The organism is Streptomyces sp. NPDC024632, from assembly GCF_055559175.1.
Genome location: NZ_JBVHLD010000008.1, coordinates 311,693 through 369,363, shown reverse-complemented (window position 1 = coordinate 369,363; position 57,671 = coordinate 311,693). Strand labels below are relative to the sequence as shown.

42 protein-coding genes and 1 riboswitch (1 of these 43 cut by a window edge) are annotated in these 57,671 nt (G+C 73.4%); of the genes, 22 read left to right on the top strand and 20 right to left on the bottom strand.

Annotation, left to right across the window (positions count from 1 at the left end; genetic code table 11):
* Positions 1–827: the 5' end (the start) of an AAA family ATPase gene (locus tag ACZ37P_RS19585; protein WP_391050616.1), read on the bottom strand. Its footprint begins 1,066 nt before the window's first position; the window shows 827 of its 1,893 coding nt (coding positions 1–827); the start codon lies at positions 825–827; its stop codon lies beyond the left edge, outside the window.
* Between the two features lie 447 nt (positions 828–1,274).
* A complete protein-coding gene (locus ACZ37P_RS19580) occupies positions 1,275–1,874 on the bottom strand; it encodes a uridine kinase family protein (protein ID WP_467347676.1) in 600 nt (199 codons plus the stop codon).
* A gap of 121 nt (positions 1,875–1,995) precedes the next feature.
* On the opposite strand from ACZ37P_RS19580, the gene ACZ37P_RS19575 reads away from it, so the two are divergent.
* From ACZ37P_RS19575 to ACZ37P_RS19550, 6 genes are all read left to right on the top strand, one after another.
* Entirely contained in the window at positions 1,996–3,138 is a 1,143-nt protein-coding gene (locus tag ACZ37P_RS19575; protein ID WP_355347111.1) for a M24 family metallopeptidase, read from the top strand.
* Positions 3,139–3,285: 147 nt separating this feature from the next.
* The gene (locus ACZ37P_RS19570; protein WP_391160740.1) at positions 3,286–4,695 is read left to right on the top strand and encodes a peptidase C39 family protein; all 1,410 of its coding nucleotides are present in this window, start codon (positions 3,286–3,288) and stop codon (positions 4,693–4,695) included.
* Between the two features lie 277 nt (positions 4,696–4,972).
* The gene (locus ACZ37P_RS19565; RefSeq protein WP_355347117.1) at positions 4,973–6,223 is read left to right on the top strand and encodes a carbohydrate-binding protein; all 1,251 of its coding nucleotides are present in this window, start codon (positions 4,973–4,975) and stop codon (positions 6,221–6,223) included.
* Between the two features lie 353 nt (positions 6,224–6,576).
* The gene (locus ACZ37P_RS19560; protein WP_391050623.1) at positions 6,577–7,392 is read left to right on the top strand and encodes an SAM-dependent methyltransferase; all 816 of its coding nucleotides are present in this window, start codon (positions 6,577–6,579) and stop codon (positions 7,390–7,392) included.
* Positions 7,389–9,578, top strand: coding sequence for a putative bifunctional diguanylate cyclase/phosphodiesterase (locus ACZ37P_RS19555; RefSeq protein ID WP_467347673.1), 2,190 nt, complete (start codon positions 7,389–7,391; stop codon positions 9,576–9,578). The genes ACZ37P_RS19560 and ACZ37P_RS19555 overlap by 4 nt, the downstream gene beginning before the upstream one ends.
* A gap of 152 nt (positions 9,579–9,730) precedes the next feature.
* On the top strand, positions 9,731–10,987 hold the full coding sequence (locus tag ACZ37P_RS19550; RefSeq protein WP_467347703.1) for an SLC13 family permease: 1,257 nt from the start codon (positions 9,731–9,733) through the stop codon (positions 10,985–10,987).
* Positions 10,988–11,002: 15 nt separating this feature from the next.
* Here ACZ37P_RS19550 and ACZ37P_RS19545 read toward each other — a convergent pair whose 3' ends face one another.
* Positions 11,003–12,676 carry a serine/threonine-protein kinase gene (locus ACZ37P_RS19545; RefSeq protein WP_467347671.1) on the bottom strand — a complete coding sequence of 558 codons (1,674 nt, stop codon included), beginning with the start codon at positions 12,674–12,676 and terminating at the stop codon, positions 11,003–11,005.
* Between the two features lie 1,098 nt (positions 12,677–13,774).
* On the opposite strand from ACZ37P_RS19545, the gene ACZ37P_RS19540 reads away from it, so the two are divergent.
* On the top strand, positions 13,775–14,986 hold the full coding sequence (locus ACZ37P_RS19540) for an acyl-CoA dehydrogenase family protein (protein WP_467347669.1): 1,212 nt from the start codon (positions 13,775–13,777) through the stop codon (positions 14,984–14,986).
* A gap of 51 nt (positions 14,987–15,037) precedes the next feature.
* Here ACZ37P_RS19540 and ACZ37P_RS19535 read toward each other — a convergent pair whose 3' ends face one another.
* A complete protein-coding gene (locus ACZ37P_RS19535; RefSeq protein ID WP_401307219.1) occupies positions 15,038–15,490 on the bottom strand; it encodes a hypothetical protein in 453 nt (150 codons plus the stop codon).
* Between the two features lie 332 nt (positions 15,491–15,822).
* Between ACZ37P_RS19535 and ACZ37P_RS19530 the strand changes: the two genes are divergently transcribed.
* The 6 genes from ACZ37P_RS19530 to fxsA all read left to right on the top strand — a co-directional run bounded on the left by ACZ37P_RS19530 (position 15,823) and on the right by fxsA (position 23,295).
* Complete coding sequence (locus ACZ37P_RS19530; RefSeq protein WP_467347667.1) at positions 15,823–17,079, top strand: FAD-binding protein; 1,257 nt, start codon at positions 15,823–15,825, stop codon at positions 17,077–17,079.
* 90 nt (positions 17,080–17,169) lie between these two features.
* Entirely contained in the window at positions 17,170–17,610 is a 441-nt protein-coding gene (locus tag ACZ37P_RS19525) for an Lrp/AsnC family transcriptional regulator (protein ID WP_355347139.1), read from the top strand.
* A gap of 89 nt (positions 17,611–17,699) precedes the next feature.
* Complete coding sequence (locus tag ACZ37P_RS19520) at positions 17,700–19,355, top strand: amidohydrolase (protein ID WP_467347665.1); 1,656 nt, start codon at positions 17,700–17,702, stop codon at positions 19,353–19,355.
* An 807-nt stretch (positions 19,356–20,162) separates the two neighbouring features.
* Positions 20,163–21,776 (top strand): apolipoprotein N-acyltransferase, encoded by a 1,614-nt coding sequence (gene lnt, locus ACZ37P_RS19515; RefSeq protein ID WP_355347145.1) that lies wholly within the window; start codon positions 20,163–20,165, stop codon positions 21,774–21,776.
* A complete protein-coding gene (locus tag ACZ37P_RS19510; protein WP_355347148.1) occupies positions 21,776–22,540 on the top strand; it encodes a polyprenol monophosphomannose synthase in 765 nt (254 codons plus the stop codon). Before lnt ends, ACZ37P_RS19510 begins: the two co-directional genes overlap by 1 nt.
* A 152-nt stretch (positions 22,541–22,692) precedes the next feature.
* The gene (gene fxsA / locus ACZ37P_RS19505; RefSeq protein WP_467347663.1) at positions 22,693–23,295 is read left to right on the top strand and encodes an FxsA family membrane protein; all 603 of its coding nucleotides are present in this window, start codon (positions 22,693–22,695) and stop codon (positions 23,293–23,295) included.
* Positions 23,296–23,468: 173 nt separating this feature from the next.
* On the opposite strand, the gene ACZ37P_RS19500 is transcribed toward fxsA, so the two are convergent.
* On the bottom strand, positions 23,469–23,843 hold the full coding sequence (locus ACZ37P_RS19500; RefSeq protein ID WP_093713023.1) for an RNA polymerase-binding protein RbpA: 375 nt from the start codon (positions 23,841–23,843) through the stop codon (positions 23,469–23,471).
* Between the two features lie 256 nt (positions 23,844–24,099).
* Positions 24,100–24,930 carry a membrane protein YczE gene (yczE, locus tag ACZ37P_RS19495; RefSeq protein ID WP_467347660.1) on the bottom strand — a complete coding sequence of 277 codons (831 nt, stop codon included), beginning with the start codon at positions 24,928–24,930 and terminating at the stop codon, positions 24,100–24,102.
* 64 nt (positions 24,931–24,994) lie between these two features.
* Here yczE and yczR point away from each other — a divergent pair, with 64 nt between their 5' ends.
* Positions 24,995–26,506, top strand: coding sequence for a MocR-like transcription factor YczR (gene yczR, locus ACZ37P_RS19490; protein WP_355347155.1), 1,512 nt, complete (start codon positions 24,995–24,997; stop codon positions 26,504–26,506).
* A 311-nt stretch (positions 26,507–26,817) separates the two neighbouring features.
* Here the strand turns inward: yczR and ACZ37P_RS19485 are convergent, their stop codons facing one another.
* Positions 26,818–28,452, bottom strand: a complete 1,635-nt coding sequence (locus tag ACZ37P_RS19485; RefSeq protein WP_391050644.1) for a hypothetical protein — start codon at positions 28,450–28,452, stop codon at positions 26,818–26,820.
* 192 nt (positions 28,453–28,644) lie between these two features.
* Positions 28,645–28,839, bottom strand: a complete 195-nt coding sequence (locus ACZ37P_RS19480; RefSeq protein ID WP_188279792.1) for a hypothetical protein — start codon at positions 28,837–28,839, stop codon at positions 28,645–28,647.
* Positions 28,840–29,085: 246 nt separating this feature from the next.
* On the opposite strand from ACZ37P_RS19480, the gene ACZ37P_RS19475 reads away from it, so the two are divergent.
* The 3 genes from ACZ37P_RS19475 (at position 29,086) to ACZ37P_RS19465 (ending at position 32,360) form a co-directional block, all read left to right on the top strand.
* Positions 29,086–29,730 carry a nucleoside/nucleotide kinase family protein gene (locus ACZ37P_RS19475; RefSeq protein WP_467347657.1) on the top strand — a complete coding sequence of 215 codons (645 nt, stop codon included), beginning with the start codon at positions 29,086–29,088 and terminating at the stop codon, positions 29,728–29,730.
* A gap of 97 nt (positions 29,731–29,827) precedes the next feature.
* Positions 29,828–30,844: a GNAT family N-acetyltransferase gene (locus tag ACZ37P_RS19470; RefSeq protein WP_355347165.1), complete on the top strand. Its 1,017-nt coding sequence runs from the start codon at positions 29,828–29,830 to the stop codon at positions 30,842–30,844.
* A gap of 338 nt (positions 30,845–31,182) precedes the next feature.
* Positions 31,183–31,385, top strand: a riboswitch (cyclic di-AMP (ydaO/yuaA leader).
* 3 nt (positions 31,386–31,388) lie between these two features.
* Positions 31,389–32,360 carry a M23 family metallopeptidase gene (locus ACZ37P_RS19465; protein ID WP_467347656.1) on the top strand — a complete coding sequence of 324 codons (972 nt, stop codon included), beginning with the start codon at positions 31,389–31,391 and terminating at the stop codon, positions 32,358–32,360.
* A gap of 164 nt (positions 32,361–32,524) precedes the next feature.
* Here ACZ37P_RS19465 and ACZ37P_RS19460 read toward each other — a convergent pair whose 3' ends face one another.
* From ACZ37P_RS19460 to ACZ37P_RS19425, 8 genes are all read right to left on the bottom strand, one after another.
* A complete protein-coding gene (locus tag ACZ37P_RS19460; RefSeq protein WP_467347654.1) occupies positions 32,525–35,593 on the bottom strand; it encodes a helix-turn-helix transcriptional regulator in 3,069 nt (1,022 codons plus the stop codon).
* Between the two features lie 10 nt (positions 35,594–35,603).
* Positions 35,604–36,446, bottom strand: a complete 843-nt coding sequence (locus ACZ37P_RS19455; protein WP_467347653.1) for a phytanoyl-CoA dioxygenase family protein — start codon at positions 36,444–36,446, stop codon at positions 35,604–35,606.
* Between the two features lie 116 nt (positions 36,447–36,562).
* Positions 36,563–37,717, bottom strand: a complete 1,155-nt coding sequence (rho, locus tag ACZ37P_RS19450; protein WP_355347174.1) for a transcription termination factor Rho — start codon at positions 37,715–37,717, stop codon at positions 36,563–36,565.
* 376 nt (positions 37,718–38,093) lie between these two features.
* Positions 38,094–40,217, bottom strand: a complete 2,124-nt coding sequence (locus tag ACZ37P_RS19445) for a restriction endonuclease (RefSeq protein ID WP_401307250.1) — start codon at positions 40,215–40,217, stop codon at positions 38,094–38,096.
* Between the two features lie 135 nt (positions 40,218–40,352).
* A complete protein-coding gene (locus tag ACZ37P_RS19440) occupies positions 40,353–41,699 on the bottom strand; it encodes a D-alanyl-D-alanine carboxypeptidase family protein (RefSeq protein WP_402712534.1) in 1,347 nt (448 codons plus the stop codon).
* A gap of 170 nt (positions 41,700–41,869) precedes the next feature.
* Positions 41,870–42,943 (bottom strand): inositol-3-phosphate synthase, encoded by a 1,074-nt coding sequence (locus ACZ37P_RS19435; protein WP_467347649.1) that lies wholly within the window; start codon positions 42,941–42,943, stop codon positions 41,870–41,872.
* The gene (locus ACZ37P_RS19430; protein ID WP_467347648.1) at positions 42,940–43,836 is read right to left on the bottom strand and encodes an MBL fold metallo-hydrolase; all 897 of its coding nucleotides are present in this window, start codon (positions 43,834–43,836) and stop codon (positions 42,940–42,942) included. The genes ACZ37P_RS19435 and ACZ37P_RS19430 overlap by 4 nt, the downstream gene beginning before the upstream one ends.
* Positions 43,837–43,859: 23 nt before the next feature.
* On the bottom strand, positions 43,860–44,885 hold the full coding sequence (locus ACZ37P_RS19425) for an LLM class flavin-dependent oxidoreductase (RefSeq protein WP_467347646.1): 1,026 nt from the start codon (positions 44,883–44,885) through the stop codon (positions 43,860–43,862).
* Positions 44,886–45,048: 163 nt separating this feature from the next.
* Between ACZ37P_RS19425 and ACZ37P_RS19420 the strand changes: the two genes are divergently transcribed.
* On the top strand, positions 45,049–46,368 hold the full coding sequence (locus ACZ37P_RS19420; protein WP_467347645.1) for a transglycosylase family protein: 1,320 nt from the start codon (positions 45,049–45,051) through the stop codon (positions 46,366–46,368).
* Here ACZ37P_RS19420 and ACZ37P_RS19415 read toward each other — a convergent pair.
* The 3 genes from ACZ37P_RS19415 to ACZ37P_RS19405 all read right to left on the bottom strand — a co-directional run bounded on the left by ACZ37P_RS19415 (position 46,350) and on the right by ACZ37P_RS19405 (position 51,263).
* A complete protein-coding gene (locus ACZ37P_RS19415) occupies positions 46,350–47,057 on the bottom strand; it encodes a phosphatase PAP2 family protein (RefSeq protein WP_467347643.1) in 708 nt (235 codons plus the stop codon). The two genes, ACZ37P_RS19420 and ACZ37P_RS19415, sit on opposite strands and share 19 nt — an antisense overlap.
* A gap of 159 nt (positions 47,058–47,216) precedes the next feature.
* Complete coding sequence (locus ACZ37P_RS19410) at positions 47,217–48,221, bottom strand: aldo/keto reductase family protein (protein ID WP_355347198.1); 1,005 nt, start codon at positions 48,219–48,221, stop codon at positions 47,217–47,219.
* Positions 48,222–48,332: 111 nt separating this feature from the next.
* On the bottom strand, positions 48,333–51,263 hold the full coding sequence (locus tag ACZ37P_RS19405) for a galactose-binding domain-containing protein (protein ID WP_467347641.1): 2,931 nt from the start codon (positions 51,261–51,263) through the stop codon (positions 48,333–48,335).
* A gap of 420 nt (positions 51,264–51,683) precedes the next feature.
* On the opposite strand from ACZ37P_RS19405, the gene ACZ37P_RS19400 reads away from it, so the two are divergent.
* The 3 genes from ACZ37P_RS19400 (at position 51,684) to ACZ37P_RS19390 (ending at position 55,928) form a co-directional block, all read left to right on the top strand.
* Positions 51,684–53,045, top strand: coding sequence for a hypothetical protein (locus ACZ37P_RS19400; RefSeq protein WP_467347639.1), 1,362 nt, complete (start codon positions 51,684–51,686; stop codon positions 53,043–53,045).
* 121 nt (positions 53,046–53,166) lie between these two features.
* The gene (locus ACZ37P_RS19395) at positions 53,167–54,474 is read left to right on the top strand and encodes an AAA family ATPase (protein WP_467347637.1); all 1,308 of its coding nucleotides are present in this window, start codon (positions 53,167–53,169) and stop codon (positions 54,472–54,474) included.
* Between the two features lie 221 nt (positions 54,475–54,695).
* Positions 54,696–55,928, top strand: a complete 1,233-nt coding sequence (locus ACZ37P_RS19390; protein WP_467347701.1) for a vWA domain-containing protein — start codon at positions 54,696–54,698, stop codon at positions 55,926–55,928.
* 8 nt (positions 55,929–55,936) lie between these two features.
* Here ACZ37P_RS19390 and ACZ37P_RS19385 read toward each other — a convergent pair whose 3' ends face one another.
* Entirely contained in the window at positions 55,937–56,617 is a 681-nt protein-coding gene (locus tag ACZ37P_RS19385; protein ID WP_467347636.1) for a hypothetical protein, read from the bottom strand.
* A gap of 281 nt (positions 56,618–56,898) precedes the next feature.
* Here ACZ37P_RS19385 and ACZ37P_RS19380 point away from each other — a divergent pair, with 281 nt between their 5' ends.
* The gene (locus ACZ37P_RS19380; RefSeq protein ID WP_355347210.1) at positions 56,899–57,540 is read left to right on the top strand and encodes an LAETG motif-containing sortase-dependent surface protein; all 642 of its coding nucleotides are present in this window, start codon (positions 56,899–56,901) and stop codon (positions 57,538–57,540) included.
* The last annotated feature ends 131 nt before the right edge of the window (positions 57,541–57,671 follow it).

Genomic DNA, 57,671 nt, shown 5'->3' with positions numbered 1-57,671 from the left:
GGCATCGCCTGCCCGGTCCCGGCCAGCGACACGGCCGCCAGCCCCACGCCCTCGTCGAGGCCGTCGTCGGTCTCGTGGATCGCGGCCAGCCGGGCGGAGGTGTCCATGAAGGCGGGGTCGACGCGGTGCACCGCCCGGTAGAGCGGCACGGCCGCCGCCGTACGCCCGGTGCCCTCGTACGCGCGGGCCAGCCAGTAGCGCAGCTCCTTGCGCTGCGGCTGCTCGCTGCGGCAGCGCATCAAGGCGGCGGCCAGCAGCGGCTCGGCCTGGCCGCACATCTCCAGCCTGACCCTGGCCATGCCGCCGAACAGCCCGGCCTCGATGCCGAGTACGGGATCGCCCAGCAGCGGCTCGGTGTGCCGGACCAGCCGCTCCCAGTCCTTGACGAGATAGGCGCGGCAGGCGTGCAGGAAGCGGACCTGCGGATCGGTGTCGACCGGCGGGCAGTCCGCCAGGGCCCGGTCCAGCTCGGCGACATGGCGGCCGTCCAGCCAGTGCGAGGCGTGCGCCAGCAGCAGGTCGCGGCTGGTCTCCAGCACCGGCTGCACCCACCAGCCCAGCCAGTACCAGGAGTTGAGGGTCCTGCGGTGGGCGGCTCGCTGCTCGCCGAAGCGGTCGCGGTGCCGGTACATCTGGAGCAGCGCGGTGGCGGTGTCGGCGCGCAGCGCGTGCAGCCCGAGCCAGGCGTCCGCCATGCCGGGGTCGATCCGGACCGCGGTCCTGAACTCCTCCTCGGCCTGGACGTAGGCGCCCATCGTGTACGCGTCGACGCCGCGCAGCCAGGCGAGATCGGCCGGGGCGCCCGGACGCTCGGTGCCGAAGTCCATCAAGTCCCCACCAATCGTTCCCCCGCGCCGCACTGTCGCCCGCTGTCCCAACCCGTGCGCACCGGGCGGGAGTTGGGACAGGCGACAGTCCACCCCCGGCTGCCGGTCCGCCCTTTTCGCATCGTACCCGCGATGTCCCGCGGGCCGTAGGGTGCCGTGACCTGGGGGACAGCGGGAATCCGCGCGAGCGCGGGGAACTCGGCCCCGACGTACGGCCGTCGGGCGGTGACCGTGAGTGAGAAAAACCGGCTCTCGACGGGCCGATTCCGGCCCGGAGACAGGGCAGAGCCCCCGGTCACGGGGGAACAACCGGGGGCTCCGCGTCTTGTCAACGGCCGTCTCCGGCCGCTTGTTGAAAACGTAAGTGCTGGATACCCGGCCGGTCAAGCGGTGTTGACGGACGTGTGCCCGGCGGCGGGGGAGTGGCGGCGGGCTGCCGCCGAGCCGTCACTCCCGGTGATCGCGGGCGGGGTTCGGGACGGCCCGGCAGCCGTCGGCGTCGTCGGTCTGGCGCACCAGAAGGTCGGCGAAGGGGCGGGACGGATCGGCGGCGAAATGCGCGTCCTCCGCGCGAGTCCAGCCGGTCCAGAAACGCGCCAGTTCCGGTCCGTCGCGCAGCAGTCCGCGCTGCCGCGCGGTCGCCGGGGGCACCTCCAGCCACAGCAGCAACGCCAGATACGGGCGCAGCGCTTGCCGCCCGCTGCCGACGCCGTCCAGCAGCACGACCGGCGCGGCCGGGATCTCCCGCTCGCCCGCGAAACGGCGCGCCGTCCAGTCGTACACCTGGTGCCGGGCGGCCCTTCCCCCGCTCAGCGGCGTCAGCACCTGTTCGACCAGGCGGCCGGTCCACTCGAACGGCTCCTCGTGCGTGGCCAGGTCGTCCAGATGGACGACGGGCGCGCAGCCCAGCTCCGCCGCCAGCCGCCCGGCCAGCGTGCTCTTGCCCGAGCCCGCGTGCCCGTCCACGGCGATCAGCCGCGTCCGCCCGCAGGACGGCTCCGCCCCGTCGAGCAGCCGCCCCAGCTCCCGTACCGTCAGTCCGTTCACCCCCCGACCTTACGGCGGGCCCCGCCCGGCGGCCCGCGCGCCGTCGCGTGTCCGGGGGCTCGGGGCCGCTCACCCGCCACCGCTGCCCGCGCCGCCGGGGGCGCCCCGGTACGGTGCGAAGGTGACCCACTCCGAGAGCGGCGGCGCAGCCGCATCCGTGCTGTACACCTCCGAGCGCCTGGCGAGGGCGCGTGCCGAGGCCGAAACGGCGGGCGTCCAGGCCCTGCTGGTGGCGCCCGGCGCGGACCTGCGCTACCTCACCGGGTATCAGGCGCTGCCGCTGGAGCGGCTGACATGCCTGGTGGTGCCGGTGGAGGGCGAGCCCTTCCTGGTGGTGCCGCGACTGGAGAAGCCCGCCGCGCAGGCGTCGCCCGCCGGCGGGCTCGGCATCGAGATCGTCGGCTTCGACGAGACCGACGACGCGTACGCGCTGATCGCCCGGCGGCTGCCCGCCGCGGTGGCCCGCTTCGCCGTCGACAACCACATGTGGGCGGAGAAGCTGCTCGCCTTCCGGGCCGCGCTCCCGGACGCCGAGGCCGTCCTCGCCGGTGACGTGCTGGCGGAGCTGCGGATGCGCAAGACCCCGGCGGAGATCGCGGCGCTGCGCCGCGCGGGCGCGGCGATCGACCGGGTGCACCGCAGGATCGGCGAGTGGCTGGTGCCCGGCCGCACCGAGCGCGAGGTCGCCAAGGACATCGCGGACGCCATCATCGAGGCGGGCCACGAGCGGGTCGACTTCGTGATCGTCGGCTCGGGGCCGAACGGCGCGAGCCCGCACCACGAGGTGTCCGACCGCGTGATCAGGGCGGGCGACCCGGTGGTGATCGACATCGGCGGCACCACCGCGGAAGGCTACTGCTCGGACTCCACCCGCACCTACGCCGTGGGAGAGCCGCCCGCCGCCTTCCGTGAGCTGTACGACGTGCTGCTGCGCGCCCAGACCGCGCAGACCGCGGCGGTCCGGCCCGGTGTCACCGCGGAGGAACTGGACGCCGTCGGCCGGGACATCATCACCGACGCGGGCTACGGCGAGCACTTCATCCACCGCACAGGACACGGCATCGGCCTGGACACCCACGAGGAGCCGTACATCGTGGCGGGCAGCAAACGCCCCCTGGAGCCGGGAATGGCGTTCTCCGTGGAACCGGGCATCTATCTGCCCGACACCTTCGGCGCCCGCATCGAGGATATTGCCGTCTGTACGGAAAGCGGTGGCGAGCGGCTCAATCTGACAGGGCGTGACCTGGTGGTTCTTCCCTGTTGAGCGCCAGTGGTCCAGTCCAATATTGTTCCCGGCGCGCGGCCGGAAACCCTGGTGGAAACGGCCGGTGAACGACGATAGTTGGGGCCACCTGTCATGCACTCGTAGGAGCGGGCAGGAATTCCCGATCACATCGAGGGGAACACCGCCATGACCAGACCCGCGCCCCGGCGTGCCGTACTGACCGCCGCGCTCGCGGCGGCCGCGGCCACCGCGACCGCGTCCGCGCAGTCCGCCTCCGCCGCCCCGGCCACCGCCTCCGGCGCGGCCGTTCCCGACGCCGCGCGACACCAGGCAGGCGGCGGCACGCCCGACGCCGCCCCCGTCGACTACCACGGCTGGACCTCGCTGCCCGACTGGCTGTTCGGCACCCACCGCGGCACGCTGCCGCTGCCGGGCCGCCGGCCCGGCGTGGTCATCGGCCGCGCCACCGGCACGCTCGACTACACCGACCCGCACACCGGCACCACCGCGACGTGGGAGTCGGCCACCTGGACCTCGCCGGTCCGCCGGGTGCCGCACCCCGCGAGCGAGCTGATCGCGTCCTGGAACGCGCACACCCCCGCGGGCACCTGGATCCAGATCGAACTGCTCGGCACCTACACCGACGGCACCGCGACCCCGGCGTACGTCATGGGCCGGTGGACCGCGGGCGACGGCCCCGAGGACATCCGCCGCACCTCGGTGGACGACCAGACCGACGGCAAGAGCAGCATCTGGACCGACACCTTCTCCATCGACGACACCACCGCCGGGCCGCTGCTGGCCTCGTACCGGCTGCGGCTGACGCTCTTCCGCAAGCCCGGCAGCCGCGCCACGCCCACCGTGTGGCGGCTCGGCGCGATGGCGTCCAACATCCCGGACCGCTTCACCGTCCCGGCGTCGGTGCCGGGCGTGGCCAAGGGCGTCGAACTCCCGGTGCCGCGCTACTCGCAGAACATCCACAAGGGCGAGTACCCGGAGTACGACAACGGCGGCGAGGCCTGGTGCAGCCCGACCTCCTCGACGATGGTCATCGAGTACTGGGGCCGCGGCCCCACGGCCGCCGACCTGGCCTGGGTGAACCCCGCCTACGCCGACCCCCAGGTCGACCAGGGCGCCCGCTACACGTACGACTACCAGTACGAGGGCTGCGGCAACTGGCCCTTCAACGCGGCCTACGCGGCCACGTACAAGGACCTCCAGGGCGTCATCACCCGGCTGCGCTCGCTCGACGACATCGAGCGGCTGATCAAGGCCGGTATCCCCGTCATCACCTCGCAGTCCTTCCTCGCCACCGAACTGGACGGCGCGGGATACGGCACCTCGGGCCACCTGATGTGCATCGCGGGCTTCACTGCGGACGGCGACGTCGTCGCCAACGACCCGGCCAGTTCCAGTGACGACGCGGTGCGCAACGTCTACAAGCGCGCCCAGTTCGAGACCATCTGGCTGAGGACCAAGCGGATCAACGCCACCGGCGGCGTCAGCGGCGGCACCGGCGGTGTCGCCTACGTCTACTTCCCGGCGCAGCCGAGCCCCGGTCAGCGCCGTGCGCTGGCGGCGGTCGGCATCGTCTGACATCCGTCCGTCCAGCCGTCTCCGGTCGTCTCCGGTCGTCTGTCCGGCCGACCGGCCGACCGGCCGTTTCCGGCCCGGCCCCGCTCCTCGTACGCGAGGGGCGGGGCCGGGTGCGTGCGGGGTGCGTGCGGGGGCGGACAGGCCGTCGCACGTGGGGAATTGGACTCGAAGTGGTAGAGACCAATTCGTGGTTTAGTCCAAAGGTCTGGACCAACTATTGACGGGTTCGCGTCACCGCAGGATTCTGTCTGCCACGTTCCCCCACAGGAGGCTAGACGTGAACCGTCTCAAAGCAATCGGCTCGGGCGTGGCCGCCGTCGCCCTGGCCGTGGCCGGGCTCGGTACCGTTGCCGCTCTCGGCCCAAGTCAGGCCAGCGGAGCCACGGTCTCGACGAACGCCCTGACCAACAACTGGTACGCCGCCGCCCCGTATCTGATGCCCAACGACAACAACCCGCCGAGCGCGACCGCCATCATGGACGCGACCGGCCTGAAGGCGTTCCAGCTCGCCTTCATCCTCGCCCCCAACGGCGGTGGGTGCAGCCCCACATGGGACGGGACCAGTGCGGTGTCCTCCGACACCGCGGTGGCGAACGTGATCTCCGCGATCCGGGCCAAGGGCGGAGACGTGTCCGTCTCCATCGGCGGCTACGGCGGCACCAAGCTCGGCCAGGCGTGTTCCGACGCCGCGTCCACGGCCGCCGCGTACCAGCAGGTCATCACCAAGTACCAGCTCAAGGCGATGGACTTCGACCTGGAGGAGCCGGAGTACGAGAACACCGCGGCCGTCGCGCGCGAGATCGGCGCGGCCAAGATCCTCCAGCAGAACAACCCCGGCCTGTTCATCTCGGTGACCACGGCGGGCACCGCGGCGGGCACCGGCTGGTTCGGCCAGCAGATGCTCAACGAGGCCAAGTCGCAGGGCTTCACCCCCAACAACTTCTCGATCATGCCCTTCGACGGCGGCTTCAACGGGGCGGCGTCGCAGACCAGCGCGCTCACCGCCTTCAACGGCCTGCTGAAGACCACCTTCGGCTGGGACACCGCCACCGCGTACGCCCACGAGGGCTTCTCCGGCATGAACGGCCGCAGCGACACCGGCGAGTTCTTCTACCAGGCCGACTTCCAGACCGTGCTGGACTACGCGACCAGCCACGGCATGGGCCGCTTCACCTTCTGGTCGCTCAACCGCGACCGCCAGTGCAGCCCGCCGGACAACAACGGCAGCACCTCGGGCACGTGCAGCAGCGTGGCGCAGAACTCCTGGGACTTCGCCAAGTACTCGGTGAAGTTCGCGGGCGCCACGCCTCCCACCAACCCGCCCACGACGCCGCCGACCACACCGCCGACCACCCCGCCCGGCGGCGGCACCTGCACGGTCGCCCAGTGGGCCGCCTCCGCCGTCTACGTCGGCGGCAACGAGGTGGCGCACAACGGGCACAAGTGGAAGGCCAAGTGGTGGACCACCAACGAGGAGCCCGGCACCACCGGTGAGTGGGGCGTGTGGCAGGACGAGGGCACCTGCTGACCGGCCGCCGGCCGCGACCGTCCGACGTTCCGGGGCGGCGACCGCACAGGCCGCCGAACCGCTGTCGGTCGAACTGGTCTGAACTGGTCTGATGCTGTCCGAAAATCTATCGCGGGTCCGCGGCCGTCACCGGCAGCGGACCCGCGCTGGTGTGTGCGCGAGTCCGCATCTGCGCGTTTTCGCATATGCACATGCTGGTGGTTGTTGACCAAAAACGGACCCTGGATCTCCGGTCGCGTGTTTCACTCCGAACACGTGATCAGTAGCCTCACAGGGTAGACAGGTGCGCGCCCGTCGGCCGAACCACCGTGTGCGACGCGCCCGTTGAGCCCGATGACCTGGAGACAGCAACCGTGACCGACCGTCCTTCCTGGGCCCCGCAGGGCATCGACCTGACGGTGCCCAGCGTGTCCCGGATCTACGACTACTTCCTCGGTGGCTCGCACAACTTCGAGGTGGACCGGGAGGCGGCGCGGCTGGCCATGCGGGCCATGCCGGGGGCGCCCAAGATCGGCCAGGCCAACCGGGCGGTCATGCACCGCGCCGTGCGCTTCGCGATGGACCGCGGCATCGACCAGTTCCTCGACATCGGCTCCGGCATCCCCACCTTCGGCAATGTGCACGAGGTGGTGCAGCGGGCCAACCCCGACGCCCACGTGGTGTACGTCGACAACGACCCGGTCGCCGTCGCCCACAGCCGCGCCGTCCTGGAGGGCAACGACAAGGCGACCATCGCCGCCGCCGACCTCCGCGACCCCGGCTCGGTGCTGGACAACCCCGAGACCAAGCGGCTGCTGGACTTCGACCGCCCCATGGGCCTGCTGCTCGTCGCCGTCCTGCACTTCCTGTCCGACGCCGACCATCCGAACGAGGTCGTCGCCGCGCTGCGCGACGCGCTGGCCCCCGGCAGCGTCCTGGTCGTCACCCACGCCACCCTCCAGTTCGGCCCCGTCCCCTCCGGACAGCGCGGTGTCCAGGCCGTCTACCAGCGCACCGCCACCCCGCTGATCATGCGCACCAAAGAAGAGGTGGAACGCTTCTTCGACGGCTTCGAACTCGTCGAGCCCGGCGTCGTCCCGCTGCCGCACTGGCGCCCCGAGGCCCCGCTCAGCGACGACGACGACCCCGCCGTACTCCACGGTCTCGCCGGTGTGGGGCTGAAAGCGTGACCGCGCTCCCGGCCGCGGCCGGAAACGAGGGCGCGCACGCGCCCGACGCACGCCCCGGCGACAATCTGCGCAGATTCGCCGCCATTTGGGCACGCGCCATCTACCCGGTGACGGTCACCTCGATGACCCGCGCCGAGTTCGAGGACCACCTGGTGCCGCTCACCCGTGTGCTGAGCGACACCCTCAGGGGCCGCCCGTTCGACCCCCGCCCGGCCGCCGAGGTCGGCACCGCCCTGGTCGCCGCGCACTGCACCGACCCCGAGGCGCTGCCCAGCATCCTCGGCGTCATCGACGCCTACCTCGTCCTGTACTGCCCGCCGGGCCCCGGCCTCGACACCGACGACTGCCGGGCCCGCTGCTCACGCCTCCAGCACGCGGTCGCCGTCGGCTTCTCGCGGGCCCTGCGCGAACGCACCCTGCGCGAGCAGGAGTCCATCATCCGCGCCGCCCTGGACGCCCAGCGCGACGCCGAAGGCGCCCTGGCCGCCAGCGAGGCCCGCTTCCGCGCCGTCTTCGAGGGCGCCGCCCTCGGCATCGGCATCGCCGACCTCGACGGGGAAGTCCTCGAGGTCAACGACGCGATGACCCGGATGTTCGGCAGCGAATCCCTGACCATGCGCCGCAATGTCACCGAGTGGGTCCACAAGGACGACGGCACCGGCACCGGCACCCGCCGGCTCAACGGCGAGCTGGTACGCGGCGAACGCGACACGTACGGCGTCGAGCGCGCCTACCAGCGGGTCGACGGCACCATCTTGTGGGCCAACGTCCGGGCGTCCCTGCTGCGCGACGCCACCGGCCGCCCGCAGTACCAGCTCGCGCTCGTCGAGGACGTCACGGAACGGCGCGGACTGCTGCGCCGACTGCGCCACCAGGCGACCCACGACGCGCTCACCGGACTGCCCAACCGCGCCCTGTTCTTCGAACGCCTCGACGCCGCGCTCGACGCCGACCCCGCCAACGGCACCAGCCGCATCGGCGTCTGCTACCTCGACCTCGACGGGTTCAAGGCCGTCAACGACAGCCTCGGCCACGCGGTGGGCGACCAGCTCCTCGTCGCCGTCGCCGAACGCCTCCAGTCCTGCGTCACCTCGCCCGACCAGCTCGTCGCCAGGATCGGCGGCGACGAATTCGTCGCCCTCTACACCGACCCGCCGAGCCTCGCCGCCGTCACCGCGCTCGCCGAACGCATCCTGGACGCGCTGTCCGCCCCCGTCCTGCTCGACGGCCGCGAACTGCCCGTCCACGGCAGCATCGGCATCGTCCACGGCCCCGTCGAGTCCCGGATCGCCGCCGACGTCCTGCGCAGCGCCGACATCACGATGTACCGCGCCAAGGAACAGGGCGGCAACCGGTACGAGGTCGCCGACCCGGTCGCCGACGCCCGCGCCATCACCCGGCACGGCCTGACCAACCAGCTCCCGAGCGCCCTGGAACACGACGAGTTCTTCATCGAGTACCAGCCCCTCGTCGGCCTCGACGACGGCGCCGTGCACGGCGCCGAAGCGCTGGTGCGCTGGTGCCACCCCACCCACGGCATACTCGGGCCCGACCAGTTCATCCCGCTCGCCGAGAGCACGGGACACATCGTCGGCCTCGGCCGCTGGGTCCTGGAGCGGGCCGCCCGCCAGGCGTACGCCTGGCAGAGCGAGCACATCGGCGGCGGTCCGCCGCCACGGGTGAACGTCAACCTCTCACCGATCCAGCTGCACCACCCCGAGCTGGTCCAGGAGGTCTCCCGCGTCCTGGAGGACACCGGCCTCGACCCCGCGTCGCTCTGCCTTGAGGTCACAGAGAGCGCTCTGATCGGCGCCGACGAGGACACCCTCAAGCCCCTGCGGCAGATAGTCGACCTCGGCGTCTCCATCGCCCTCGACGACTTCGGCACCGGCTACTCCAACCTGTCCTCCCTGCGCTGGCTCCCCGTCAGCGTCCTCAAGCTCGACCGCTCCTTCACCCGCGGCATGCGCGGCCACGCCGCCGACCCCGTCGACCTCAAGATCGTCGGCGGCATCGTCTCCCTCGCCCACGCCCTCAACCTGACCGTCACCGTCGAAGGCGTCGAGACCCGCACCCAGGCCGACCATCTGCGCGCCCTGGGCTGCGACACCGGCCAGGGCTGGTACTACGCCCGCCCCGGCCCGCCGGAACGGCTCCACACCCTGTCGCTGGCCGACGCAAGCTAGCCGCCCGGTCCGCCGTCACGGCTCCGCCAGCGCGCGGGGCCGTGAGAAACGACGCACTTGAGTGCGTCGGGCGGCCGTCGGGGCGGAGCCGCGCGGCCCACGTGGTGGAATCAGGCGGTACGCGAGCCCGTGGTCCGTCCGAGGAGAGCCCCCTGAACACCGCCGCCGCGGAGACGATCTCCGCCCTCGCTCTCCTGCTGGTCCTCGGCTTCGCCGTCCTGCGCCCGCGCGGCTGGCCCGAGGCGGTGGCCGCGGTGCCCGCCGCGGGACTGCTCATCGGCATCGGGGCGGTGACGCCGTCCGCCGCCTGGCACGAGACCAGGGAACTGCTGCCGGTCGTCGGCTTCCTGGCGGCCGTGCTCGTCCTGGCGGAACTGTGCGCCGACGACGGTCTGTTCACAGCGGCGGGCGACGCGGTCGCGCGGGCCTGCCGGGGCGAGCCCAAACGGCTGCTGGCCGGGGTGTTCGTCGTGGCCGCGCTGGTCACGGCGGTGCTCAGCCTGGACGCGACCGTCGTCCTGCTCACCCCGGTGATCATCGCGACGGCCGCACGGGCGGGCGCCAAGGCGCGCCCGCACCTGTACGCGACCGCGCACCTTGCCAACTCCGCCTCCCTGCTCCTGCCGGTCTCCAACCTCACCAATCTGCTGGCCTTCACGGCCGCCGGCGTGTCCTTCACCCGCTTCGCGCTCCTGATGACCCTGCCGTGGCTGCTGTCCGTCGGCATCGAATACGCCGTCTTCCGCCGCTACTTCGCCGCCGACCTCGCCGTCCGCGAGCACCCGCCGGAGCAGGGCGAGCCGCCGGCCGTACCGGTGTTCACGCTGGTCGTCCTCGGCCTGACCCTGGCCGGCTTCGCGGTCACCTCGCTCGGCGGCCTCAACCCCGCCTGGGCGGCGCTCGCGGGCGCGCTGGTCCTGGGCGTACGGGCGCTGCGCCGCCGCCGGGCGACGGTCCGCGGCCTGGTCGCGGCGGCCGGGCCGCTGTTCTGCCTGTTCGTGCTCGCCCTCGGCGTCGTGGTGAAGGCCGTGGTCGACAACGGCCTGTCCGACGCCGCCGACCGGGTGCTGCCGCACGGCAGCGGCCTGCTCGCGCTGCTCGGGACCGCCGCGTTCGCCGCCGTCCTGGCCAATCTGATCAACAACCTGCCCGCCGTGCTCGCACTGCTCCCGCTGGCCGCCGCGGGCGGCCCCGGCCCCGTGCTCGCCGTGCTCATCGGCGTCAACCTCGGCCCCAACCTCACCTATGCGGGCTCGCTCGCCACCCTGCTGTGGCGGCGCGTGCTGCGCGACCACGGCACCGACTCCGACCTGGGCACCTTCACCCGGCTCGGGCTGCTCACGGTGCCGCCGACGCTCATCGCCTCCACGGTCGCGCTCTGGGCGGGCCTGCGGCTCACCGGAACCTGACCGGCGCCTTCCCCGTCAGCTCCGCTTGGTGAGCGTGCTCGGGGCGCCCTCGGCCTGCGGCCCCGCCTCGATCCGCAGGGTGCGCGCGTCCGTCATGGAGACGGAGTACTCATGCCCTGTCAGACAGGTCAGCGACGAGTCGGGGTCCGTGGGCTCGGCGGCGGTGACCCGCAAGGTCATGGTGTTCCCCCGGACCTGCGCCAGCGACAGCGCCTCCGTACAGCCCCGCTCCGCCCCCGTGCCCGCCTCGGGGATGTTGCTGACGTCCTGGCCGACGGCCTCGCCGCGCGCCCCCGCGTGCAGGGTGAGCGTGACGGTGAACCGGTCGCTGCGCGGCTGGCCCCCGCTGCCGCTCGGATTGCCGGGCCCCGTACCGACCCAGGTGCCGACCCACGAGGCGGGCAGCGCGTCGGCGGGCGCGGAGGTGTGGGTGCTCGTGCTCGGGCCGGGATTCCCGTTGTTGTCGTCGCCGGAGCCGCGCTGCTGGTCGAGGATCACGCCGACCACCACGCACAGGGCCAGCACGCCCGCGACGACCAGTCCGACGCGGGCACCGCGGCCCATCCCCGGCGCGCGGCGCGCGGCACCCCACGGCGCGGGCTGCGGCCCGGAGTACGGCCCGGTGGGCCGGACGGGGCCGGACACGGGCGACGGTGTACGCGGCGGCGCGTACGCGGCGTGCGGGGGAGCGGGTGTCTGGCCTCCGGAGCCGGGGCCGCGGCCGGGCGCGGTCAGCGGCGCCGTGGGGGAGTAGGGCGACGGCCCCACGGCGGCCGTCGGGTCCGCCAGCAGCGTGCGGACCCGCGCTTCTCGGCCGCGCAGTTCGTCGGTGAGGCCGGGCGGCGGGACCTCGTGCCACACGCCCGTACGGTGCCCCGCCTCCCGCAGCAGCGCCAGCGCCTCCTCGGCGGTCGGCCGGTCGGCCGGTTCCTTGGCGAGGCACGCGTGGACCAGCGGCGCCACTGCGTCGGGCAGCCCGGTGAGGTCGCCGTCCTCGTGCACGATCCGGTACATCAGCGCGGGCGTCGACGGCTCCTCGCCCGGCCGGTTGAACGGGCCGTGCCCGGTCCCCGCGTAGACCAGTACGGCCGCCAGCGCGAACAGGTCGCCGGGCTCGGCGGACGCGCCCGCGGTCGCCTGCTCGGGCGCCATGTAGCCGGGGGAGCCGATCACCCCGCCGGTCCTGGTGTGCCGGGAGTCCTCCGCGGCCCGCGCGATGCCGAAGTCGATCAGCAGCGGCCGGTCAGGGCCGAGCAGTACGTTCGACGGCTTCACGTCGCGGTGCGCGAGACCCACCGCGTGCACCGACCGCAGCGCCTCGCAGAGTTCGGCGGCCAGCGACGCCAGGGCCGGTTCCGGCAGCGGGCCGTGCGCCGAGACCCACTCGGCCAGTGAGGGCGCCGCCACGTACTCGGTCGCCAGCCACGGGGGGCGGGTGCCGGGCGGGCTGTAGTCCACCACAGCCACCGTCCACGGCGAACGCACGCGGTCCGCGTGGCGGATCTCCCGCGCGAACCGTTCCCCGAAGCCGGGGTCGAGCCCGAACTCGGACCGTACGGTCTTCAGCGCCAGTGCCCTCCCGGCGGGGGTGCGCGCCAGATAGACCTGTCCCATGCCGCCCGCGCCGAGCCGCGCGAACAGCGGGTATCCGCCGACTGTGCGCGGATCCGTGGCGTCCAAGCTCTCCATGGGCAGCAGCGTAGGGCCGCTCGCGGCCCCGTGGGAGCGTGATCGTACTCATCCGCCTCCGTCGCCGTACTCACCTGTCACTCCAGTCGTGTCTTGCTTCTTTTCCCGCCCACCCGCCCACCCGTGCGGGTGTTTTTTCGTCTGCGGGTGCCGCTTGTGCCTGGTCGGTGCCGGTCCGGGGCACCTCCTCGAAATGCGGCTACCTGGCCTTGCTCATCCGGCACCGTCCCTGTCACCGCATTTCTGCGGGGGCACCCCGGCCCGTCCCCTCCCGGTACGTCGGCGTCCGCCTGTCCGGTGGGGGTGGCCGGGAGGGGGTGGGTGGGCTCGGGTACGTCGGCGTCCGACGGTCCGCCTGGGGCGGATGGGACGGGGTGGGTGGGGGCTCGGCCCCCTGCGCGACCGACCGTCCAGCCGGGGCGGACGAGAAGGGGTGGGTGGGCTCGGGTATGTCGGCGTCCGCCTGTCTGTGGGGGCCGGGGTGGGGGTCCAAGATTGTGAGGGTGCCCCGGGTGTCTTCCGCCCTGAGGGGGCGCTCTCCGTCGATTCCACGGTGGAGGAACGGCCGGGTGTCGTCGCCGGTCTTTGGGACTTTCCTTAGCCACAGTGGACCGTCGGACGCCGATGTGCCCGAGCCCATCCATCCCCCTCCCGCCTACGCGGGCGGGTTGGGGGGCGCAGGGGCCGAGCCCCCACCCACCCCCTCCCGGTAACCCCCACCGGCAGGCGGACGCCGACGGGCGAGGAGGGGACGGGGCGGGGTGCCCCCGCAGAAATACGTTGACGGCCGGGTGCCGGATTCGCGAAGGCCAGGTGGTACGGATTTCGAGGAGGTGCCCCGGCCCGGCACCGACCAGGCACAGGCGGCACCCGCAGACGAAGAAAGCACCCGCACGGGTGGGCGGGCGGGAAAGACAAGACACACTCGCGCCCGTGACGTGGCGCGTCCGATCAGGCATACTCCAACGCGCCAGAACCGCTGATCACCGCGTGCCGCGACCCGGCAGGGGACCATCGGTTCATGGGCACTGCCCACAGACGGCGCCCCCACACCCAGGGCGTGCCGCCGACGCCCCCGACAGGGAGGAGCGTGCCGCGATGTCGCAGCACGGCCCGCAGCCGGTTGTCCGCCACCTGCCCACCGAGGAGGCGCGGGATCTGCTCGCGCTCACCCGGGACCTGGCCCAGCGGGAGATCGCGCCCGCGGCCGCCGCGGAGGAGGACGCGGGCCACTTCCCGCGTGAGACCTTCGCGCTGATCGGGGAGACCGGACTGCTCGGCCTGCCGTACGCGGAGGAGCACGGCGGCGGGGGTCAGCCGTACGAGGTCTACCTCCAGGTGCTGGAGGAACTGGCCGCGGCCCGCCTCACCATCGGCCTCGGCGTCAGCGTCCACACCCTCGCCTGTCACGCGCTCGCGCACTTCGGCGCCAAGGAACAGCGCGCCGAGCACCTGCCCGCCATGCTGGGCGGCAGCCTCCTCGGCGCCTACTGCCTCTCCGAGCCCGCCGCGGGCTCCGACGCGGCCAGCCTGCGGACGCGCGCCGTACGTACCGGCGGCGGCGCGGACGGCGACGGCGCGGACGGCGACGGCGGGAACTGGACGATCGACGGCACCAAGGCGTGGATCACCCACGGCGGGGTCGCCGACTTCTACACCGTCCTGGCCCGCAGCGGCGGCGACGGCGCGCGCGGCATCTCCGCGTATCTGGTGCCGGGCGACGCGCCGGGCCTGAGCGCCGCCGCGCCCGAGCGGAAGATGGGCATGAAGGGCTCGCCCACCGCGCAGGTGCACTTCGACGGCGTGACCGTCCCCGACAGCCGCCGCATCGGCGAGGAGGGCCAGGGGTTCGCCATCGCGCTGGCCGCGCTGGACGCCGGGCGGCTCGGCATCGCCGCCTGCGCCGTCGGCCTCGCCCAGGCCGCGCTGGACGCCGGTCTCGCGTACGTCAAGGAGCGGCGCCAATTCGCCCGGCCCCTGGCCGACTTCCAGGGGCTGCGCTTCATGATCGCCGACATGGCCACCAAGATCGAGGCGGGCCGCGCCCTGTACCTGGCCGCGGCCAGGACCCGCGACGCCGGTCTCGACTTCTCCCGGCAGGCCGCCATGGCCAAGCTCTTCTGCACCGACGCGGCGATGCAGGTGACGACGGACGCCGTCCAGCTCCTGGGCGGCTACGGCTACACGGCCGACTTCCCCGTGGAGCGGTACATGCGCGAGGCCAAGGTGTTGCAGATCGTCGAGGGCACCAACCAGATCCAGCGCATGGTGATCGCGCGCCACGTGGCGGGCCCCGAGTCGCGGAGCTGAGCGGTCGCCCGGCGGCGGGCGGTGCCCCGGCGCCCCGGTCGGGGCGCCGGATCAGGCCGCGCGGGGCGCCGGTACCCGGAAGGGGCGCGAGCCGGGGCCGCCCACGTGCGAGAAGGGCTGGGTGCGCCAGTCCAGGGTGTCGGGCAGGACCAGGAGGGTGCCGAGGTCGAGGTCGTGGACCTCACCGGGCAGGGAGCCGTCGAGGGGGCGGGCCTCCTCGACGGGGCGGCCCGAGCCGGAGCAGACGGTCAGGCCGAAGGGGTTCCACGGCGTGGGGCACAGGGCGTGCTCCGGAAGCCGGTCCTCGTCGGCGAAGACCGCGATCGGCCGCGCGCACTCCGGGCAGTCCACCCTGACCAGGTCGAGATCGTCCTCGAACGAGTCATCCGTGTCGTCGGCGTCCGGCAGTCCCGGCAGCAGCGCGAGCGCGAATTCGCGTTCGTGCCCCTCCTCGGGCGCCGGCTGGGTCCGCTCACTGCGGTTGTGGCGCACATGGTTACGCATATTCGCGTCTCCCCCATCGGACGGATGTGCCCTCCATCGGGCCGGCCCGGCGTCAATCCCGCGGCCATAGCGAGCACTTCCCGCCGCGCTACGCGGGTAATCACGCCATCGACCTCATAGGGATGCATGGGGTGTGGCCTTCGTCACATCCCGCCTTTCGGCCGGTCCATGCGCCCTCACCATGCCTCCGCGCACCCCTCGTGCCCCCGCGCGGCATCTTGCGGGAGTGCCGGATAAGGTGCGAGCGGGCGTGGCCGGGCAGGGCCCCGCCGACCGGTGGAAGCGGCTCGGCAGAATGCGTGGCGACGTGATGCGTGACGGGTGGCGGCGTAATGCGTGACGGTGGGATGCGGACCAACTGGGCCGGGAACATCACCTTCTCGGCGGAACGGGTGCACCGCCCGGAGTCGACCGGCGCCCTGCGCTCCCTGGTCGCCGCGAGCCGCCGCGTGCGGGTGCTGGGCAGCGGCCACTCCTTCAACGACATCGCCGACACCGACGGCGCCCTCGTCGAACTCTCCGGCCTGCCACCGGAGATCGACATCGACACGGCCGCGGCCACCGTCCGCGTCGCCGCGGGCGTCCGCTACGCCGAACTCGCCCAGCGGCTGCACGAGTCCGGCTTCGCGCTGCCCAACATGGCGTCACTGCCGCACATTTCGGTGGCGGGCAGCGTCGCCACCGGCACCCACGGCTCCGGCAACGCCAACGGCGGCCTCGGCACCTCCGTCAGCGCCCTCGAACTCGTCACCCCGGACGGTGAAGTCGCCGTGCTCAGCCGGGACAAGGACGGCGACCGCTTCGACGGCGCCGTGGTCTCGCTCGGCGCGCTCGGCGTCGTCACCGCCCTCACCCTCGACCTGGTCCCCGACTTCGCCCTCCGCCAGCACGTCTTCACCGGACTCGAACTGGCCGACCTGGACGGCCACTTCGACGCGATCACCGGGGCCGCGTACAGCGTCAGCATGTTCACCGACTGGCGCGCGCCGCGCTTCGGGCAGGTCTGGCTCAAGCAACTCGCCGACGCGCCCCCGCCCGAATTCCCCTGGGCCGCGCCCGCCACCGGGCCGATGCACCCCGTCCCCGGCGCCGACCCGGTGAACTGCACCGCGCAGCAGGGCGTGGCCGGACCCTGGCACGAGCGACTGCCGCACTTCAGGCCGGGATTCACCCCCAGCAGCGGCGCCGAGTTGCAGTCCGAATACCTGCTGCCCCGCGAACACGCCCTGCCCGCGCTCCACGCCCTCGCCGCGCTCGGCGCCGACATCGCGCCGCTGCTCCAGATCTGCGAAGTGCGGACCGTCGCCGCCGACCGGCTCTGGCTCAGCCCCGCCTACGGGCACGACTGCGTCGCCTTCCACTTCACCTGGGTGCCGGACACCGCCGCCGTCCTCCCCGTCCTCGCCCGCCTCGAACAGCGCCTCGCGCCGTACGCGCCGCGCCCGCACTGGGGCAAGGTCTACGTCGCCGACGCCGCCGAGGTCAGGTCCCGCTACCCCCGTATGGCGGACTTCCGGGCGCTGGCCGCCGAGCTGGATCCGGGCCGCACCTTCAGCAACGCCCACCTGGACCGGCTGCTGCCCGCGTGAGCGCGACGGCGACACCCGGCCCGGGATGTGACCGAACCGTGCACATGCATACGTAACGCGGCGCTGTGCCTATGGGTAAGGTCATCCGCTATGGAGGAGTTGGACCGGCACATCGTGGAACTTCTCGTCGCCGACGGGCGCATGAGCTACACCGACCTGGGCAAGGCCACCGGCCTGTCCACCTCGGCGGTGCACCAGCGCGTGCGCAGGCTCGAACAGCGCGGGGTGATCCGCGGCTACGCGGCCATCGTCGACCCCGAGGCGGTCGGCCTGTCCCTGACGGCCTTCATCTCCGTCAAACCGTTCGACCCCAGCGCCCCCGACGACATCGCGGACCGCCTCGCCGAGGTCCCCGAGATCGAGGCGTGCCACAGCGTCGCGGGCGACGAGAACTACATCCTCAAGGTGCGGGTCTCCGCCCCCATCGAGCTGGAACACCTCCTGACCCGGATCCGCACCCTCGCGGGCGTCTCCACCCGCACCACGGTCGTCCTGTCCACGGCGTACGAGGCCAGGCCGCCGCGCGTCTGAGCGGTGTGTCCGGCCGCCGCGGACCCGCCGTCACGGGAGGCGCCACCCCGGAGACCGGCGCGCGCCCCGACCGGGGGAGACTTGTGCCCATGCACCGCACCTCCACTCCGCAGCCCCCCGCCACCCCCGCGCCGACCGGCACCGTCCTGCTCCGCGGCGGCGCCGTCTACAGCCCCGCCGACCCCTTCGCGACCGCGATGGTCGTGGACGGCGGCACCGTCGCGTGGGTCGGTTCCGAAGGGGCCGCGGACTCCTTCGCGGACGGCGTGGACCGTGTCGTCCAGCTCGAAGGGGCGCTGGTCACCCCGGCCTTCACCGACGCGCACGTGCACACCACCGCCACCGGCTTCGCCCTCACCGGCCTCGACCTGTCCGGCGCCGCGTCGCTGGCCGACGCGCTGACCCGTACGGCCGCGTACGCCGCCGCGCGGCCCGCCGACCGCGTGCTGCTCGGCCACGGCTGGGACGAGAGCCGGTGGCCCGAGCGGCGCACACCGACCCGCGCGGAGCTGGACGAGGCGGTCGGCGGACGACCCCTCTACCTGACCCGTACGGACGTCCACTCGGCCGCCGTCAGCACCGCGCTGCTCGACCTGGTGCCCGGCGTCCGGGACGAGCCCGGCTTCGACCCGCAGGCGCCGCTGACCCGCGACGCGCACCACGCGGTACGCCGCGCCGCGTACGCCGCCGTCACCCCCGCCCAGCGCGCCGCCGCCCAGCGCGCCGCGCTGCTGCACGCCGCGGAACAGGGCATCGGCGCGCTGCACGAGTGCGCGGGCCCCGACATCTCCTCCGAGGACGACCTCACCGGCCTCCTCGCGCTGGCCGCCGCCGACGCCGGGCCGCGGGTCTTCGGCTACTGGGCGCAGGCCGCGTCCGCCCCCGCCGACCTCGACCGGGTCCGGGACCTCGGCGCGATCGGCGCGGCCGGCGACCTCTTCGTGGACGGCTCGATCGGCTCCCACACCGCCTGCCTGCACGCCCCGTACGCCGACGCGCCGCACACCGGCGTCAGCTACCTGGACGCCGAGACCATCGCCCGCCACCTCACGCTCTGCACGGAAGCGGGCCTCCAGGCCGGTTTCCACGCCATCGGGGACGCGGCGATCGGCGCGGTCGTCGACGGCGTACGGGCCGCCGCCGCGGCCGTCGGCCTGGAACGCGTCAGGGCACTGCGGCACCGCGTGGAGCACGCCGAACTGATGACCCCCGACACCATCGCGGCCTTCGCCGAATTCGGCCTCGTGGCCTCCGTGCAGCCCGCCTTCGACGCGGCCTGGGGCGGCGAGGACGGCATGTACGCCGACCGGCTCGGCGCCGACCGGGCCCGCGACCTCAACCCCTTCGCCGCCATGACCCGTGCCGGGGTGCCGCTGGTCCTCGGCTCCGACAGCCCCGTCACCCCGCTCGACCCCTGGGGCGCCGTCCGCGCCGCCGCCTTCCACCGCACCCCCGAGCACCGCGTCTCGGCTCGCGCCGCCTTCAACGCCCACACCCGTGGCGGCTGGCGCGCCATCGGGCGGGACGACACCGGCGTCCTGGTCCCCGGCGCCCCCGCCGACTACGCCGTCTGGGACAGCGGCGACCTCGTCGTCCAGGCCCCCGACGAACGCGTCGCCAACTGGTCCACCGACCCGCGCTCCGGCACCCCGGGCCTGCCCGATCTCACCCCCGGACGCCCGCTTCCGTCCGCCCTGCGCACCGTCGTCGGCGGCCGTACCGTCTTCGAGCGGCCGAACGGGTGAGCATCGCTCGGCACATGCGGCCGAACGGTGTGCCCTCGGCCTGTCGCGGCGTGTCGCAGGGCCCCGCACTGACCTGCTGATTTGGCGAAACCCCGCAGGTCAAGGGGGTGTTGACAGCCGATGGTCGGAGGCGAGTAGGTTCGGCCAAGTCCACCACAGGACGTCGGACCGGGGGCCCTCCGCGGTTCTGTCGACCGCCGCTGGGCCATGGGGCGCCGCGCCGCACGTGCACGCCGCCACTGGCAGCCAGGTCCAGCGTCAGCGGCGCCGGAACGCGTACGCGCCCCGGTCGGCAGGTGTGACCCGGGAAGGGCCCGGACGCCCAGTAGACAACGGCCTTGGTACTGACCCGCAGCCAGCGGATCCCAGGTCGGCCCGAAGGGCGTCCGGGCCCGTTCCGTTGCCCTTCCGCAGTCTGGGGGTCCCCCCGGACGGAGTCTGGGGGAGGGTCCCGCGTCGGCCCGAAGGGCGTCCGGGCCCGTTCCGTTGCCTTCCCGCGGCCTGGGGGTCCCCCCGGACGGAGTCTGGGGGAGGGTCCCGCGTCGGCCCGAAGGGCGTCCGGGCCCGTTCCGTTGCCTTCCCGCAGTCTGGGGGAGGGTCCCGCGTCGGCCCGATGGGCGCCTGGGCCCGTTCCGTTGCCCTTCCGCTCCCTGTTCCGCGGCCTGGGGGTCCCCAGACTTCGTCCGGGGGTGCCCCCAGGCGGGTGGGGCGGGGTACCGTCGCCTTCATCACCACTTCACCTGCAAGAAAGGCCGCGACGTGCGCCCGCGACCCGACACCGTTTCCGCGGCGACCGCGGTTGAGCCGTTGACGGAGCCGTCAGCGGCGCCAGGGGTTGGGGCGGAGGGGAAGGCGTCGCGCCGCGAGCGGTTCGCGGCGGCGGCGCGGGCGGCCGCGCCCAGGTCGGCGGTGGCCGCGGTGAGCGGCTGCGCGCTGGCGCTGGCGTTTCCGCCGTACGGGGTGTGGCCGCTGTCGGTGGTGGCGGTGGCGGCCCTGGCACTGGTGCTCGAGGGCAGGACGGTGCGCCAGGCGGCCTGGCTGGGCTTCGCCTTCGCGTTCCCCTTCTTCCTGTGGCTCCTGGTGTGGCTGCGCTCGGTGATCTGGCTGGCCGTACCGCTGCTGTCGGCGGTCGAGGCGGCGTATCTCGTGCTGATGGCCGCGCTGATCGTGCTCGCCCGGCGGCTGCCCGGCTGGCCGCTGTGGACCGCGTGCCTGTGGGTCGCACAGGAGCTGGTACGCGACCGGCTGCCGTTCGGCGGCTTCCCGTGGGGGCGCCTGGCGTTCGCCAACACCGCCTCCCCGTACACCCCGCTCGCCGCGCTCGGCGGCGCCCCGCTGGTGACCTTCGCGGTGGCGCTCAGCGGCACGCTGCTGGCCGCGGCGGCCCTGGCCGGGTACCGGGCGTACAAAGCCCGCCGCGCCGCCGTTCTGCCGGGCGTGACCGCCCTGGCCCTGTCGGTGGCCGTCCTGCTGTCCGGCCTGCTCGTGCCGGTGCACACCAATGCCGTCGGCCACGTGCGCGTCGCCGTCGTCCAGGGCAATGTGCAGCAGCCCGGCATGCACTTCCTCGGCCGACCGATGCAGATCCTCAACAACCACGTACAGGCCACCCTCAAGCTCGCCGCCGACATCGAGGCGGGCAAGGTGCCCAAGCCCGACATCGTGCTGTGGCCGGAGAACTCCTCCGACCTGGACCCCTTCACGTACCCGGAGGCGTACGACAAGATCACCGAGGCCGTGAAGGCGGTGGGTGTGCCGGTGCTGGTCGGCGCCCTGGTCGACGGCCCGGACGAGGACCACGTGCAGAACGAGGGCATCGTGTGGGACCCGGTCACCGGCCCCGGCGCCCACTACACCAAGCAGCACCCGGTGCCGTTCGGCGAGTACGTGCCCTTCCGCAAGGCGCTGACCAAGGTCGTCCCGATGCTCAACCAGATCCCGCGGGACTTCTACCCCGGCAAGGGCACCGGCGTGATGCGGATCGGCCCGGCCGAACTCGGCGACGTGATCTGCTTCGAGGTCGCCTACGACGGCATCGTGCGCGACACGGTGAAAGCCGGGGCGCGGGCCCTGGTCGTCCAGACCAACAACGCCACCTACGGCCGCACCGGCCAGCCCGAACAGCAGCTCGCCATGTCCCGGCTGCGCGCCGTCGAGCACGGCCGCGCCATCGTCACCGCCGCGACCAGCGGAATCAGCGCGATCGTCGCTCCTGATGGCAAGATCGAACAGCAGAGCGCGGAGTTCACCCAGCAGGTGCTGAGTGCCGACATCCCGCTGCGCGACGAGATCACTCTCGCCGACCGCGTCGGTACGTTTCCTGAGTGGTCACTCGCTATTGTTGGGCTCCTGTCCTGTGCGGTCGCCTTCGCGCTCGGCAGGCGCGACCGCACACGCATGGGCATGGCAAAGGGGCAGTAGTGAACGACGGCGAGCAGCGGAGCTTCGGGCCGCTCGGCAAGGTTCTGGTCATCATCCCGACCTACAACGAGGCCGAGAACATCAAGCCGATCGTGCAGCGGGTGCGCACGTCGGTACCCGACGCCCACATCCTCGTCGCCGACGACAACAGCCCGGACGGCACCGGGAAGCTCGCCGACGAGCTGGCGGGCGCCGACGAGCAGGTCCACGTCCTGCACCGGCAGGGCAAGGAGGGCCTGGGCGCGGCGTACCTCGCCGGCTTCCAGTGGGGCATCGACCACGGCTACGGCGTCCTGGTCGAGATGGACGCGGACGGCTCCCACCAGCCGGAGGAACTGCCCCGGCTGCTGACCGCGCTCAAGAGCGCGGACCTGGTGCTCGGTTCGCGCTGGATCCCGGGCGGACGGGTCGTCAACTGGCCGAAGTCCCGCGAGTATCTGTCGCGCGGCGGCAGCACCTACTCCCGGCTCCTGCTGGACGTCCCGATCCGTGACGTGACCGGCGGCTACCGCGCCTTCCGCAAGGAGACCTTGGAAGGTCTCGGCATGGCCGAGATCGCCTCCGCCGGCTACTGCTTCCAGGTGGACCTCGCCTGGCGCGCGGTCAAGGGCGGCTTCCACGTGGTCGAGGTGCCGATCACCTTCGTCGAACGCGAGCGCGGCGACAGCAAGATGAGCCGCAACATCGTGGTCGAGGCGCTGTGGCGGGTCACCGCGTGGGGCGTGGGCTCCCGGGCGGGCAAGATCGTCGGCCGCAAGGCGTAAGGCCGCCCACGGCCCCCTGAGCCCCTTCGTGGGGCATGCGGGGGCGGGACGCGCGGACGTGCGCACGGGCGTCCGCGGGAATCCCCCGCGGAACCCGAAGAGGGAAGCGTCCACCGATCCGGTCTTTACCTGATCTTTGGCACACTTGAGCTATGACGATGAGCACTCCGCCCTCTGTCCGTCCGCAGCAGCCCGGCCCGCGGCGACGGCGCCGTTCGCGCGTCCGCACCATCCTGCCGCTGGCTGTCGCGGCCTGGGCGGTGCTGGAGATCTGGCTGCTCATCGTGGTGGCGGAGGCGACCAGCGGGCTGACGGTCTTCCTGCTGATCGTCGCCGGGCTGATACTGGGCGCGAGCGCGGTCAAGCGGGCCGGGCGCAGCGCGTGGCGGAATCTGACCGCGCAGGTGCAGGCCGCCCAGGCGCAGGCCGCGCGGGACCCGAACGCGGCCCCGACCCCGCCCGCCGAGAGCAAGGGGCGCAACGGACTGGCGATGCTCGGCGGCCTGCTGCTGATCATCCCCGGCTTCCTCTCCGACGCCGTGGCGCTGTTCCTGCTCTTCCCGCCGACCCGCAGGCTCATCGGCAAGGGCGTCGACCGGCTCAACGCCCGCGCCCTCGCGGCGCGGCCCGCCGCCGGGGAGCCCGGCTCCGTCGGCGACCTCTTCCAGCAGGCGCGGGACGCCAACGAGCAGATCCGGATCCACAAGCCCGACGGCAAGGTCATCCAGGGCGAGGTCGTCGACCACCGGGACTGATCACGCGCGCGGGTCCGGCGGTCCGCGCCCCGCGGATCTCGGGATCAGCGCCGCGCCACGCAAAAACCCGCCGGGGGCGGAGCAGGTGCTCCGCCCCCGGCGGGGAAGTGTCGGGGGGCCTTGGTCCCCGGGGAGGTGATCCCTGGGGCGCCCCCATGGGTGAGCCCGCGCTGTCAGGCGCTCTTGCGGTTGTCGCGCGGATGCACGGCGATGTTCATCGCTCCGGAGCGCAGGACGGCCAGCCGTTCGGCCAGCACCTCCTCCAGCTCCTCGAGCGTGCGCCGCTCCATCAGCATGTCCCAGTGCGTGCGCGCGGGCTTGGTCGTCTTCTCCTCCGGGCCCTCTCCGTCCACCAGCAGGGCGGTCTGGCCGCAGGCGCGGCACTCCCACTCCGGCGGAATCTCGGCCTCAACCGAGAACGGCATCTCAAATCGATGTCCGTTCCGGCATGCGTACTCAACGGTCTGGCGCGGGGCCAGATCGATACCGCGGTCGGTCTCGTAGCTGGTGGCCCCGAGTCGCGTGCCGCGGAGAGCTCGCTCACTCATGAATCGTGCCTCCCGGGCTTGGTCGCCCACAGGACAGGTGTCGCTGTCGTCGTCATCCGGTCAACGTCCGGTCGGCGGTGAAGATTCCCGTTTAGGGAGATGCGTCGCCCGTCGTGTCGCCCCTGTTTGTACCCACCGGTGCCCGGTTTGTCACATCTGAGCGGAGATGTCACCCGGTGTCGTCATATCTTTTGCGTGCAGTAACGGTCAAGCTGCTGGGCCAACCGCGTACACTACCGGTCCGCACCGCCTCCGGCTAAATCGGATCGACCGCAGCGCGTTCGGGCGCGTCCCGACGAATCACCGCAGAAGCGGGCATTACGTCCGGGGTCGAGCCCGCGTCAGCACCCGAATTCGTATCCGAATTCACCTCCCCGTCCCTGGTCGCGTCCGTGGCCCGGTCCCTGTTCGCGTCCCTGACCACGCCCGGACCCGGCGCTCCCTCCGGTTCCGCGAAGACCCGCAGGAAGAACTGCGCGAGCGGGCCGATGGCCAGTGCGTAGAGCACCGTACCGACCCCCACGCCGCCGCCCAGCGCGAAACCGGCGGCCAGCACGGTCACCTCGATGCCCGTACGCACCAGCCGTACGGAACGGCCGGTCCTGCGGTGCAGGCCGGTCATCAGGCCGTCGCGCGGTCCGGGGCCGAAACGGGCGGTGATGTAGAGGCCGGTCGCCAGGCCGTTGAGCGCCACCCCGGCCACCAGCAGCGGGACGCGTACGGCCAGGGCCTCCACGTGCGGCACCAGGCGGCAGGTCCCGTCCATCGCCAGGCCCACGACGAAGACGTTGGAGACCGTGCCGAGGCCGGGGCGCTGCCGGATCGGCCACCACAGGAGGAGAACGGCCGCGCCGACGACAATGGAGACGACGCCGATGCTCAGTCCGGTCAGCCGGGACAGCCCCTGATGGAAGACGTCCCACGGGTCCAGGCCGAGCGCGGCGCGGATCATCAGCGCTGAGCTGGCCCCGTACAGGACCAGCCCGACGTAGAGACGGACGAGGCGGCGGTACGGGACCGGCGAGAGCGACGGGTGCGGGAACGACGAGAACAACGGAACCCCCCTGGCGGACGTGTTGGCGCGCATGCCACTCTGTGGCCTGTAAGTGCTTCGGATCCACGGCCAATCTGTGGAAGGTGGACTGATTTCTGTGTCCCAGTGGACTGCGACGGTCGGCGCCGCGCACCTCGCCCGGCTTCTCGAACCGCGCCCGCGAAGCGGCCGCGGCGCCGGAGCGGCGGCGGGCCACGGGCGGAAACTGCCCGCCTACCGGGGGCTGGCCGACGGGATCAGGCTGCTGGTGCTCGAAGGCCGGGTACAGGTCGCCGCGCGGCTGCCCGCGGAACGGGAACTGGCTCTCGCGCTCGGCGTCAGCCGGACCACCGTCGCCGCCGCCTACGAGGCGCTGCGCGCCGAGGGATTCGCCCGCTCGCGGCGCGGCGCCGGAAGCTGGACCGCGATCCCCGACGGCCATGTGCTGCCCTCGCGCAGCCTGGAGCCGCTGCCGCCGGACGCCGCCGGGTCCGTGATCGACCTCGGCTGCGCCTCGCTGCCCGCGCCCGAGCCGTGGCTGACCCGCGCGATGGAGGGCGCGCTCGCCGAACTGCCCGCCTACGCCGCCACGCACGGCGACTTCCCCGCGGGGCTGCCGGTGCTGCGCGAGGCCATCGCCGACCGCTACACCGCGCGCGGTGTGCCCACCATGCCGGAGCAGATCATGGTGACCACCGGGGCGATGGGCGCCATCGCGGCGGCGGCCCGGCGGCTGGTCGGCTTCGGCGAACGGGTCGCCGTCGAGTCGCCCAGTTACGCCAATGTGCTGGAGCTCTTCCGCGAGACCGGCTCCCGGCTCGTGCCGGTCACGCTCCGCGAGGGGCTCGGCGGCTGGGACATGGACGCCTGGCGGCGCGTGCTGCGGGACGCCGCGCCGCGCATGGCGTACGTCATGCCGGACTTCCACAACCCGACCGGCAGTCTCATCGGGGAGGACCAGCGGCGCGACCTGGTCGAGGCCGCGCGCGCGGCGGGCACCGTCGTCGTGGCCGACGAGACGATGGCCGAACTCGTGCTGGACGGTGAGGAGTCGGGGGTGCGGCCGATGGCCGCCTTCGACCGCGGCGGCACCGTCATGACCGTGGGCTCCGCCAGCAAGGCGGTCTGGGCGGGGCTGCGGATCGGCTGGGTCCGCACCACCCCGGACGTCGTACGCCGCCTGGTCTCGGCCCGCGCCTACCTCGACATCGGCTCGCCCGTCGTCGACCAGCTCGCCGTCGCCTGGCTGCTGCGCGGCGGCGGCTGGGACCTGGCCCTCGCGGCTCGCCGCGAGCGGGCCCGCGAGTGTCGCGACGACCTCGTCGCCGCCTTGCGTGAGCACACTCCCGACTGGGACTTCGCGGTGCCCCGCGGCGGTATGACCATGTGGGTCCACACCGGTGACGTGTCCGGCTCGCGGCTGGCCGTCGCCGGTGAACGGCTCGGTGTCCGCGTGCCGTCCGGGCCGCGCTTCGGCGTCGACGGCGCCTTTGAGCCGTACATCCGGCTTCCCTTCACCGTCAGCGGGGCCGCCGCCGTTGAGGCTGCCGCCCGGCTTGCCCAAGCCGCCCACGTCGTCCGCTCCGGCGGCGCCGCCGACGGCGAAACCACCGGCCTCTTCGTGGCCTAGGGCCTCCGGCCCGGCTCCTCGTTCCCTGCCCTTGCGCAGGGCCCGCCTTGGGGGGCGCCCCCCTTGCGATGCCCTTGCGCAGGGCCGCTCTTTCAGGGGCGCGGGGAACTGCGCGCCCAGCCACGACGGGCTGTCAGCCCGGACATGACAGCGACTGCCCCGCCGGGGCCGGTTCTCACAGCTCGCCGCCGCGACGGCTGGTCGCGCAGTTCCCCGCGCCCCTACGGGGCACGTCCCGACGTACGGACAGCGGGCCGCCGCGCGGCCAAGAAGAGCGGCTCACCGTCTCGCGCGGCGGGGCGTAGAGGGGGCTAGCCGAGTTCCAGGTCGGCGACGGTGCGGACGACGGCGTCCTTGCGGAGGGCGACGGGGGCCGGTTCGAGGACGGCGGGAGAGGACTCCTCGGGCTCGGGGACCTCGACGGAGTCGGAGTCGGCCTCGGCCTCGGAGGTGGTGGGGAGGAGGCCGAGGACGGCGTCGCGGTGCGACTGGGCGCACTCGTCGTCGTAGGGGTCGGGAGTGGAGGGCACCTGGAGGCGCAGGACGGGCCCGGTGCCGAGCCGGGCGTACCCGCGGCCGGGGGGAACGTCGGCGGCCGGGGTGGTGCGCTGCGGGGCGCCGAGAACGGCCTCGACGTGCTCGGGGGCGAGCGGCCCGAGGACGACCCGGGCCCGGGTCTGGGCGATCACGACGGGCGCGAGCGCCTCCGTGGCGTCGAGCTGGTCGGCGACGGCGACGGCGACATTGGCCGCGCGCCCGTGCCGCAGCGGGACGTCGAGGAGGGTCTGCGGATCGGGCCGCCCCTCGGCGAGGGCGAGCTGGGTCAGCGCGGTGGGCCGGTCCACCAGGATCCACAGCGGACGGCGTACGTCCTCGGAGACCGGATCGCCGTTCTGCCGCGCCCGGTTGACGGCGATGAGCCGCCGTTCCGTCTCGTGCGCGGCCCACTCGAGGGTGGCGGAGGCGCCGGACAGGCCGCCCTCCACGGCGAGGACACCGGGCCGCCCGATCAGCGACGCGTACTCACCGGTGCCGCTGCCGTCCACGACCACCACGTCGCCGTGGACCAGCGCCTGGAGCGCGATGGACCGCAGCAGGCTGGTGGTGCCGGTGCCGGGCTGGCCGAGCGCCAGCAGGTGCGGCTCGGTGGAGCGGGGGCCGGTGCGCCAGACGACCGGCGGGGCGTCCCTGGTGCCCTCGCCGCCGGTCACCGGCACCGTCCGCTGGACGGCACCGGCGTCGGTGAAGCCGAGGACCGTCTCGCCGGGCGAGGTGATGAAGCGCTGCGCGACGATGTCGGTCGGCAGCGGCGCCAGCGCGGTGAGGGTGAGGTGGTTCTCCTCCTCGTTCCAGTCGAAGCGGTACTCCCGGCCCCGGCCCGCCTTGGCGTGCAGAAGCTGCTCCACCCGGGCGCGCGACTCGGCCTCGCCGTCGGTGAAGTACGCCGGGTAGCGCAGGTGCAGCCGGGCGAGCCGACCGCCCTGGAACTCGTACTCGCTGAACACCTTCTCCCAGCTTCCCTCGTGCGCGTACAGCGGCGCGGGGTCCCCGGCGTCCGACAGGTACGGCACCAGCGCCTCGTACAGCGCCTGGAGCCGGCCGGTCTCGGCCTCGCTCGGGCCCGCCGGGGCGGCGGGGGTGCGGTCGCGGCCCATCCAGGCGGCGGACGCCATGATCGCGCCGATCGCCAGCAGCGGGCCGTACGGCATCATCACGACGACGACCACGCCCGCGGCGGCCAGCAGCAGCGCGGGGCCGCGGCGGTCCTTGGGGGTGCGGCCCCACCAGCCGCCCGCCCACAGCACCTGCTTGCGCATGCCGCGGGCGATGGTGATGACCGGATGGAGCACGTCGGTGGCGCTGTCTGCCGCGGTGCGCGCCAGATCGCGCCCGCGGACGAGCGCGGGTCGGCTGGTCAGAATGCTGGGAAGGGGACGCCTGGCCACGGGGTGCTCCATGGGTGGTTCGGGTTCGGGCTTCGGGTGCGGGAAGGGCCGCGTGGGGAAGGGCGGCGCCCTGAGGGTGCGGCGGGGGGACGGGCGGCGGCCGGAATGGACACGGGCCCGGAGCGGACGACCGCGCCGGGCCCGTACTGGAGTGGCCGCCCGCCGGCGACGGCCAGGTCCCGGGCCGGGGCCCTAGACCTTGATCCCGCCCAGCAGGCTGGCCAGGCTCGCGCCGCCCGCCTTGATGCTCGGGGCGATGGCCGTGCCCGCGAGGTAGAAGCCGAAGAGGGCGCAGACGAGGCCGTGGGACACCTTCAGCCCGTCCTTGCGGAAGAACAGGAAGCAGATGACGCCGAGAAGGACGACGCCGGAGATCGACAGGATCATTGGGCTTTCTCCTGGGTGATGGGGACGGTCACCATGAGTTCTTCCAGGCTCACAAAAAGTAATAGATCACGCACGGTGGCAAATGAGTGATTTGTAGCGAATTTCCACCATGTGGGGGAGGCGGCGAACGGTGCCCGGCGCGAGCATTGCCCGCCAGGACCGGTTCATGTGCCCACCGCGCCCCCCGCCCCGCTCCTGGCGCAGCGAAGTCGCCCGAACGGGTGACGGCGGTGCAGGATGGCCGGTGTGCAGCTCACCCCGATCACCTGGTCACGGCTGGCCGACACCCTCGCCGAGCGGATCGCGGACGCGACCGCGGGGGTGAGCGCGGACGGGCCGGGGCCCTGGTGGCGGGTGGCCGTGGACGGCGCGGACGCCGCCCGCCCCGGCGATCTGGCGGACGCCGTCGCCGCCGCGCTGCCCGCTCTCGGCCGCCGCGTGCTCCGGGTGCGCGCCGCCGACTTCCTGCGGCCCGCCTCCCTGCGCTACGAGTACGGCCACCAGGACGCCGACGCGTACTACCAGCTCTGGCTGGACACCGGCGCGCTGCGCCGCGAAGTGCTCGACCCGCTCGGCACCGACGGCTCGGGCCGCGTCCTGCCGACACTGTGGGACGCCGCCACCGACCGCGCCACGCGCGCCGACTACGTGCGCCTGCCGCCCGGCGGCGTCCTCGTACTCGACGGGCCGCTGCTCCTCGGGCAGGGGCTGCCGTTCGATCTGACGGTCCATCTGCGGCTGTCCCCGGCCGCGCTGGAGCGGCGCACGGCGCAGGCCGACCGGTGGACGCTGCCCGCATTCGACCGTTACGACCGGGAGGCGATGCCGGAACAGACCGCCGATGTCCTGGTACGTGCCGACGACCCGAGACACCCCGCCTGGACAGGCTGAACGACCCTCGCGCGTAAGCCCGTTGACCTCCCGGCCGCCGCCGGTCCGGCCTCGCCTTGCCGTGGGACCGCGCACCCCGCTAGCGTCCCCATCCACCATGACTGTCGCCATCGCGCCGCTGACCACCGAGCACATACCCCAGGCCGTGCAGCGCTACGACCGCTGGTTCGCGCGCGCCCGCCGCCCGCCGTCGCAACGCTCGTGGCTCGCCGACGGCCCCGTGCGCGGTGAGGAACTGCTGGGCAAGCTGATCGGCGTTCCGGGTCTCGAGGCCGCCCGCGCGCTCGACGGCGACGGCGGCCTGATCGGACACCTCGCCGCCGTCCCGGTGGACCTCACCCAGGACGACCCGGCGGGGCTGCGCAGCCACCCGCACTCCGCGCTGGTCCCGCACGGCGGTCACGCGCTGCCCGGCGGACGCGAATCGGAGGTGCTGCGCGCGCTGTACGCCCGCGTCGCGGCCCGGCTCGTCGCGGAGCGACGGCTGGTCCACTACGTCGACGTGCCTGCGGGGGAGACCGCCACCCTGCCCTGGGCGGACCTCGGCTTCGGCCGCGAATTGGTGCACGGTCTGATGGCGGTCAAGGCGCGCGGGCGCCAGCCGCGCGGCGTCGAAGGGCTCGGCATCCGGCGCGCGGGCGTCGGCGACCTGCCGCAGATCGGCCGGATGGCCGCCGAGTCCTCGCGCAGGCAGCGCGAGTCCGCGGTGTTCCAGCCCCAGCCGGAACGCGCGCTCGCCGCCCTGCGGGTCTACTACGCCGACGCGCTCGGCGACCCGCGCAGCGCCGCCTGGATCGCCTCCCGCAGGGGCGAGGAGATCGGCATGGTGCTGCTGGTGCCCGCCACGCCCGACCCGGTGATCCCCGAGTCCTGCGTGGAGCTGGCCGAGGCGTACGTCGAACCCTCCGCGCGCGGTGAGGGCGTCAGCCGCGTCCTGCTCGCCACCGCGCTGGCCTGGGCGTACGACCACGGCCACCGCTACATGTCGGCCCGCTGGCACTCCGCCTCACCGCTGGCGGCGGGGCACTGGCCCGCGGTCGGCTTCCGGCCGGTCGCGTACCGGCTCAGCAGGTCGCTCGACGGCCGGATCGGCGGCTCGCCCGGCAGTTACTGATATCCCCAAGTAGCGTATTAAATCGGGCATTTAGGCGTGATGCGGCTCACTCGGCCGGTGCGCAGTGAGCGGCATCACCTCGGGAACACGGTCCGATTCCCCCGATGTACCCACTGTTCCCGATCCGGGCGGTTTGTCACCAGGAATCGGTCACGGAGGCACGGACGGTGAGCGGCCCGCACACGCAGCGGTGACGGCGGACGACCGGGAGTGACCGCGCCCCGAGCGGTGCGCCCGACGACGATCACGGTTGGTTGCCCGCCGCTCGGCCGGTCGTTTAGCTTCGCCTCCTGCGGGCCGGATGCCCGCGAATTGCGAATGTCCGTCGGGCGGAACGCCGAATCCTGCCGCCGCCCGGTTTCCTGGATCTTTGATCACACACGGCAGGGGCGGGGGACCCAGGTAAGTCGCCGTCCAGCAGTACCGGACGGCTCGGGGTGAAGTCGCGGCGCCTTGCGTACACGCAACGGCATTTCCACGTGACCGGGCATCTCCTGCCCGAACCCGACAGCTCACCTCGTAGGCGTAGGAGAGGAAATCCCCCATGCCCGCAAAGGGACAGCACCGCAAGACCCGTATGAGCCGCCTCACCCGCATCTGCATCGCCGCGGGCACGGGTGGCGTGGCCATCGCCCTGCCGCTGGTCGGCGCGGGCATCGCCTCGGCGGCCGAGCCCGCCCACAGCGCCCCCGCCACCGCCTCGCACACCTCCGCCGTCAAGGCGACGACCGTGGCGGACAAGAGCGCCGCGCCCAAGGCCGCCAAGACCAAGGCCACCAAGTACTCCGTGGTCAGCGGTGACTCGCTGTCGAAGATCGCCGACAGCCACCACGTCAACGGCGGCTGGCAGCAGCTCTACTCCGACAACAAGTCGGTCGTGGGCTCCAACCCGAACCTGATCTACCCGGGCCAGCACCTCACGCTGAACGGCGCCTCCGCCGAGAAGCCCGCCACCGCGCAGAAGTCCGCCCCGGCGCCGAAGAAGTCGGCCCCGGCCCCCGCCAAGAAGGCGACCCCGGCGCCCGCCGAGACCACCGCCCCGTCGAAGTCGTCCGACACGACGACCACGACCACCAAGTCCGCCGACACCACCGCCGCCAGCTCCTCCGGCTACACCAAGCCGGTCGGGGACGCGGCGATCGGTACCCAGTACCACGCCTCCGGCGCCAACTGGTCCAGCGGCTACCACACCGGTGTGGACTTCCTGGTCGGCTCCGGCACCAGCGTGAAGTCGGTCGCCGCGGGCACCGTCGTCTCCGCGGGCTGGGACGGCGCGTACGGCAACGACGTGATCGTCAAGCACGCCGACGGCAAGTACACGCTGTACGGCCACCTGACCCAGGCGCTCGTCTCGGCCGGGCAGACCGTCACCGAGGGCCAGCAGATCGGCGTCTCCGGCGCGACCGGCAACGTGACCGGCCCGCACCTGCACTTCGAGGTCCGCACGACCCCGGACTACGGCTCCGACATCGACCCGGTCGCCTACCTGGCCTCCCACGGCGTCACCGTTTCCTGACCCACCCGCTCCACAGCCGCTGTGGCGGCTCCTCGCGGCATCCGTGCCCGCCCGGTTCCTCACCACCGGGCGGGCACAGCCGCGTGACGGGCCGCGAGTCCACGTGGTCACGCGGGTGACGTGGTCACGCGGTGACGTCGTTACACGCTCACGTCGTTACGCGCTCACGTGTCCGGGAACAGCGCGGCCAGCTCGCCGCGCGAGACCACACCGAGCTTCGGATACGCCTTGTAGAGGTGGTGGCCGACCGTGCGCGGGCTGAGGAAGAGCTGCGCGGCGATGTCCCGGTTGGTCAGCCCGAGCGCGGCCAGCCGGACGATCTGCGACTCCTGCGGCGTCAGCCCCGCCTCGTCCGCGACCGACCTGACCGTGTCCTGACCCACCGTCACCGACGCTCCCGACGCGCCCAGTTCACTGCGCGCCCGGTCCGCCCACGGTCGCGCGCCGAGCCGTTCGAAGGTCTCCAGCGCGGCCCGCAGGTGTCCGCGCGCCTCGCTCTTGCGACGGGCCCTGCGCAGCCACTCGCCGTACAGCAGCGCCGTACGCGCCGACTCCAACACCCTTCGGTGCGGGTCGTGACGGGCCAGCGCCTCGATGAAGTACGCCTCCGCGTCGGCGTCCTTGGCCCGCAGCGCCCGGCAGCGCGCCACCAGCGCCCGCGCCCAGTCCTGCCCGGAACGCGCGGCCCACGCCTCGAATCCGGCCACGGGCTCGTCCGCCCGCTCCGGCACGCCCAGCCGCACCGCCGCCTCCACCAGATCGGGGACGCCGCGCGTCGCGGAGATGTGGTGCCGTACGGTCGGCTCGGTCAGCAGCGACAGCCGGTCGAGCGCGAACTGCGTACGGCCCAGGCCCAGTTCGAGCAGCCCTTGCGACCAGTACGCCCACGGCGCGCCCGGCGCCATCGCCGTGCCCGCGCCGCCCGCCAGGGCCTCGTCCACCAGCCGGCGGCACTCGTCCTCGTCCCCGCGCAGCGCCGCGACATGCGCCAGCGCACTGCTCAACTGGCTGACCCACTGCCGCTGTCCGGTGTCCCGTGAGATCCGCAGCCCCTCGGACGCCGTGGCGACGGCCTCGTCGAGGCGGCCGTCGAACAGCTCCGCCTCCGCGCGGAAGAACATCAGCGTCGTCAGCCTGCCGACACCGCCGCTCTCGCGGCTCTCCGCCGCCAGCGTCGTCGCCAGGTCGTACGCCGCCGCGTCCTGCCCGAGCGCCAGGCCCACCCCGCACAGCATCACCAGGTCCCGCGGATCGACCCGGCCGCCGCGCGCGGCCCGTGACACCGCCGCGGCCTCGGCCACGTCGGGCGGTCCGGCCGCCGCGCTGCCCGGCCCGATCGCCCGCACCAGGAACTCCGCCACCGGCCGGATCGGCGCCCACGGCGGCAGTTCCAGCGCCGCCAGCCGCCCCAACGTCCCCGCCACCTCGTCGTCGCCGAGGTACCAGGCCGTATGCGTCGCCTGCACCAGCATCCGCGCCGCCGCCGCCGAATCCGCCTCCGCCAGCAAATTCGCCGCTTCCAAGAGGAGTTGATGCGCCGCGCCGAAATCCCCCTCCCAGAAGTCCGCGAGCGCCCGCACATAGAGCGCTCTGCCGCGCACGGCGGACAACGGGTTCGCCGCGCCCCGCGCCGCGGTGGACGCGGATTCCGTGGGTGCCGGGCGGCCCGGCCCGGACGGGTGCGGCGGAACGGGCCCGCCAACGCCGCCGGTGTCGGCGGTGGACGCCGGATCGCCGGGTGCGGGGCCGCCCGGTCCGGACGAGCCGGGCGAAGCGCTCCGCCCGGCGGCGTCGACAGCGGAAGTCGATCCGGCGGGTGCCTGACCGCCCGGCGTGGACGCGCGCGGTGAAGTGCCCGGCTCCGCACGGGCCGTTGGGGCCGACGACGGCTCCGCGTCGCCTCCTACGGCCGCTGCTTCCGCCTCGGTCTCGGCGGCGCGGGTCGCCTGGTCGGCGAAGGTGCGGGCGCGGGGGATGTCGCCCGCTTCGGAGGCGGATTCGGCGGCGAGGAGGAGGCGTTCGACGCGGGCGACGGGGTCGGTGCTGAGGCGGGCGGCGCGTTCGTAGGCGGCGGAGGCCGCCGCGTGGCCGCTGCGTTCGCGGGCGCGGCCCGCGGTCCGCTGGAGGGCGGTGGCCACGGCTTCGTCGGGGCCGGTGGCCGCGGCGGCCAGGTGCCAGGCGCGGTGGTCGGGGTCGCGTACCGGGTCGGCGGCCTCGGCGAGGGCGCGGTGCGCGGCGAGACGGTCGGGGAGGGCGGCGCGCTGATGGATCGCGGCGCGGACCAGCGGGTGCCGGAAGCGCAGCATGTCCTCGTCGTCCACGTAGACCAGGTTCGCCTCCTCCGCGGGCGGCAGGTCGTCGACGCCGACGCCCAGCACCGCCGCCGCGCGTACCAGGATGTCGGGGTCGCCGGTGTGGTCGGCCGCGGCCACTAGCAACAGTGTCTGGGTGCCGGGCGGCAGGTGGCTGACCTGGCCGTGGAAGGCCATCTGGAGGCGCGTGGTCAGCGGCAGCCCGCCGTCGGCCGCGGCGGAACCGCCCGCGCCCCGCGCGTCGGCGGACGGTCCGAGCGGGAGTTCCAGCAGCGCCAGCGGATTGCCCCGCGCCTCGGAGAGCACGCGGGTGCGTACGGTGTCGGCCGGTGCGCCGCCGCGGTCGGCGAGCAGCGCCCGCGCCGCGTCCTCGGGCAGCGGGCCGAGCCGCAGTTCGGGCAGGCCGGGCGCGGTGAACGACCCGGCGCCGTCACGTACGGCGAAGACCATCGCCACGCCCTCGGCGTCGAGCCGTCGCGCCGCGAAGACCAGCGCGTCGGTGGACGCCCGGTCCAGCCACTGCGCGTCGTCCACGACACACAGCAGCGGCCCCTCGCCCGCGTGGTCCGACAGCAGCGACAGCACGGCCAGGCCGACGAACATCGGCTCGCTCGCGGCGTCGGCCTCCAGGCCGAACGCGGCCCGCAGCGCCCGCCGTTGCGGCACGGGCAGCGCGTCCAGCGAACCCATCGCCCTGCGCAGCAGCAACTGAAGCCCCGCGTAGGGGAGTTCGGCCTCGAATTCCACGCCGGAGCTGCGGACGACCGCCAGGTCGCCCGCCGCCGCCACGGTCTGCTCCAGCAGCGCGGTCTTGCCGATCCCGGCGTCACCGCGCACCACGAGCGCTCCGCTGCGGCCCGCCCTCGCCCCCGCCAGCAGTTCTTCCAGCGCGGCCGTTTCCGTGTCCCGTCCGTACAACATGCCGGGCACGCTAACCGATCACGGGCCGGGAGTCCGCCTCCCTCCCCGAGGGCACCCGCGCGGACTCCATGCCGAGGCCGCGTCTGATCGCGGTCTCGACCGGCGAGTAGCCGCCGTCGGCCCGCTCCAGTTCGTACGGCGCCGCGGGCAGGAGCGGCGGCTGGGCCATGAAACGCGGACGGCTGCCGTGGTGCGGCTGGGCGGCGTGCACGAGGAACGGGTGGCAGAGGTAGACGTCGCCGGGGGAGCCGGTGGCGAGGGCGAGCGGGCGGTGTTCCGTGGCCGCCGCGATCTGCTCGGAGACCGCCAGGATCGAGGCGCCGGCCTCGCCGTACGGGGCGAGGACCGCGGGCACGTCCAGGTGGGAGCCGACGCGGATCCGGGTCGGCGCGTTCTCCTCGTCCACCTCGGTGAACAGGAACAGCATGAGCAGCGCGCGGTCGCGGGAGCGGACGTTGGCGAAGTACCACTGCTCGCCGGGGACTTCGTAGCTGCCTTCGATGTGCCAGCCCGCGTCGTCCGGCTCGTCCGGGTGCGGGAAGCGCAGCGGGAAGGAGCCGAGGGAGTACCGCGGTGACCAGCGTCCGGCGCCGACAAGACGGTCGAACGCGGCGTGCAGGACGGGGGTGTTGGCGGCCTCGGCGAACGGCGGCTGGGCCATGCCGCCCACCCAGCGCACCGGTTGTGTCCAGGTCGCGGGGTCGGCGGGGTCGCAGCCGGTCTCCTTCCACAGGAGATCGGCGCAGGCGCGGGCGGTCGGGGCGGGTACCGCGCCCTCGATCCTCACGAAGCCGTCCCTGAGGAAGGCCCGCTCCCACGCGTCGTCGGCGTGGCTGTCCGTGGCGTCGTCCATCCCCCGATCATCACGTCGCGCGATGTGCGACGGCCACCGGATTTTCTCCGGGTGCGGGTGCGGGTGCGGGTGCGGGTGCGGGCTCGTGCCCGGTCCGGGTCCGGGTCCCGGCCGGCTCAGACCTCGCCGGGCACCGTGCTCCGGATCTGCCGCAGGAAGGCGTTGTTGTCCGGGGTCTGCCGGATCTTGTCCAGCAGGACTTCGAGGCCGGACTGGGTGCCGCGCCCTTGCAGGACCCGGCGCAGGCCGCGTACGACCGCCAGTTCGGGGCCGGGCAGCAGCAGTTCCTCGCGGCGGGTGCCGGAGATGCCGACGTCCACGGCCGGGAAGATCCGCCGCTCGGCGAGGGAGCGGTCCAGGTGCAGCTCCATGTTGCCGGTGCTCTTCAGCTCTTCGTAGTAGTAGTCGTCGGCGCGCGACCCGGTGTCCACCAGCGCGGTGGCCAGGATGGTCAGCGATCCGCCCTCCTCGGCGAGCCGGGCGGCGCCGAAGAACTGCTTGGGGCCGATCAGCGCGGCGGCGTCCACACCGCCGGTCAGCGTGCGGCCGCCGGTGGAGGCGGCCGAGTTGTGCGCCCGGCACAGCCGGGTCAGCGAGTCGAGCAGGACCACCACGTCCTGGCCCTGTTCCACCAGCCGCTTCGCCCGCTCGACGGCGAGTTCCGCGACCGCGATGTGCTGCTTGGCCGGACGGTCGAAGGTCGAGGCGATCACCTCGCCGCGCACGGTTCTGCGCATCTCGGTGACCTCCTCCGGGCGTTCGTCCAGCAGCACCACCATCAGGTGGCACTCGGGGTGGTTCTCGGCGACGGCCGTCGCGATGCTCTGGAGCAGCATCGTCTTTCCGGCCTTGGGCGGGGCCACGAGCAGGCCGCGCTGCCCCTTGCCGACCGGGGTCACCAGGTCCATCACCCGTCCGGCGAGCGCGCCGGTGCCGGTCAGCGCCGGGCTCTCCAGCCGCAGCCGCTGCCGGGGGTGAAGGGGCGTCAGGTCCCTGAAGTGCGGTCGCCCGCGCAGGTGTTCGGCCGGGACGCCGTTGACCAGGTCGACGCCGCCCAGCGTGCCGGGCTTTCCGCCGAGGGTGCCCTCGACGAGGTCGCCGTTCCTGAGTCCGGCCTGCCGGATCTGGGCCTGTGGTACGTGTACGTCGTCGGGTGTCGGCAGCAGCCCGGCGGATCGGAGGCGGCCCTGGCCGCCGTGGATGTCGAGTACGCCCGCCACCCGAACCGGCGTTTCCTGCCGGACGGGAGGGCGTTCAAGGATGTCAGTCATGGGAGTCGTCCTTTCTCGGACGAGAGGAAAGTCGTGTGCGCGGCAGGTCGCCGTGCGAGTACGGGGTGCGGCGGGTCTGGCGTGTGATGCGTCAAACGGGCATGCCGGAAAGGGATTTCGGCGCGAGCGGGCACAACACGCTCCACGTACCGCGGAGATCACCACAGGGCCGTCGTGCGACCGTCAGGTGATTCGAGAACTCCGTGGGGACCGGGACCAGAGCCATGGGGCCTGGGGCGCGTCACCGCGAGGAGCTGTCATTCAGAACGAGCACCGGCGCCGCAAGAAGGGGCGCAGACATGTGCTGCACACAGACCATAACACGGCGGGGTCGGCGGATGTTCCCGAACCCGTATCCGGGGCGGGAACCCGCCGCTCAGTCGACCGCGATCCCGTGCTCCCCGACCAGCGCCACCAGCCCGCCCGAGCCCGCGTAGCCCTTGCCGCCCGCCACGAAGCGCCAGTCGGCGCCCGTACCGCTCCTGCGGAAGGAGCCGAGCACCAGCGCCGTCTCGCCGGGCCTGCCGTCGGAGACCTCGAGGCGGTCGGCCTCGGCTCCGCTGGGGTCGGTGAGCCTGATCCGGGCGTCGGTGAATCCGGTCAGGTCGGCGTCCGGATCGGCCTCCGGGTCGACGGCGGCGACCAGCACCACCCGGTCCGCGCGGGCGGGCAGCCGGTCGAAGCTCACCCAGATCGCGGCCTTGTCCCCGCCGAGCGCGGGCATCATCCGCACACTGCCGTCGGGCGTGCGCGGATTGTTGAAGAAGACGAAGTGGTCGTCGTCGAGCACCCGGCCGCCCCGGCACACCAGCGCGCAGACGTCGAGCCGCACACCGCCCGCCCACCACATGCCGAGCACGCTCGCCTCGGAGTCGGCGTCCGCGTCGGCGTCGATACCGGGCAGCACCGTCGAGACCAGCGTCGGGGTGCGCTCGACGGTGCCGGGAGCGGGGCCCAGACGGCCGCCGAGCCCGTTGCTGTGCAGCAGGTCCACCAGGTCCGGGCCCGACACCAGCGTCAGCGGCTTGCCGTTGGCGAAGGCGTGCGAGGTCGGCCCGAAACCGGAGGTGGTGATCAGCACGCCCTTGTTGGCGCCGACGCTCTGCACCGTGCCGAACAGGTCGCGTACGGCGCTCGGCGAGACCGTGTTGCGGTAGCGCTTGACCTGCACCACGATCTTGCCGCCGCGTATCGGGTCCGGGTCCAGCGCGTCCACGTCCACACCGCCGTCGCCGGAGCGCACCGTCGTGACCGCGTTCATCCCCATCGCCCGGAACAGCCGCGCGACCAGCTCCTCGAACTCCAGCGGGTCCATGGCCAGCAGGTCGGGCTCCTCCTCGCCGCCGTGCGAGACCATCGTGCGGCCCGCCTCGCCCGGCAGCCGGATGGGCTCGACGGCCGCGCGCTTGTCCGGGCGGGGGGAGAGCCGGCCGTCCAGCGCCTCGGTGAAGCAGTCGACCGCGTTGACCCGGTCGAGGTTGACCGCCGCGAAGGCGGCGTCCGACACCAGCGCGGACGCAACGACGGTCTTCGTACGGTGGCCGGTGGCCGGGTCGGTGTCGTCCACGAAGCCGTTGAGCACCACGGAGTCCAGGACGTCGTGCGCGTCGGCGCCGAACAGCTCGCGCAGCACGAGCAGCAGGCACTGGGCCAGGACGTCCCGGTAGGCGGCGCGGCGCTCGGCGACCGGGCGCGCCACCTCCTTGTCCCGGTCGGCGCCTGGCATGTACCGCACCAGCGACGCCTCGGGCACCACGGAGAAGGCAGGCAGCTCCCAGTCGAGCACGAGCTGCCGGTCGGCCCGGTCGTAGGACGCCGAGACCTGCCGGGGCAGGCCGTGCGGCCACGCGGCGGAGGCGTAGAGGGCCGCCGTCAGATAGTCCTCGACCGCCTCGGGGTCCCCGTCGCGCAGCGCGGCGACGGATGTCTCGACCTCGGCGTTCTGCCGCCGGATCTCCGCCAGCCGCTGATCGGCCCACTGCCGGTACTGCCGCTGGTAGTCGGCGAGTTGGCGCTGCCGCAACGCCTCGGTGGCCTGCGCGGCCCGCAGGTCGTTCTCGTACAGCGTGCGGGCCCGCTCGCGCTCGTGCCGTGCCGCGCCCCAACCGCCGCCCTGCCGGGGCGTGTACGCGTTCGGGTCGGGCATCGGGATCGGCTCGGCGAGCCGTCCGGGGGCGAACGGCTCGACCACCTCGGGCGTCAGCAGTGCCGCGGGGGTGAAGACGGGCGCCGCGCAGCCGGCCGCCAACAGGCCCTGGAGCTCGGCGAACCGGCGCTCCAGGTCGTCGGTCCGCTGCCGCGCGTCGGCCTCCCGGCTCGCGCGGTACGCGGCCTGCTGCTCACGGCTGCGCCGGGAGGCGGCCCGCTCCGCCGCGCGCTGCTGCCGCTCGGTCTCCCGCCGCGCCTGCAACCAGGCGCGCTGCTGGGCCTCTTGCTGCCGCTGGCGCTGCCGCTGGACCTCGGCCCAGGTGGATACGGGACCGGAAGTACGGCGGCTCATGCGGGTACGGCTCCCTCTCGGCGCGGCGCTGCGGACACCGTGCGTGCCCCCTGCCCGGCAACTGAGAGTACGCCCCTGGCCAGCGCGTCGTCACCGCTTCCGGACCACAGCGTGGCCCGAGTCGGCGCCCTTCGCTCAGCGCGCCTTCGCCGCGGACCGGCGGCGCAGCACGACCACCGAGCCCGCCGCGCCCAGCGCCAGCGCGCCGCCCACGTACCAGGTGGTCGGCGACGACGACGCGGCGTCCGCGGTGCTGGGCGCCTGCGGCGCGGGGGCGGGCTTCGGCTCCTGCCGCGCGGGCTCCTGGGCGGGCTGCCGCGCGGGCCGCTCGGCCTCCTGTGAGGCGTGCGCGGAATCGTCGTGGTACGCGGTCGTCGCCGTGTTCAGCGTGCCGACCGACGAGGTGCGGCCCGCGGCCGAGAAGCCCCAGTCCAGCAGCGCGCCCGCCTCGTGGTAGACCGCCTGCGGCAGCCCGGACTGCGGATTCATCACGGTCGCGATCAGCGTGCGGTCCCCGCGCTTGGCGGCGGCGACCAGGGTGTTGCCCGCGTTGGTGGTGTAGCCGTTCTTCACACCGATCACGCCGGGGTAGCGCTTGACGCCGTCCGCGCCGGTGAGCAGCCGGTTGGTGTTCTGGATGCCGAACGACTTCACGTACTTGCCGTGCGCGTCGTAGCCGCCGGGGAACTGCGCCCACCGGGTGGAGGCGTACGTCGCGAAGTCCGGCATGGCCAGGCCCGCGCGGGCGATGACGGCCAGGTCGTAGGCCGAGGAGACCTGGCCCGGCATGTCGTAGCCGTCGGGGGAGACCACATGGGTGTCGTCCGCGCCCAGCATCTCGGCCTTGGCCTGCATCTGGCTGACGGTCAGCGGCACCGAGCCGTTCATGTGCGCCAGGACGTGCACGGCGTCGTTGCCCGAGCTGAGGAAGACACCGCGCCACAGGTCGGCGACGGTGTACGTCTGCCGGGCCTGGATACCGACCAGGCTGCTGCCCGCGCCGATCCCCGTGAGGTCGGAGTCGGTGACGCGGTGGGTGGCGTCGCCGGGGAAGCGCGGCAGCACGGTGACCGCGAACAGCGTCTTCAGGGTGCTGGCGGGCGGCAGCCTGCGGTGCGGGTCCTTGGCGGCCAGCACCTGGCCGGTGCGCGCGTCGGAGACCGTCCACGACAGCGCGGACAGCCCGGACGGCAGCCGCGGCGACCCGGCGTGCGGCTGCACCAGCACCCCGTGCCCGGCGAGCAGCGGACCACCGGCGACCACCGTCGCGGCGCCGGGGCCCGACGAGCCGCGCCCGCCGTCCGCGGGAAGGGCCGCCGCGGCGGCGGTCGCGGCGGCGGACACGGTGGCCAGCGCGGTCGCGGCGGCGAGGCAGCAGCCGACGGCCAGACACCTGGCGGCGGCCACCGAGGCCGCGACGGCGGGGGCGGCGGTCTTACGAGGACGGTCGTGGCGGCACGACGAGGCGCGGAAGACGTTCATGCCGTCACCGTAGGAACGCCGTGGCCGGGTCGGCGCGGCGACGTGACCCATAAGGATGAGACACCGCCGCCACCGGCGTGACGCCCGGGGGCCGACCGGCTGACGGCCGCTCACCGGTCGGCGACCGAATCCGACGTGCCGTCACATCCCCGGTCCCCGAAGCCCGCTGATCACCCGTCGGACAGCGCCGCGAGCCCCGCCTCGATCGCGGCCTCGTCCAGCGGCGTGGGCGTGGCCTTCATGACGGCCGCCGACACCGGGTCCACCACGCCGCCGAGACCGCGGTCGAGCGCGGCCTTCAGATAGCGGACGGCGTCCAGCACGTTCCCCGCGGCGCTCGGCGAGTCGTCGACCTCCATCCGCAGGTCGATCTCCAGCGGTGTGCCGCCGAAGCCCTCCGCCTCGACCCGGATGAAGGCCACCTTCCGGTCGGCGAGGAACGGGATGAAGTCGGCGCCCACGTGCGACGGCGCCGCCTCGTCCGAACCCCCGTACATCCCCTGCGTCTTGGTGGCCTTCTTGCTCGCCATCCGCTCCGCGTCCTGCATGTTCAGGAAGTCCATGTTCCCGCCGCCGAGCAGTTGGTACGTGCTCCGCAGCCGTACGCCGTTGCGCGCGAGCACGTCCACCAGTGCGCGGTGCACGAGCGTCGCGCCGAACTGGCTCTTCAGGTCGTCACCGGCCAGCGGCAGCCCCGCCTCGGCGAACCGGCCCGCCCACCGCGGGGAGCGGGCGATCACCGACGGGATGCAGTTGAGGAAGGCGCACCCGGCGCGCAGCGCGGCCCGCGCGTACAGCTCGGACGCGGCCTGGCTGCCGACCGGCAGGAAATTCACCAGGACGTGGGTGCCGCTGTCCCGCAGCCGCCGCGCGATGTCGTCGACGGTGGCCGTACCGCGCGCGTCGACCTGGTCGGCGGCGCTGCGCCCGACGCCGTCGCTCAGCGCGCCCTCGGTCACCTCCACGCCGAGGTGCGGCACCTTCGCGAAGGCCCGCGCGTTGTTCGGCGGCGCCCAGATCGCCTCGGACAGGTCGCGGCCGGTCTTGGCCGTGTGGACGTCGAAGGCGGCGGTGAACCGCACGTCGGAGACGGCGTAGCCCGCGCACACCGGGTGGGTCAGGCCCGCCGGGCCCGCTTCCGGGCCGTCGCCGCTCCCGGCCGCGGACGCGTAGAACTCCACGCCCTGGACCAGGGAGGAGGCGCAGTTCCCCACGCCTATGACGCCGACGTTGACGGTCCTCATGCGCGCTCCGGGTCGAGAGGTTCGGTGCGGGGTTCGATGTGGACGAGGAAGTCGGCGAAGCCGTGGACGCCGGGGCGGGCGTCGACCGCGGTCAGCGCCGCGCGCAGGGCGCGCAGGTGGCCCACGTCCATCTGGAGCGGCGGCTCGTCCGGCTGGTGGGTGGTGCCGCGCGGGTAGTCGTCGCCGGGCGTGGTGGTCATCTCGATGTGACAGCCGAGCAGATGGGTGACCGGGTGCCGCTCGCAGAAGGCCAGCAGCCGGTCCACGGTCGCGGTGTAGGCGGCCGGGTCGCGGACGTAGAGATGACCGGGGTAGAGGGTGTCGCCGGTGAACAGGATTCCGGTGCGCCGGTCGTGGAAGACGGTGGCGGCGGCCTCGTGCCCGGGGCCCGGCAGCACGTCGAGGACCCGGCCGCCGAGGTCGAACGTGGCGGCGCCCCGCGGCCAGTCCCGCAGCCCGTAGAAGGCGGTCACCGCGTCGAGATCCGGACCGACCACGACGGTACGGGGCCGGTCGGCGAACTGGGCGTCGCCCGCGATGTGGTCGCCGTGGCCGTGGGTGTGCGCCACCACCAGCTCGTACGCGTCCGGCTCGGTGCCCGGCTGGAGGGCCAGCCACGCCTCGATCGCCGCGTCCACGGTGCGGCGCAGCGGGAAGTGGCGGGCGTCGGCGGTGGCGCCGGTGTCCAACAGCAGGGCGCGCTCGGTGCCGAGGAGCAGGAAGAGGAAGGGCGCCTCGAAGTGCACCGACATGTTCTGCCGCAGGATCAGGGTGTGTTCGTCGTACGCGTGCACCTGGATCTCCGGCGCCGGGTCGTGCTTGGCCGACGGCCACCCCGCGTGCCAGCGGACATCGAGGTCGCCGGAGACCGGTTCGATGATCTGTTCGCTCACCCGGTGACCCTAACCCGGCGCTCTCACGCGGCGGCCGGATCTCCCGAGGTGATCGCGGCCAGCAGCCGGTAGGACTCCAGCAGCTCCGCGCGGTCGTACGTACTGGTCGTGACGAGGAATTCGTCGGCCGCGCTGCGCTCCAGCAGCGACTCCAGCGCCTTCGTGACGTCCTCGGGCGTGCCGTGCAGATGCCCGGCCATCGCCTCCTCGAAGCGTTCGCGCTCCGGACCCGTCATCGTGCGCGCGGCCGTCGACTCGTACGGCGCGAGGGCCGGAAAGACGCCGTGGGTGCGGGACCAGGCCGTCGACCACGCCTCCGGGACCAGCAGCCTGCGGGCCCGCTCGCCGCTGTCGGCGACCGCGACGGTGCCGGACAGCACGACATAGGGGGCGGCCGACCACGCGGAGGGGCGGAAGGCGGCGCGGTAGCGGTCCACCGCGCGCAGCATCGCGTCCTCGCCGCGCACACCGCCGATCACCAGCGGCAGGCCGTGCGCGGCGGCCAGGTCCGCGCCGCTGCCGACGGCCAGCAGGAACACCGGCGGACGCAGCCCCTCGGCGGGCCAGGCGTGCACCTGCGGGTGGACCCGCTGGGTGCCGGTGAAGTACCCGAGCAGTTCGTCGATCTGCGCGTCGAACGCGCCCGCGGCCTCCTTGCCGCGGCCCAGTGCCTTGCGGATGCCGTCGGTGAAGCCCACCGACCGCCCCAGACCCATGTCGATCCGGCCCGGGAACAGCGCCTCCAGGACCCCGAACTGCTCGGCCACGACCAGAGGTTGGTGATTGGGCAGCATCACGCCGCCGGTGCCGACCCTGATCCGCGAGGTGGCCGCCGCGACCGCCGCCGCGAGCACCGTCGGCGCGGAACCGGCCACGCCGGGCACGCTGTGGTGCTCGGAGACCCAGAAGCGGTGGTAGCCGAGCGCTTCGACCTCGCGCGCGAACGCCACGGTGTCGCGCAGCGCCTGAGCGCCGTCCTGGCCCTCCCTCGTGCGGGAGCGGTCAAGGACGGAGAACGGGGTGTCGCGCAGCGGAGAACTCACGTTCATTCCAACGCGTACCGGACTCCGTCATTCCCGAACCGCCCGAAACCGAACACTTGTCGTCACCCCTTGTGGCCGAGTGTGTACGGGCCCTATCTTTGGCCCGCCCGGCAATTCGGGCGTACGGCAGCCCAGGCCCCACGGGCCGGTCCTGGAGAGGACTCGTGCTATGCCCTTACGCGGACGTCACCGCCGATACCGCCCCAGCCGCGTATCGCAGGCATCCCTCACCGTCACCGCGGGTGGCGCCGGTCTCGCCCTGCCGCTGATCGGGCTGAGCAGCGCCCACGCGGCCGCCGAGAGCACCTGGGACAAGGTCGCCAACTGCGAGTCCTCGGGCAACTGGCAGATCAACACGGGCAACGGGTACTACGGCGGGCTCCAGTTCGCCTCCAGCACCTGGAAGTCCTTCGGCGGCACGGCCTACGCGCCGCGCGCCGACCTCGCCACGAAGAACCAGCAGATAGCCGTGGCCGAGAAGGTACTGCACAGCCAGGGCCCCGGCGCCTGGCCGGTCTGCTCGGTACGCGCCGGGCTGACCCGTACCGCCGCCACCGCCTCCCACAAGGTCGAGGTGCCCGCCGCGAAGGTGCGGACCGCGTCCGACCAGGCGCGCAGGACGCCCGCGAAGGCCCCCGTCAGGAGCGAGACCAAGAGCACCGCGAAGGCCCGGACCAGTTCCCCGGCCAAGGCGCCCGCGGAGAAGACCACGCCGAAGACCGCGCAGCCCAAGTCGGCCCCGGGCAAGGACCGTTACACGGTGAGGTCGGGCGACACGCTGTCCGGCATCGCCGACGACCACCATGTGGCGGGCGGCTGGCCCCGGCTCTACGCCGACAACCGCTCGGTGGTCGGCGACGACCCCGACCTGATCCTCCCCGGCCAGCGGCTCGACCTGCGGACCCCGGTGGCGCACCCGCAGCACACGACGCAGCGCGAGCCGCACACCACGACCCGTCCCAAGGCGCAGCCGAAGCCGACGCCCAAGGCCGCCCCGAAGGCCACGCCCAAGAAGTCGGTGGCCCCCGCGGGCACCCGCACGCTGGACCGTACGACGAAGCCCGCCGCGGCCCCGACCCACACCGCGTACACCCTGCCGGTCAGCGGCGCGCCGATCGGCACGCCGTACCACGCCTCCGGCTCCAGTTGGGCCAGCGGCTACCACACAGGGGTGGACTTCCTGGTCGGCACCGGCACCAGCGTGAAGTCGGTGGCCGCGGGCACCGTGGTGACGGCGGGCTGGGGCGGCAGTTACGGCTACCAGATCGTCATCCGGCACGCGGACGGCGACTACAGCCAGTACGCGCACCTGTCACAGATCTCGGTCAAGGTCGGACAGAAGGTCACCTCCGGCCAGCGGATAGCCCGTTCGGGCTCGACCGGCAACGTCACAGGACCGCACCTGCACTTCGAGATGCGGACGGGACCCGAATACGGCGACGACATCGACCCGCTGCACTACCTGCGGGCTCACGGCGTCTCGATCTGATCGGACGGGCCGGGTCCGCCCGGCCCGCTCCGGCCGACGAACGTCGTGAGCGGCGGCAGCGCCGCGCCGAGCCAGCAACCGGCGAAGAGCCAGCCGCCGACGACATCCGTCGGCCAGTGCACGCCCAGATACACGCGGGTGCAGCCGACGGCCAGCGCGACGAGCGCGCACAGCGCGGTGAGCAACCGCCCCGTGCGGCCCGGCCGCCAGCGCAGCAGCCCCCAGGCCAGCAGCCCGGCGGCCATCGCGCTGGACGCGGTGTGCCCGGAGGGGAAGGAGTAGCCGGAGGCGTGCGTCGCCCAGTCCGCCGCGGGCGGCCTGGCCCGGTGCAGCGCCATGACCAGCAGCGTGCGTACCGCCTGGCCCGCGAGCAGCACGGCCAGCGCGAGCAGCGCCATGGGCACACCGCGTGAGGTCCGCAGCGCGCCGCGTCCCACACCGCCGCCGCCCGCCAGCCAGCCGCCCAGCACGGCGGCGAGATACGGGAACGGGCCGGTGCCGAGGTCGGTGACGGTACGGGCCACGGTCACCATGGCGTGCGGCCGGTGCTCCACCGACCAGCGGTGCGGCCCGGTGTCCACCGCGTACGGCGTGCCATGCCTGGCCAGCACCACCCAGGCGAGCACCGCGAAGGCGGCGGCGAAGGCGGCCGGGAGCAGTACGCGGCGCCATGGCGCGCGGGCGGTCACCGGGGGAGCGGCCCTTCTCGCTCGGTACGCGAAAGGCCCGCCCGGCCGCGGGCGTCAGCTTCGTCTACAGGCACGTAGACATACTGTACGCGGCGGCCGGGCGGGCTTCCCCTCGGCGCGATGGATCGGACCGTGTTCCGCGGGTGTGTGCCTCGGGCCCTACGGCCGCGCGGCGGGCGTGATCTGCGGTGTCTTCAGCGGGTCGGTGACCGCGACCGGCTCCAGGACGGCGTCCAGCTTCGCCAGCAGACCCGCGTCCAGGGTCACGCCGGCAGCCTTCACGTTCTCCGCGACCTGCTCGGGGCGGGACGCGCCGACGATCGCGGCCGAGACGTTCGGGTTCTGGAGCACCCAGGCGACCGCGAGCTGAGCCATCGTCAGACCGGCGTCGGCGGCCAGCGCGTGGAGCTGCTGCACCCGCCCCAGCACCTCGTCGTTCATCCAGCGGTCGATCATGTTCGCGCCGCCCTTGGCGTCGGTGGCGCGCGAACCGGCGGGCGGCTGCTGCCCCGGCACGTACTTGCCGGTCAGCACACCCTGCGCGATCGGCGAGAACACGATCTGACCGATGCCCAACTCCTCGCAGGCGGGCACCACTTCGGCCTCGATGACGCGCCAGAGCGCGGAGTACTGCGGCTGGTTGGAGACCAGCGGGATGCGCAGCTCGCGGGCGAGGGCGTGCCCGCGGCGGATCTGGTCGGCCGTCCACTCCGAGACGCCGATGTAGTGCGCCTTGCCGGAGTGCACGACGTCGGCGAACGCCTCCATCGTCTCCTCCAGCGGCGTGAACCGGTCGAACCGGTGCGCCTGGTAGAGGTCGACGTAGTCCGTCTGGAGCCGTCGCAGCGAGCCGTCGATCGACTCCATGATGTGCTTGCGGGACAGACCCCGGTCGTTGCGTCCGGGACCGGTCGGCCAGAAGACCTTGGTGAGGATCTCCAGACCCTCCCGGCGCTCGCCCTTCAGCGCCCGGCCGAGCACCGACTCCGCGCGGGTCTGCGCGTACGTGTCCGCGGTGTCGAAGGTCGTGATCCCCGTGTCCAGCGCCGCCCGCACACACGCGGTCGCCGCGTCCTCCTCCACCTGGGAGCCGTGGGTGAGCCAGTTTCCGTAGGCGATTTCGCTGATGATCAGGCCGCTGCGGCCAAGGTGACGGTATTCCATGGGACCGACTCTAGATCGCCCGCCCGTACCGCCGCGACCGGCACGAATGCCCCGCCCCGGGGGCCCTGAGCTACGGGGCCGCCGGGGCGGGGAGTCGGTGCGGTCACCGGATCAGGAGGCGTAGGCCTCCAGCTCGGAGAGCTGGCCCGCCGGCCAGCCGGTGTTCCCGGTGAAGGTGAGCCGCAGGTAGCGGGTGGTGGTCGGGGTCAGGGTGACGGTCGCGGTGTCGGTACCCAGGGTGAAGGTGTAGCCCGCGGACGCCTTGAGCGTGCTGTACGTGTTGTTGTCGGTGGAGCCGAGGACGCTCAGCGTCTCGGTCCTGGTGCCCCAGTTGGTCGGCAGCTTCAGCACCAGCCGGCCGACGGTCTTGGCGGAGCCGAGGTCGACCGTCAGGGACTGCGGGAAGGCGCTGTTGGCGCTCTCCCAGTAGGAGTTGACGTTGCCGTCCACCGCGTTGGCCGCGACGTAGATGTCGGAGTGACCGGTGTCGGTGGCCGTACGGCCCTGCGCCAGGTTCGGGTTGGCGGGCGGGGTCGTGGGAGGCGTGGTGGGAGGAGTCGTCGGCGGGGTCGTCGGCGGGGTGGTCGGGGGAGTCGTGGGCGGCGTGGTCGGCGTGCCGTCGGCCGCGTAGACCTCGAACTCCGAGATCTGGCCCGCGGTCCAGCCGGTGTTGCCGGTGATGTTCAGCCGGACGTACCGCGCGGTGGCCGCGTTGAAGGTCAGCGTGGCCGTGTTGCCCGACGACGGGTTGAAGGAGACGCCGCCGGAAGCCTTCAGCGTGCTCCAGGAGCTGTTGTCCGTCGAACCCAGCACCGACAGGGTCTCGGTACGGGTCGCCCAGTCCGCCGACGGCGGAAGCTTGAGCGTGACCTTGCCGATCGACTTGGCCGCGCCGAGGTCGACGGTCAGCGTCTGCGGGAAGGCGTTGCTGTTGCTCTCCCAGTACGAGGACGCGTTGCCGTCGACGGCGTTGGCCGCCGAGTAGCTCTGCACCGCGGACGAGGCGGTCGCGGGGTGGCCCTGCGCCAGGTTGCCGTTGGCCGGAGTCGTCGGCGGGGTCGTCGGGGGAGTGGTGGGCGGAGTGGTCGGGGGCGTGGTCGGCGGGGTGGTGGGAGGCGTGGTCGTACCGCCGCCACCGCCGGTCGGCACGCCGCCGTTGGTCCAGATCGGGGTCGGCCAGGTGCCGGTGCAGGTCTGCCCGGTGATACCGGAGTTGCCGCCGCCGTCGATGATGTTCAGGCCGGTGCCGACGCAGTTGTGGATCGGGGTGGCGGACTGGGCGATGTTCTTCGCCTTGACGTTGATGAACGTCATGTCGGCCGGTGCCTGCGCCTGGATCGCGTAGGTGCCCGCGCCGTCGATGTTGACGTTCTTGAACGTGACGCCCGTGACGCCGCTCTCGATCGACTGGATCGCCTCGTAGGAGCTGTCGAGGATGTCCGTGTCGGTGATCTGGATGTTGGCGTCGACCTTGCCCTGAAGGCCGTCGAACCAGATGGCGCCGACGCCGAACTGCCAGTTGAAGTCGCTGTTACCGGTTCTGATCAGCGTGTTGCGCGCCGCCGTGATGGTGCCCGCGACCGCGGTGCCGGAACCGGCGTTGACCCCCGGGTAGCGGTTGGCGATGTGCAGGCCGCCGCCGTTGGAGATGGTGTCGGCCATCACGTTGTCGGAGATGTTGAAGTCCTTGCCGCCGTACGTGACGATGTTGTTCGCCAGGATCGGCAGCACGACCGTGTTGTGGTCGAAGCTGTCGTTGACGTTCGGCACGTTCTCCGGCCAGCCCGCCAGACCGTCGTCACCGGTGTTGCGCACAAAGGTGTTGGTGACCGTGGAGTTGGTGACGCCGATGTGGAAGTTCACACCGTCGGCCGTCGTGTCCAGGATGCGGCTGTTCTTGATGGTGAAGTGGTCCATCGGACCGTCCATCCACGCACCGCACTTGACGTGCTGCAACCACAGGTTGTCGACGGTGGAGTTGGACATCGCGCCACCGAGGCCGTTGACCTGGTCGTTGTCCTCGCGCTCGCGGATGTCGCCGATGATGGCGAAGTCCTTGAGGTTGACGTTGGTGCTCGGCCCGCCCTGGTTGGTGTACTTGCCGTAAATACCGGCCGCGTTGGAGCGGTTCACCGGGTCACGGCCGCCGAGCACGCTGTACCAGGGGCCGGCGCCGACGAGGGTGACCTTGTCGACGATGACGTGGCTGTACAGCGTGAAGTTGCCCTGCGGGATGTATACGGTCTTGCCCTGCGCCTTGCCCGCGTCCACGGCCGCCTGGAACTTGGCGGTGGAGTCCGTGGCACCCGTCGGGTCGGCGCCGAAGTCCGTCACCACGTCGAGCGCGCCCGCGGGCTTGGCGATCGGGGCCGCGACCGTCTCGAAGTCCGCCAGGTCGATGGTGAACGTCGGGGACTGCGCCGTGGACGTCACCTGCACGCGGATCTTGGTCCCGGCCGGGTACGTGGTCCCGAACATCGTCCGCGACTCGTCGTAGAAGTGGTGCGGGTTGGTGTCGCCCGGGTTGTTGTTGAACGGGTAACCGCCGTAGTACCAACTGTACTTCGAGGTCACCGGCAGGGTCTTGATCGAGGTCCCGTTGGCCTGCACGTCCAGCGTGGCGTCCCTGCCCTTGCCGTCCGCGGTGTCCGGGAGGCTGTAGCGCAGCGACATCGCGTTCGCGGGCGCCGTCAGCGTGAACTCCACGTACTGTCCGGCGGCGCTCAGGGTGACGGCCTGACGGCCCGACGCCTCGGACGGCAGGTGGCCGTAATAGCGGTCGGGGCCGATCAGCGCGCCGTTGGTGTTGGCGTACTCGGCCTCGAGCTCCTTGAACGGCACGTTCGCGCCGCGGCCCGATATGCCGACGGGTGAAGGGGCGGGTACGCCTGCCGCGTGGGCGGCGGGGGCGTTCGCCAAGGTCACGGCGGTCAGCGCGGCTGCCGCGGCCACGGCGAACGACAGCACCGCGGCGGCGCCGCGCTGTCTGACTCTGCGGCTTCTTTGAGGACTCAACTCATGGCTCTGCAATGAGTGCGACACAGGCACACGTCCTTGCGCGTCGAGGGGGGTGAGGGGGTGGAACTAGGGGGGAACACCCGGCCAGGCGTGGAGAGACTACGAGGCGGGTCGCAGTAAGTCCATGAGTCTGCGCAAAAATGCGATGGCTCCTCGCAATATTCACGACACCTGACCGTCATAGACGGCTCCAAAATCCGATAATTCCCGATGCTCCACACATCCGAGGCCGTCACGCCCGGCGGCCGGCGTCACCGGCTCTCCGTCCGCCGGAGCCGTCTGCTCCCCGTCCGCTCTCCGTCCGCCGGAGCCGCCGGCTCCCCGGCCGTCTGACGGAGGCTCACCCGTTGATGGAGTCCGGGCGGCGGCTGTGCCTATGATGGGCGTGATGACGAACTCCTTCTCGTACGGAATGGGGGAATCGTTCGACCAGGGTGAGTGCTGATGGCACCTCACCTCACGGACGAGATTCCCGCCCACGTGTTGATGTGGCGCCGCGTACGCGAGTACGCCGTGCCACCGTCCATGATCGAGACCGCCACCGCGCGGCGCGCCGTCGGCGACTGGGCCGGGGCGTGCGCCGCGGCCCGGGTCGACGCGGATCTCGATCTGCGAGCCGTGCGCACGCGGCACGGCACCGAACTGGCCGCCCGACTCCGGGCGGATCTACGCCGGTTGGCACCCGATCTGCTGCGCTGGCACATGCCGAGGATCGCGCCGGACGGCCGCTTGCGGCCCGGTGTGACCATCCTCCTCGCGCGGTACGGCGCTTCGGCCGGTCCGCCGGTCGACCTGGTCGTACGGACACCGCCGGCCAGCGCCGACGCGGGGCAGCGGATGGCGCTGGCGCTGTGGCAGGAGCCGGGGCACGGCGCCGCCGGAATCCACCCGCACCCGTATCCCGAGCGGCGCTTCCGGCTCGACCTGCACCGGCATCTCTGGGACGCCGGGCGGAGCGGCGAACTGGCGCGGCGCTGCGGCGCGGACGAGGGTCCGTGGGCGTCGGGGCGGTGGGCCGCGGAGGCCGAACTGCTGCTGCGGGCCGAAGGCCGCCCGCGCGGCGCCTTCGCCGTACGGCTGGGCGCGCGCGACCGCGCCGCGTTCGAACTCGTCGCCCCCGACGACAGCCATGCCCCGACCTGCCGGCCGCTGCGCGAACCGCTGCGACCGCACGACATCGCGGCGCTGCCCGTACTGCCGGAAGCGGCGGCCCGCGTCCTGCCGGACCTGGAACTGCTACGGGCCGGGCTGATCACGGCCGACCGGCTGCACCCGCTGGTCGCCGCGGCGCTGGCGTCGTACGACACCGCCCAGGCCGCAGGTCACGGCCCCGAGCCCGGTGATCCGCACCGGGTGGAGTGCCGCGGCGAGATCCACCGGATCGCGCCGCGGGACGGGGTGCTGACGGCGGTCGACCACGACCCGGCCGAACTGCGCCGCGAGGACCTGCTGGTGGCCCTCGGCGGACCGGCGCTGCCCTGCCTGCGGGCGATCGACGCCGTGCACCGCGACCCCGAGGCACTGCCCGCGGTACGGGAACGGCTGCGCCACGGCGACATGGCCGGGGCGCTGGCCGTCGTCGAAGGACTGCTCGGGCCGCGCGCGGTACTCCGCGACGGGCCGCTCCGCGAGGAGTTGGAGCGGGCCGCCGTCCGCCGCGTCGACCACGGCGTCTTCCGCGCGGGACTCGTCGCGGAACACCCCGCCTCGGCGCAGCGCCGTCCGCGCCTCGTCCGCCATACGCCGCGGCACATTCGCGCCAAGCGCAGCAGCCGGGCCAGGCCCCGCACCGGAACGGCCCGCTGACCCTCCGCCACCTGATTACCAGTCAGGTCCTTTACCTGCACGGCGCGTTGAGCGCCGCCCTGCCGCACAAACCCTTCGGAGCGGGCCGTCCCGTTCCCCTGACCAACCCCAGGTGATGCCCATGACGTCCAGCACCCTCCTGCCCACGACCGCCTTCACGACCGCTCCCACGACCGCCTTGACCTCTGCCTCCGCCCCCGTGAGCGACCCCCAACTCGCCGTCGCCGACAACCTTCTGACGCTCCTTCGGACCAGCACCACGGAACCGCGCCCCGACGAACAGCTCGAAGCGCTCGCCCTGGCCGTCGCGGCCGACCTGCCCGTACTGCTGTGGGGGGAGCCCGGCATCGGGAAGACCGCGGCGCTGACCCAGCTCGCCGCCTCCCTCGACCTGCCGCTGACGACCGTGATCGCCAGCGTCCACGAGCCGACCGACTTCTCCGGGCTGCCCGTCCTGGGCGACGACCCCGCGGTACGCGGTGTGCCGATGGCGCCGCCCCAGTGGGCCGTGGAACTGGTCCGGGCCGGGCGCGGACTGCTCTTCCTCGACGAACTGTCCACGGCCACACCGGCCGTTCAGGCGGCGCTGCTCCGGGTCGTGCTGGAGCGCCGGGTCGGCGCCCTGCAACTGCCGCCCGGCGTACGGATCGTGGCCGCCGCCAACCCGCGCGCGTCCGCGGCCGACGGATGGGAGCTGAGCCCGCCGCTGGCCAACCGCTTCGTCCATCTGTTCTGGGTGCACGACCGTGAGGTGGTGGTACGCGGCCTCGGCGGCGTCTGGCCGCGCCCGGAACTGCCGAGGCTCGTACCGGAGTCGCTGCCCGAGGCCGTGGCTCTCGCGCGGCGCGCCGTCTGCGGCTTCCTCGAAGCCAGGCCGACGCTGATCCACCGGCTGCCGAGTACGGAGACGCGGCGCGGCGGCGCGTGGCCCTCGCCCCGGAGCTGGGAGGCCGCGCTGACCTTGCTGGCGTTCGGTACGGCGGCCTCCGCGTCCCGCGAGGTGCTGGCCCTGCTGGTGCGGGGCGCGGTGGGGGACGGGCCGGGACTTGAACTCCTCGCCCACCTGGACCGGATGGACCTGCCCGACCCCGAGGCGCTGATGGCCGACCCGCCGACCGCGGAACTGCCCGAGCGCGGCGACCTGCGGCAGGCGGCGCTGGAGGCCGTGGTGGCCGCGGTCGGCGCGCGGCCGGAGCGGGCGCGGTGGGAGGCGGGCTGGGCAGTGCTGGTCAGGGCGCTGGAGTCCGGCGCCCCCGACCTGCTGGTCGCCCCGGCCACCGCGCTGGCCGGACTGCGGCGCGACGACTGGGAGGTGCCCGCGGCGGTGGAGCGGCTGGTCTCGGTCATCGGCCTCGCCCGCCGCGCCGACCAGTCGGTGGCGCGGGTCGCGGACGCCGAGGCGGCCCGGACGAAGAGGACGGGCCGATGAAGGACACGGCGAAGCGACGGATGACGGACACCGCCAAGGAGCCCGTGGCGGTCACCGCGAAGGAGCCGGTGGCGGTCACCGGGAAACGGCCGGTCACCGCGCGACCGCGCCCGATGCCTCCGCCCGCGCCGCCGCGCCCGGTACGGCCTCTCGCGCCGAGGCGGCAGCGCCCCGCCGACCAGCCGTACGCCCCCGGACTGCCCCTCGACACCGAGAAGTTGATGGCGGCCCGGCTCCACGCGGTCAAGGTCCGCCCCTACCTCGCCAGCGCCCTCTTCGCCCTGCACGTGGTGGAGGACCGGTCGGTGCCGACGATGGCGGTCGACGCGTACTGGCGCTGCTACGTCTCGCCCGGTTTCGTCGCGCGCACCCCGACGGAGGAACTGGCCGGTGTCTGGGTGCACGAGGTCTCCCACCTGCTCAGGGACCACCACGCGCGGGGCGAGCGGTACGCCAGGGAGCACGAAGAGCCCGGTCCGGGAAGGCGGCAGGGGGCGGGAATGCCCCCGTCCGAGGGCCGGGAGAGGCTGCGGCGCAACATCGCCGCCGACTTCGAGATCAACGACGACATCTACGGGGACGGTCTGCCCCGGCCCGCCGGGGCCGTGCTGCCGTCGCTGCTGCGGCTGCCCGACGGCCTGCTGATGGAGGAGTATCTGCGGACGGCGTCGATGTCCGGGCTCGTCGGGGACCTGGCCTGGCTGGACTGCGGCAGCGGCGCCGACGGGCAGGCCAGGTCGTGGGAGCTGGGACCGGACGGGGCGCACGCCCTGAGCAGGCAGCAGCGGGACGCGGTCCGCTTCCGGGTCGCCGAGGGGATCAAGGGGCGGCCGGGGGAGGCGCCCGAGGGCTGGCGCAGATGGGCCGAGGAGGCGTTCCATGCCCCGCAGCCGTGGCGGCAGTTGCTCGGCGCCGCGGTCCGCTCGGCGGCGGGCGCGCCGGGCGCGGGCGAGAACCACAGCTACCGGCGTCCCTCACGGCGCTCGGCCGCCGTCCCCGGAGTGCTGCTGCCGAGCCTGCGTCGTACACCGCCGCGGGTCTGCGTCGTCATCGACACGTCCGGCTCCGTGAGCGACGCCGAACTGGGCGCCGCGCTGCTGGAGGTGGCCGCGATCTCGCGGGCGGTGGGCGGGCGGCGCGACCTGGTCTCGGTGATCTCCTGCGACGTCGCCGCCGGTGTGGCCGTACCGATCTGCCGCGCCGAGGGCATCGAGCTGATCGGCGGCGGCGGTACGGATCTGCGCTCCGGCTTCGCCCGCGCCCTGCGCTCCCGGCCCCGCCCGGACGTCGTCGTCGCCCTGACGGACGGTCAGACACCGTGGCCGTCCGAGCAGCCGCCCTGCCGTACCGTCGTCGGCCTCTTCCCCCGCCCCTCGCGCGCCGTGCGCGAGGACGACGCCGAGTACGTCCCGGACTCCCCGCCGTCCTGGGCGCGTGTGGTCACCATCGGCTGAGCGGCACCTCAGCGGCGGGGCGCCGACCGCCGGGGGGAGGTGAGAAGGAAGGGGCGGGCGGCGCGGTCGCGGTGCCGGGTGGACTGCCAGCCGCGGGCGTCGAGGAGCGCCGCGCACCGGCCGAGGTGGCCGGCGGCCTCCTCCGGGGCGGCAGCGCCCCGCCAGGACACCTCGACGGCGCCGTCCTGCGCGGAAGGCGTGACCGTATAACCGTCAGGGGCGGGCGGACAGCCCGCCGCTTCGAGGGCCAACGCCACGGCGTGCACGAGCCGTTCGCGCTCCCACGGCGCGGGCACGTCGGTCACGCCGTCGAGGAGCACCGCCCGGATTCCCAGCAGGCCCTCCCACGCGGCGGCCACCTCGGCCGCGCGGGCGGGACCGCGGCCGGGCGTCACCGTCCCCGTACCGTCGTCGGCCGTGAAGGTGCCGACGGGGACCGCGGGCGGCTCCGCGGCGGCTTCCGCCTCCCGCGCCGCCTCCCGTGCCGCTTCGGCCGCCGCCAGCGCGGCGCGCTGCCGCAGACCCTCCTGGGACAGGTAGTAGGCGGGGTGGCCGCTGCGGCCGTGCGGCACCGCGAGACCCGCCGCCACCAGCGCCGCGCAGACGTCGGCGCGCGCCGAGAGCCGGCCGGTCGACGGATCGGAGCCGGCGACCGCCTTCCGCTGAGCGGGGGTCAGTGCCTTGGCCACGCGACCTGCCTCCTTCCGCCTGACGTGCCCGTGCTGTCTCCCGCACGGTACCGCCCGCGGCCGACACTCCCCGCGCGCCGCGACCAGCGGGCCCCGGACCGGCGCCCGGTGATCGAATCCCCTGGAATTGCAGGTGAATTGATACGGGCTCCGTAATGGTGGGGGGCGGTCGCCGGGCGGAATTCCGCCGGGTGTAGGGTCCCGGTCCCCGTAGTTATGGCGGACGGGGGCGTCGCCAGGGAGTCGGAGAACACAGCGAAATTCAGGGAGGATTCATGCAAATGACGCGCCAGAGCCGCAGGCGCTCCGGTGTCATAGCGGGCGCCGGAATGGCGGCGCTCATCGGGTCGGCCGTACTGGCCGCGCCCGCATCGGCACACACCCCCAACTGGTCGGTGGACTGCGACTCGGTCTCGGTCCACCTCACCGCCTACAACGCCCGGGTCACCAACTCGGTGACCGTCTCCGTGGACGGCGGCGCCGTGCTCGCGAGCAATGAGTCGTTCGGCGGCAGCTACGACTTCACGGGTGCGCTGCCCGACCACAGCACCGCGATCAAGGTGCACCTGGTCGTGAAGGCGGGCGACGGCAAGCAGTACGGCAGGGACGAGTACAAGACGTCCGAGCCGTGCGAGAAGCCGCCGACCACGCCGCCGCCCACCACGCCCGAGACGCCGCCGCCCACCGCGCCGCCGACCACCCCGGCGTCCGAGACGCCCACCGCGCCGCCGACCACTCCCGAGACGACCGCGACCTCGAACGCCCCGGTCGTGCAGGCCAGCACCTCCCCGGCCTCCGGCGACCTGGCCGAGACCGGAAGCTCCAGCTCGACGCCGATGATCGCGGGCATCGCCGCGGCCGTCGTCGCCGCGGGCGCGGGCCTGCTCGTCTTCAACCGCAGGCGCGGCGCGGCACACCGCTGATCCGCCGCACCACCGGCCGCCCGTCCCACGGGCGGCGTCCCGGGGGGGGGGGGGGGGGGGGGGGGGGGGGGGGGGGGGGGGAGGGGGAGGGGGGGAGGGGGGGGAGGGGGGGGGGGGGCGAGGGGGGGCTC

Bases quoted from the DNA above. Each gene is read 5' to 3' on its own strand.
- ACZ37P_RS19570 (WP_391160740.1), top strand. From the start codon at position 3,286: ATGACCAGACCCGCGCCCCGGCGTGCCGTACTGACCGCCGCGCTCGCG.
- ACZ37P_RS19545 (WP_467347671.1), bottom strand. From the start codon at position 12,676: ATGGAGAGCTTGGACGCCACGGATCCGCGCACAGTCGGCGGATACCCG.
- ACZ37P_RS19540 (WP_467347669.1), top strand. From the start codon at position 13,775: ATGTCGCAGCACGGCCCGCAGCCGGTTGTCCGCCACCTGCCCACCGAG.
- ACZ37P_RS19535 (WP_401307219.1), bottom strand. From the start codon at position 15,490: ATGCGTAACCATGTGCGCCACAACCGCAGTGAGCGGACCCAGCCGGCG.
- ACZ37P_RS19530 (WP_467347667.1), top strand. From the start codon at position 15,823: ATGCGTGACGGTGGGATGCGGACCAACTGGGCCGGGAACATCACCTTC.
- ACZ37P_RS19525 (WP_355347139.1), top strand. From the start codon at position 17,170: ATGGAGGAGTTGGACCGGCACATCGTGGAACTTCTCGTCGCCGACGGG.
- ACZ37P_RS19520 (WP_467347665.1), top strand. From the start codon at position 17,700: ATGCACCGCACCTCCACTCCGCAGCCCCCCGCCACCCCCGCGCCGACC.
- fxsA (WP_467347663.1), top strand. From the start codon at position 22,693: ATGACGATGAGCACTCCGCCCTCTGTCCGTCCGCAGCAGCCCGGCCCG.
- ACZ37P_RS19500 (WP_093713023.1), bottom strand. From the start codon at position 23,843: ATGAGTGAGCGAGCTCTCCGCGGCACGCGACTCGGGGCCACCAGCTAC.
- yczE (WP_467347660.1), bottom strand. From the start codon at position 24,930: ATGCGCGCCAACACGTCCGCCAGGGGGGTTCCGTTGTTCTCGTCGTTC.
- ACZ37P_RS19480 (WP_188279792.1), bottom strand. From the start codon at position 28,839: ATGATCCTGTCGATCTCCGGCGTCGTCCTTCTCGGCGTCATCTGCTTC.
- ACZ37P_RS19470 (WP_355347165.1), top strand. From the start codon at position 29,828: ATGACTGTCGCCATCGCGCCGCTGACCACCGAGCACATACCCCAGGCC.
- ACZ37P_RS19465 (WP_467347656.1), top strand. From the start codon at position 31,389: ATGCCCGCAAAGGGACAGCACCGCAAGACCCGTATGAGCCGCCTCACC.
- ACZ37P_RS19460 (WP_467347654.1), bottom strand. From the start codon at position 35,593: ATGTTGTACGGACGGGACACGGAAACGGCCGCGCTGGAAGAACTGCTG.
- ACZ37P_RS19455 (WP_467347653.1), bottom strand. From the start codon at position 36,446: ATGGACGACGCCACGGACAGCCACGCCGACGACGCGTGGGAGCGGGCC.
- rho (WP_355347174.1), bottom strand. From the start codon at position 37,717: ATGACTGACATCCTTGAACGCCCTCCCGTCCGGCAGGAAACGCCGGTT.
- ACZ37P_RS19445 (WP_401307250.1), bottom strand. From the start codon at position 40,217: ATGAGCCGCCGTACTTCCGGTCCCGTATCCACCTGGGCCGAGGTCCAG.
- ACZ37P_RS19440 (WP_402712534.1), bottom strand. From the start codon at position 41,699: ATGAACGTCTTCCGCGCCTCGTCGTGCCGCCACGACCGTCCTCGTAAG.
- ACZ37P_RS19435 (WP_467347649.1), bottom strand. From the start codon at position 42,943: ATGAGGACCGTCAACGTCGGCGTCATAGGCGTGGGGAACTGCGCCTCC.
- ACZ37P_RS19425 (WP_467347646.1), bottom strand. From the start codon at position 44,885: ATGAACGTGAGTTCTCCGCTGCGCGACACCCCGTTCTCCGTCCTTGAC.
- ACZ37P_RS19420 (WP_467347645.1), top strand. From the start codon at position 45,049: ATGCCCTTACGCGGACGTCACCGCCGATACCGCCCCAGCCGCGTATCG.
- ACZ37P_RS19410 (WP_355347198.1), bottom strand. From the start codon at position 48,221: ATGGAATACCGTCACCTTGGCCGCAGCGGCCTGATCATCAGCGAAATC.
- ACZ37P_RS19400 (WP_467347639.1), top strand. From the start codon at position 51,684: ATGGCACCTCACCTCACGGACGAGATTCCCGCCCACGTGTTGATGTGG.
- ACZ37P_RS19395 (WP_467347637.1), top strand. From the start codon at position 53,167: ATGACGTCCAGCACCCTCCTGCCCACGACCGCCTTCACGACCGCTCCC.
- ACZ37P_RS19390 (WP_467347701.1), top strand. From the start codon at position 54,696: ATGGCGGCCCGGCTCCACGCGGTCAAGGTCCGCCCCTACCTCGCCAGC.
- ACZ37P_RS19380 (WP_355347210.1), top strand. From the start codon at position 56,899: ATGACGCGCCAGAGCCGCAGGCGCTCCGGTGTCATAGCGGGCGCCGGA.